The sequence below is a fragment of the Rhodococcus cerastii genome, from assembly GCF_033042195.1.
Lineage (GTDB): Bacteria > Actinomycetota > Actinomycetes > Mycobacteriales > Mycobacteriaceae > Rhodococcoides.
The window spans coordinates 56091-105629 of sequence record NZ_JAWLKF010000017.1; the positions used below are offsets into that span (position 1 = coordinate 56091).

The 49539-nt window shown below is 63.8% G+C and carries 43 protein-coding genes, 1 rRNA gene and 1 pseudogene (1 of these 45 cut by a window edge); 19 read left to right on the top strand and 26 right to left on the bottom strand.

The features are described from left to right. From R3P93_RS22100 to R3P93_RS22110, 3 genes are all read right to left on the bottom strand, one after another. Positions 1-151, bottom strand: the 5' portion of a protein-coding gene (locus R3P93_RS22100; protein WP_317534098.1) for an outer membrane protein assembly factor BamB family protein. 1241 nt of this gene lie to the left of the window's left edge; the window shows 151 of its 1392 coding nt (coding positions 1-151); the start codon lies at positions 149-151; its stop codon lies beyond the left edge, outside the window. Continuing rightward, positions 148-1371 carry a hypothetical protein gene (locus R3P93_RS22105; protein WP_317534099.1) on the bottom strand — a complete coding sequence of 408 codons (1224 nt, stop codon included), beginning with the start codon at positions 1369-1371 and terminating at the stop codon, positions 148-150. The genes R3P93_RS22100 and R3P93_RS22105 overlap by 4 nt, the downstream gene beginning before the upstream one ends. Positions 1372-1531: 160 nt before the next feature. Beyond that, positions 1532-2779 carry a TetR family transcriptional regulator C-terminal domain-containing protein gene (locus R3P93_RS22110; RefSeq protein ID WP_317534100.1) on the bottom strand — a complete coding sequence of 416 codons (1248 nt, stop codon included), beginning with the start codon at positions 2777-2779 and terminating at the stop codon, positions 1532-1534. Between the two features lie 173 nt (positions 2780-2952). Between R3P93_RS22110 and R3P93_RS22115 the strand changes: the two genes are divergently transcribed. Continuing rightward, on the top strand, positions 2953-3213 hold the full coding sequence (locus tag R3P93_RS22115) for a LuxR C-terminal-related transcriptional regulator (RefSeq protein WP_068046957.1): 261 nt from the start codon (positions 2953-2955) through the stop codon (positions 3211-3213). Positions 3214-3217: 4 nt separating this feature from the next. Here R3P93_RS22115 and R3P93_RS22120 read toward each other — a convergent pair whose 3' ends face one another. Beyond that, positions 3218-3871 carry a DedA family protein gene (locus tag R3P93_RS22120; protein WP_094639994.1) on the bottom strand — a complete coding sequence of 218 codons (654 nt, stop codon included), beginning with the start codon at positions 3869-3871 and terminating at the stop codon, positions 3218-3220. Between the two features lie 87 nt (positions 3872-3958). Here R3P93_RS22120 and R3P93_RS22125 point away from each other — a divergent pair, with 87 nt between their 5' ends. Beyond that, on the top strand, positions 3959-4978 hold the full coding sequence (locus tag R3P93_RS22125; RefSeq protein WP_317534101.1) for an SMP-30/gluconolactonase/LRE family protein: 1020 nt from the start codon (positions 3959-3961) through the stop codon (positions 4976-4978). A 61-nt stretch (positions 4979-5039) separates the two neighbouring features. Here the strand turns inward: R3P93_RS22125 and R3P93_RS22130 are convergent, their stop codons facing one another. Both R3P93_RS22130 and R3P93_RS22135 read right to left on the bottom strand, forming a co-directional pair. Further along, on the bottom strand, positions 5040-5483 hold the full coding sequence (locus R3P93_RS22130; RefSeq protein ID WP_317534102.1) for an SRPBCC family protein: 444 nt from the start codon (positions 5481-5483) through the stop codon (positions 5040-5042). A 45-nt stretch (positions 5484-5528) separates the two neighbouring features. Then, positions 5529-5870 (bottom strand): ArsR/SmtB family transcription factor, encoded by a 342-nt coding sequence (locus R3P93_RS22135; RefSeq protein ID WP_317534103.1) that lies wholly within the window; start codon positions 5868-5870, stop codon positions 5529-5531. Between the two features lie 111 nt (positions 5871-5981). Between R3P93_RS22135 and R3P93_RS22140 the strand changes: the two genes are divergently transcribed. The 3 genes from R3P93_RS22140 to R3P93_RS22150 all read left to right on the top strand — a co-directional run bounded on the left by R3P93_RS22140 (position 5982) and on the right by R3P93_RS22150 (position 7709). Further along, positions 5982-6671 (top strand): DUF998 domain-containing protein, encoded by a 690-nt coding sequence (locus R3P93_RS22140; protein WP_317534104.1) that lies wholly within the window; start codon positions 5982-5984, stop codon positions 6669-6671. 73 nt (positions 6672-6744) lie between these two features. After that, the gene (locus R3P93_RS22145; protein ID WP_317534125.1) at positions 6745-7302 is read left to right on the top strand and encodes a DUF3558 domain-containing protein; all 558 of its coding nucleotides are present in this window, start codon (positions 6745-6747) and stop codon (positions 7300-7302) included. 17 nt (positions 7303-7319) lie between these two features. Beyond that, positions 7320-7709 (top strand): hypothetical protein, encoded by a 390-nt coding sequence (locus R3P93_RS22150; RefSeq protein WP_094639999.1) that lies wholly within the window; start codon positions 7320-7322, stop codon positions 7707-7709. Between the two features lie 60 nt (positions 7710-7769). Here the strand turns inward: R3P93_RS22150 and R3P93_RS22155 are convergent, their stop codons facing one another. Further along, on the bottom strand, positions 7770-9143 hold the full coding sequence (locus R3P93_RS22155; RefSeq protein WP_068050920.1) for a dicarboxylate/amino acid:cation symporter: 1374 nt from the start codon (positions 9141-9143) through the stop codon (positions 7770-7772). A 318-nt stretch (positions 9144-9461) separates the two neighbouring features. On the opposite strand from R3P93_RS22155, the gene R3P93_RS22160 reads away from it, so the two are divergent. Together R3P93_RS22160 and R3P93_RS22165 are read left to right on the top strand one after the other, a co-directional pair. Continuing rightward, the gene (locus R3P93_RS22160) at positions 9462-10139 is read left to right on the top strand and encodes a SanA/YdcF family protein (protein ID WP_068283171.1); all 678 of its coding nucleotides are present in this window, start codon (positions 9462-9464) and stop codon (positions 10137-10139) included. A 187-nt stretch (positions 10140-10326) separates the two neighbouring features. Continuing rightward, entirely contained in the window at positions 10327-11922 is a 1596-nt protein-coding gene (locus tag R3P93_RS22165) for an ABC-F family ATP-binding cassette domain-containing protein (RefSeq protein WP_068050916.1), read from the top strand. 9 nt (positions 11923-11931) lie between these two features. Here R3P93_RS22165 and R3P93_RS22170 read toward each other — a convergent pair whose 3' ends face one another. The 8 genes from R3P93_RS22170 to R3P93_RS22205 form a co-directional block, all read right to left on the bottom strand. Further along, positions 11932-13548, bottom strand: coding sequence for an AMP-binding protein (locus tag R3P93_RS22170; protein ID WP_068050914.1), 1617 nt, complete (start codon positions 13546-13548; stop codon positions 11932-11934). 20 nt (positions 13549-13568) lie between these two features. After that, complete coding sequence (locus tag R3P93_RS22175; protein WP_317534105.1) at positions 13569-14867, bottom strand: DUF2786 domain-containing protein; 1299 nt, start codon at positions 14865-14867, stop codon at positions 13569-13571. 90 nt (positions 14868-14957) lie between these two features. Then, positions 14958-15767, bottom strand: coding sequence for a hypothetical protein (locus R3P93_RS22180; protein WP_317534106.1), 810 nt, complete (start codon positions 15765-15767; stop codon positions 14958-14960). A gap of 162 nt (positions 15768-15929) precedes the next feature. Continuing rightward, positions 15930-17528 carry an FAD-dependent oxidoreductase gene (locus tag R3P93_RS22185; RefSeq protein WP_317534107.1) on the bottom strand — a complete coding sequence of 533 codons (1599 nt, stop codon included), beginning with the start codon at positions 17526-17528 and terminating at the stop codon, positions 15930-15932. 27 nt (positions 17529-17555) lie between these two features. Further along, complete coding sequence (locus R3P93_RS22190) at positions 17556-18575, bottom strand: AurF N-oxygenase family protein (protein WP_269595443.1); 1020 nt, start codon at positions 18573-18575, stop codon at positions 17556-17558. 91 nt (positions 18576-18666) lie between these two features. After that, a complete protein-coding gene (locus tag R3P93_RS22195) occupies positions 18667-19968 on the bottom strand; it encodes a T3SS (YopN, CesT) and YbjN peptide-binding chaperone 1 (protein WP_094640006.1) in 1302 nt (433 codons plus the stop codon). A 91-nt stretch (positions 19969-20059) separates the two neighbouring features. Beyond that, entirely contained in the window at positions 20060-21226 is a 1167-nt protein-coding gene (locus R3P93_RS22200) for a hypothetical protein (protein ID WP_317534108.1), read from the bottom strand. Positions 21227-21274: 48 nt separating this feature from the next. Next, a complete protein-coding gene (locus R3P93_RS22205; protein ID WP_317534109.1) occupies positions 21275-21949 on the bottom strand; it encodes an NrtR DNA-binding winged helix domain-containing protein in 675 nt (224 codons plus the stop codon). A gap of 61 nt (positions 21950-22010) precedes the next feature. Between R3P93_RS22205 and R3P93_RS22210 the strand changes: the two genes are divergently transcribed. Both R3P93_RS22210 and R3P93_RS22215 read left to right on the top strand, forming a co-directional pair. Then, the gene (locus R3P93_RS22210; protein WP_317534110.1) at positions 22011-22937 is read left to right on the top strand and encodes an ADP-ribosylglycohydrolase family protein; all 927 of its coding nucleotides are present in this window, start codon (positions 22011-22013) and stop codon (positions 22935-22937) included. Then, a complete protein-coding gene (locus tag R3P93_RS22215; protein ID WP_317534111.1) occupies positions 22934-23443 on the top strand; it encodes an O-acetyl-ADP-ribose deacetylase in 510 nt (169 codons plus the stop codon). The genes R3P93_RS22210 and R3P93_RS22215 overlap by 4 nt, the downstream gene beginning before the upstream one ends. A gap of 18 nt (positions 23444-23461) precedes the next feature. Here the strand turns inward: R3P93_RS22215 and R3P93_RS22220 are convergent, their stop codons facing one another. Then, positions 23462-23812 (bottom strand): VOC family protein, encoded by a 351-nt coding sequence (locus R3P93_RS22220; RefSeq protein ID WP_068050895.1) that lies wholly within the window; start codon positions 23810-23812, stop codon positions 23462-23464. A gap of 146 nt (positions 23813-23958) precedes the next feature. Here R3P93_RS22220 and recC point away from each other — a divergent pair, with 146 nt between their 5' ends. Genes recC through recD form a run of 3 tightly spaced genes read left to right on the top strand, consistent with a single transcriptional unit; the run spans position 23959 to position 32431 of the window. Beyond that, entirely contained in the window at positions 23959-27234 is a 3276-nt protein-coding gene (gene recC, locus R3P93_RS22225; protein WP_094688302.1) for an exodeoxyribonuclease V subunit gamma, read from the top strand. After that, positions 27231-30572 carry a UvrD-helicase domain-containing protein gene (locus R3P93_RS22230; RefSeq protein ID WP_317534112.1) on the top strand — a complete coding sequence of 1114 codons (3342 nt, stop codon included), beginning with the start codon at positions 27231-27233 and terminating at the stop codon, positions 30570-30572. The genes recC and R3P93_RS22230 overlap by 4 nt, the downstream gene beginning before the upstream one ends. Further along, positions 30569-32431, top strand: coding sequence for an exodeoxyribonuclease V subunit alpha (gene recD, locus R3P93_RS22235; protein WP_317534113.1), 1863 nt, complete (start codon positions 30569-30571; stop codon positions 32429-32431). The genes R3P93_RS22230 and recD overlap by 4 nt, the downstream gene beginning before the upstream one ends. An 18-nt stretch (positions 32432-32449) precedes the next feature. On the opposite strand, the gene R3P93_RS22240 is transcribed toward recD, so the two are convergent. The 4 genes and pseudogenes from R3P93_RS22240 to R3P93_RS22255 form a co-directional block, all read right to left on the bottom strand. Beyond that, complete coding sequence (locus R3P93_RS22240) at positions 32450-33265, bottom strand: TY-Chap domain-containing protein (protein ID WP_317534114.1); 816 nt, start codon at positions 33263-33265, stop codon at positions 32450-32452. Between the two features lie 77 nt (positions 33266-33342). Then, positions 33343-34485: pseudogene (locus tag R3P93_RS22245) on the bottom strand (sulfite reductase subunit alpha); the annotation flags it as partial. Between the two features lie 107 nt (positions 34486-34592). After that, on the bottom strand, positions 34593-36062 hold the full coding sequence (locus R3P93_RS22250) for a DUF2079 domain-containing protein (protein WP_317534115.1): 1470 nt from the start codon (positions 36060-36062) through the stop codon (positions 34593-34595). A gap of 50 nt (positions 36063-36112) precedes the next feature. Further along, complete coding sequence (locus R3P93_RS22255; protein WP_094640016.1) at positions 36113-37093, bottom strand: GTP pyrophosphokinase; 981 nt, start codon at positions 37091-37093, stop codon at positions 36113-36115. Between the two features lie 91 nt (positions 37094-37184). Between R3P93_RS22255 and R3P93_RS22260 the strand changes: the two genes are divergently transcribed. Next, positions 37185-38159, top strand: a complete 975-nt coding sequence (locus R3P93_RS22260; RefSeq protein WP_317534116.1) for a sigma-70 family RNA polymerase sigma factor — start codon at positions 37185-37187, stop codon at positions 38157-38159. A gap of 12 nt (positions 38160-38171) precedes the next feature. On the opposite strand, the gene R3P93_RS22265 is transcribed toward R3P93_RS22260, so the two are convergent. Both R3P93_RS22265 and R3P93_RS22270 read right to left on the bottom strand, forming a co-directional pair. Then, the gene (locus R3P93_RS22265) at positions 38172-38579 is read right to left on the bottom strand and encodes a VOC family protein (protein WP_317534117.1); all 408 of its coding nucleotides are present in this window, start codon (positions 38577-38579) and stop codon (positions 38172-38174) included. Between the two features lie 170 nt (positions 38580-38749). Beyond that, a complete protein-coding gene (locus R3P93_RS22270) occupies positions 38750-39019 on the bottom strand; it encodes a hypothetical protein (RefSeq protein ID WP_243595349.1) in 270 nt (89 codons plus the stop codon). A 269-nt stretch (positions 39020-39288) separates the two neighbouring features. Here R3P93_RS22270 and R3P93_RS22275 point away from each other — a divergent pair, with 269 nt between their 5' ends. Continuing rightward, a complete protein-coding gene (locus R3P93_RS22275) occupies positions 39289-40470 on the top strand; it encodes an NAD(P)/FAD-dependent oxidoreductase (RefSeq protein WP_317534118.1) in 1182 nt (393 codons plus the stop codon). 61 nt (positions 40471-40531) lie between these two features. Continuing rightward, positions 40532-41641: a hypothetical protein gene (locus tag R3P93_RS22280; RefSeq protein ID WP_317534119.1), complete on the top strand. Its 1110-nt coding sequence runs from the start codon at positions 40532-40534 to the stop codon at positions 41639-41641. 34 nt (positions 41642-41675) lie between these two features. Here the strand turns inward: R3P93_RS22280 and R3P93_RS22285 are convergent, their stop codons facing one another. From R3P93_RS22285 to R3P93_RS22300, 4 genes are read right to left on the bottom strand one after another with little or no spacing between them, the layout of a single operon-like run. Then, a complete protein-coding gene (locus R3P93_RS22285) occupies positions 41676-43118 on the bottom strand; it encodes a GntP family permease (RefSeq protein ID WP_037191035.1) in 1443 nt (480 codons plus the stop codon). Further along, on the bottom strand, positions 43115-43753 hold the full coding sequence (locus tag R3P93_RS22290) for a bifunctional 4-hydroxy-2-oxoglutarate aldolase/2-dehydro-3-deoxy-phosphogluconate aldolase (protein WP_068050858.1): 639 nt from the start codon (positions 43751-43753) through the stop codon (positions 43115-43117). The genes R3P93_RS22285 and R3P93_RS22290 overlap by 4 nt, the downstream gene beginning before the upstream one ends. After that, positions 43750-45363 (bottom strand): N-acyl-D-amino-acid deacylase family protein, encoded by a 1614-nt coding sequence (locus tag R3P93_RS22295; protein WP_317534120.1) that lies wholly within the window; start codon positions 45361-45363, stop codon positions 43750-43752. The genes R3P93_RS22290 and R3P93_RS22295 overlap by 4 nt, the downstream gene beginning before the upstream one ends. A 15-nt stretch (positions 45364-45378) precedes the next feature. Continuing rightward, positions 45379-46662, bottom strand: coding sequence for a type III PLP-dependent enzyme domain-containing protein (locus R3P93_RS22300; protein ID WP_317534121.1), 1284 nt, complete (start codon positions 46660-46662; stop codon positions 45379-45381). 129 nt (positions 46663-46791) lie between these two features. On the opposite strand from R3P93_RS22300, the gene R3P93_RS22305 reads away from it, so the two are divergent. The 4 genes from R3P93_RS22305 to R3P93_RS22320 all read left to right on the top strand — a co-directional run. Then, the gene (locus R3P93_RS22305) at positions 46792-47814 is read left to right on the top strand and encodes a sugar kinase (RefSeq protein ID WP_317534122.1); all 1023 of its coding nucleotides are present in this window, start codon (positions 46792-46794) and stop codon (positions 47812-47814) included. After that, entirely contained in the window at positions 47811-48608 is a 798-nt protein-coding gene (locus tag R3P93_RS22310) for an IclR family transcriptional regulator (protein ID WP_317534123.1), read from the top strand. Before R3P93_RS22305 ends, R3P93_RS22310 begins: the two co-directional genes overlap by 4 nt. Further along, positions 48605-49006 carry a RidA family protein gene (locus R3P93_RS22315; protein ID WP_068050854.1) on the top strand — a complete coding sequence of 134 codons (402 nt, stop codon included), beginning with the start codon at positions 48605-48607 and terminating at the stop codon, positions 49004-49006. Before R3P93_RS22310 ends, R3P93_RS22315 begins: the two co-directional genes overlap by 4 nt. Positions 49007-49466: 460 nt before the next feature. Continuing rightward, positions 49467-49539 (top strand): 16S ribosomal RNA (locus R3P93_RS22320); the annotation flags it as partial.

The window sequence follows — 49539 nt, forward strand, 5'->3', positions numbered from 1 at the left end:
ACGCCAACCCTGGCGCGTCGTCCGAGGAGTCGGTGATCTTCTTGATGGTCGTCGATCGGTCCTGTGCCACAACGGCTACCGCAGCACCGACCGACAGTGTCGTGACGACCGCCGCAACGACCAATTTCGTCGTCTCGTTCCATCGCGTCATGGAAGGTCCAATCCTGGTGTGTTCGCCAGATTCTCGAGCAATGCTGGATCCGCCGTCGGTCGGTCCGTCGACACCGTGATCTCGAGCCCTGACGGCGTGACGACGGAGACCGAGGCCCCCGTCCCGTACTCGTTCGGTGACAGAAGCTGGGGTTCCGCCATTGTCGTCGAATCGGATTCGATGTCAGACGTGGCCCGAGTAACGCTGATCGTGAGTTGCCCGGCAGTGCTGTTCACCGTCTGACAGAGCCCGGAACCGAAGTCACTGGTGTGCAGTGCGCCGAGGGGTGGAGTCGGTGCCAGTGCTGCCACGTCGGCTCGGCGTAAGGCGTCGTTGAGCGTTCGAGTCTCGTCGCGGGAGAACGACGCCGTCGGTGAGTCATCCCAGCCGCCGTAGCAGTCGGTGACATTGCCCGGTGTTCCCGCAGGGACGGGAGCAGTGATTCTGAGCGCAGGATCGGTGGCTATTCGGACCAGGTCGTCGAGCGTCAGTGTCAACGTGTCCGGGTCGTTCCCGCCCGAGACGGAGGCAGACACGACAGTGTTGTCCGGGGTGTACGCGGTGGCCGTCCGGGAGTAGGACCGCTGACCGTTGGTTTCGCGCCACGTGTCGTCGGCGTCCAGCACCGTTCCGTCCGGAAGACTCCGTCGCTCGTCCACTTGTCCTGCCACACACGGTGGTGGTTCGGCCGAGTCTGCCGGGCCGACAGAAACACTGAGATAGTCGGACCCGCCACCCGCGGCCAGTGGGGCGGATGCATGCGCCGAGTCGAGGACGAAATCCTGAGATTCGTCCGACGCGGGTATCGGGCCGAAGTACAAGGACCTTGCCGACGAGATCTCGGCGGGAAGTGCTGCCATCAACGCCTCGGACATGAGGTGAGCTCTGGGTCCGTCGTACCAGGGGGCGGCTGGATTGTCGTACGACTCGTCGCCCATCGTGGCGATGCCGAAGTACGAGGATTCGCTCGGAGGCTCGACGGTATCGCACCCCGGGATGCTCGCCGACGCGTCGACTTCCGGGGTGACCACCACGTACTCAGGTTGCGGGGGCTCCGGAACGGGAGTCGCCGATGTTGTTGGTAGGGAAGTCAATTCAGGCTCTTCGGCTGGAGCGGTCAATCCCGCTGCGACCACGCCGAGTGCCACGATCGACGTCAGGACGAGTGTGGTCAGCAGCGCAGAATGGTTGCGTTCGGTGGGCTGCGTGTCCTCGTCCATGGCCCTCGCTCCGTTCGTCACCATTGCGACGAACGTCGCGCAATATTCATACCATTCGTTTTGCTAATCGAGGTGGGTGTGGCAGGCAGACGAGATCCTCACTGCACCCGACCGGTTCGCCGGAGAAATCCAGCGGGACCCGATGGCACGCGGTCGATGCTCAGCGCGCACTGAGTCCGTCGAGGAGGAGTTCACCGACGAACGTTGCGTTGTCCTGCGGGCTGTTCTGTCGTCGGGTGAAACACCGCATCAGCAGCGTGTTGGTGATGCCTGCCGCGAGATCAACTGGGCTGGAGCTCTTTCGGAAGATGCCGGTGTCCTGCCCTCGTGCGATGACCGGTGCGATGATTGCCGGCAGGTTGAGCTTTTCCTTGATCGAGATCAGTCCCTCCGGCTCGCCGTAAGTGTCGTGGGCGACGGCGACGAGGAGAGCGTCCATGAATTCGAGTTCTTCGGAGGCGAGTTGCGCGCACCGCAGCATGTGATTCTGCAGAATCGTGAGCTCGTCGAGGCCGAGCAGTTGGTCGTCGGCCACCGACTCACGGAGACGATCGACCCGGCTCTGCAGTGCCGCAACGATGACGGACGGCTTGGTCGGAAACAGAGTCTTGCATGCTGCCCTCGGCACTCCGGCGATATCGGCGACGTCGTCCATACGCGTCATGAAGTACCCACGCTTACCGAACTCGTCGCGCGCCGCGGTGACGATCGCGGCACGCGGATCGCGAGGAAGCGGCCGCTCCTCGACCGGTGTTCCGACATCCCGCACGACGTCGTCGAGGTGCTGATGATGTCCGGACGTGTCGACGACGGCCCCGAGGAAGGCCAGCACCGCGTCGGACATCACATCGGGAGATACGGAGGAGGCGTCCACCTGACTGCGGATCCGAAAGCCGTCGACGACAGCATTGACGGTCATGGCGAACGATCGGGCCGTGAAGGGGCGGCGAAAAGCTCCACCGTCGGGATCGAACAGTGCCTCGAATGCCTCCAGTACGGCATCGTCTCGAACGCGGTAGCTTCCGGCGAGGGTCCCGGAAGTCGGCCCGCTGAAAACAAGATCGAGAAGAGACTCGGTGATGCTTCTCCGGTCGACGACCGCCGGGAAGTAGCGCGCAACGAGCGCAGTCACCGTCGCGCGAATCGACGCACCGCTGTCCGCCATCTGGATGCGAACAGTCTCGTGAACGTCGGTGGGTGGAGGAGTTCGAGACAGATGTTCGACAACCGTGGCGAGGAAGTCGGATTTGGTGCTGAACTTGCGGAAGAACGTTGCTGTCGACGAGTCGGCCTCGTGAACGACGTCTTCGATACGTAATCCGCGTTCGAGAATCTTCTGCGGATGGGTGACCAACAATGTGACACCCGCCTCGACGAAGTGGGCGGCGGTCGCGTCGAGCTCGGTCATAGTGGCGGACTTTACCGAGGTGGGGCCGACCGTGACGGCGGAGGTGACAGTGTTCACTCTCGGGTGAGAGCAACCTCGGTCATTCCTCGGAGTGACGCAGCGGAGCGAGTGCTGTGTCATTGGCCGTGTCAGCGCCACCGGGACAGCGGTGACGCCCGAAAACGAGGATCTTCATGACAGTGCTCGACATCCGCATCGGCGATGCCCCCGATCCACGGCTCAGCGCTCGTGAAATCGAGGTTCTCACCGCATGGCTCATCTCGGATTCCAAAGCGGAGGCATCGCGCTCGCTCTATCTCTCGATGGGAACCGTCAACACACACCTGACTCGCATCAGAGCGAAGTACACGGCAGTGGGACGAACGGCGCCGACCAAAGCGACGTTGCTGGTGCGTGCGCTGCAGGACGGGTTCATCGACATCGACGATCTGTGAGCAGTCACTGCACCTCGACGCGGCGGGACCGCACCTTCTTGACCACGAACCAGCCGATCAGCGCGACCACGATGCCGATGACGACGTACTGGAACACCGACGCGTAGCTCTCCACGTAGTGCCAGTTCTCGCCGAGGAAATAGCCGGCAAGCACGAAGATCGAGTTCCAGATCAGGCTGCCGAGGGTGGTGTACAGCAGGAATTGCAGAACCGGCATCCGGGACACGCCGGCCGGGATGGATATGCCCGAACGGACCATCGGGATCATGCGGCCGAAGAACACCGCCGACCGTCCGTGGCGGGCGAACCAATCCTCGGCCTTGGTCAGATCGTCGGTTCCGACGAACGGCATCCGATCGACGATGGCGTACATCCGGTCGCGTCCGAGTTTGACGCCGAGCCAGTACAGAACCAGTGCGCCGAGTACCGATCCGGCCGTCGTCCAGAACAGCGCACTCAGCAGAGTCATCCCGCCCTGGGATGCGGTGAACCCCGCCAGCGGCAGGATGATCTCGCTCGGCAGCGGCGGGAAGAAGTTCTCGGCGGCCACCGCAATTCCTGCGCCGGGGCCACCGATGGCCTCCATCAGACTCACTGCCCATCCGGCGATCCCTCCGAGGTCGCTGTCGGCTGCGGCAAGGGAGGAGGAGGCACTCATGACTACAACAGTACGAAACTGACGGGCCCAAAATCTGCTCACCAGGCGAAATGCTCGGAGATTGAGACATATGGAACACTCGACGGTGTGAACCGAGTCTCCCGAGTAGCCCCCGCTGTTGCCGTTACCACACTGTTTCTGGGTGCCTGCGGGTCCTCGGACTCGCCCGATCCGGCACCGGCCACGACGAGCAATTCGTCCACGCCTGCGTCGACATCTCCGAATTCGAGCTCGGCGACGGTCTACAACCTGCCCGGCAGTGGAGTGTTCCCCGAGGGCATCACGGCCGCGGACGACACGTTCTATGTGACGTCCACATCCGATGGCGCGGTGTTCCGCGGAACCGTCGGCTCCCCGGACGTCTCGGTGTTCCTGCCCGGCGGCGCGGACGGACGCACCGCGGCTGCCGGAATCGACGTGACCGACGACGACGATCGCGCCGACTACTTGGTGATCGCCGGTGGGGCCACCGGCAAGGTGTGGGTGTACGACGCCGATTCCGGTGATCTGATCGGAACGTTCACCAACGGTCTCGGCACCGATGCGACATTCCTCAACGACGTCGCCATTGCCGACAACGGTGATGCCTACATCACGGACTCACGCAGCCCGGCGTTGTACCGCATTCCCGTCGAGCAGATGACGGCCGGAACGCAGGACGCTCCGTTGGAGACGTTCGTGAGCTTCGACGGCACTCCGTTCGCGTACGGGGAGGGCTTCAACGCGAACGGCATCGTCGAGAACGACGACGAATCGGCGTTGATCGTCGTGCAGTCCAGTACCGGCAACCTCTATCGGATCGACAAGACCTCGAAAGAGGTCACCCAGGTGGACCTCGGCGGCGCGACCCTGACCAACGGCGACGGCCTCGAAATGGACGACGACACCTTGTATGTCGTCCGCAATCGTGACGGGCTCATCGCCAAGGTCGACCTCGATGACGACGGCAGAACCGGCGCGGTCACCGGTGAGATCACCGATGCATCGTTCGCCTACCCCACAACCGTTGCGGCAGTGGACGATCGACTGCTCGTGGTCAACAGTCAGTTCGACAAGCGTGGGGGAGAGCCCGTCGAGCCGTTCACCGTCAGCTCCGTTCCCGAGTAGAGCGGCTGCGCCGCAGGTGCACGGAAACTCGTAGCAGGGGTCGAGGTTCCACGCACGACGATCACTCGGCGACGATGGCGTCGATCTGACCGATCGCCGACGCCATGCCCTCCTCCATGCCCATCGCGACGAGTTCTTCGAGCTGGCTCAGGCTGTCGAATCGAGACCGGATGGTCATACGCGTTCTGCCGTCGACGTCCTCGAGAGTTACCACGGCGTGCGTGACGGGCAGCGTCGACGACGGGTTGCCGGAGTCGTCGGCGAACCCGTCGTCGAAGGACAGCGTGATCGGAGCTGAAATATCGGTGAAAAGCCACCAGCCGGCAGCCTTTTCGCCTTCGGGCCCGGACATGTAGTACGACGCCTTGCCGCCCGGAACGAAGTCGTGGGAGACGAATGTCGCAGGCCATGTCGGCGGACCCCACCACCGTTCGAGCTTGCGTGGGTCCTCCCAGATCTGCCAGACGCGTTCTACTTTCGCGTCGAACTCCGCGACCACGGTCATGGTCAAATTCTCTGCATCCTTGTGTGAGCTGATGAACGGCATGATTCAGCCTTTCTCGTCCTGGGAAAGAAGTTCGTCGATCCGCCCGACGCGATCTCGCCATATCTCTTCGTATCCGTCGAGCAAGGCGCGGGCTCGGGCGATGGTGTCCAATCGAACTCGCACGATCTGCTCCCTGCCACGCCTGTGTTTCGTGATCACCGCAGCGCGTTCGAGAACTGCGACGTGTTTCTGTACGGCGGCGAAACTCATGGCGTAGTGAGAAGCCAACTCCGAGACCGACAGTTCACCGACAGTGACCTTCGCGACGATGTCACGACGGGTCGTGTCGGCGAATGCCTGGAAGAGGCGATCGATGCCGGCGTCACCCAGCTGATCTACAACCATGTGGTTGTACGTTACTCGACGCCACAGCCTCGGTAAAGGTATGTAGATCGGTTCTTCGGGCAACATGGAGTGTGGACGGCGATCGACGTCGTCCCGGAGGGTGGAGACAACGTGCAGATTCGACCGGCCAGGATCGGCGCTCTGTTGATCGTGTTGGGTGCGCTGGTGGTGCTGGTTCTCGATGTGTCCACCGCTTTGCAGACGCCCTTGCACTTGCGTCGCACGATCAGCGAATACGGACTCGGCGCGCAGCAGTGGGTGTTCTCGATCGGGGTGGTTCTGCTCGCCTTCGGCTCGGCACTCACTCTTGCGTCCGCACTTCGGCATCGACTCACTCGGCCCACATCGGCCGCGTCGATCTGCCTGACCCTGTGGACCGTGGGACTCGTGGCCGTCGTCGCGGTGCCGAAGCAGGATTGGTCCAACGACGCGTCGCTGAGCGTCGGCGGCACGATTCACCGACTCGGTGCGGCCGTGGCGTTCGTCAGCATCCCGGTAGCCGTCTTTCTCTTCTCCCGCCCGTGGATTCGTGACGCCGTGTGGGCGGCTCGGGCCCGGATCACACTGGGACTGAGCTTGCTGTCGGTCGTGACGCTGCTGCCCATCGTTTACGCACTGGTCGCCGGTGCCACCGGCCCGCGACCCTGGTACCGGGTGGTCACCCTCGGTTACGTGGAGCGAGTGCTCGTTGTCGCCGAAGTGATCGCGCTGATATCGCTGGCCCTGTGGGTGTGGGCGGCGGAACGTAGGAGTGTTCACGCGGTCGACTCGCAGGAAATCAAGGCCTCGCAGCGCGTATAGGGAACCGATCGTGTGCCCGTCGCGTCCAACCTCTCAGTGACGTCTGTGTCGAGAGGTTGAACGAATGCGGGTAATGGGTGGGAGTCGGCTCGCGGCGGTGTGTGCTTCGGCCCTGGTGTTGGCGGGTTGCACGGGCGCGACGCAGGGGAGTCCAGTCGCCAGTGGATCCTCTTCGCCGGAATCGACGACGGTGGCAGCCGGCCCGGAGCCATTCGACCCCTGCACCATTCCCAAATCTGCAGTGACCGCAAGTGGGTTGGACGTCAGCACCGAGCGACCGGACTTCGCGGGCATCACGACGTACCCCGGCTGGAAGGGCTGTACCTGGGATGGGGTCGCGCAGAAAAGCTGGTACTACGTTGCTGTCTTGTCATCGCTGGAGTCCATCGACGAATTGCTGCTCAGCCCCTCGTTCGTGCGCGGGGTGGACTTGAAACTGTCCGAGCGCACCGCCACCCAACTGCGCCATGCCGACGAGATGCAGTTCCTCGGTTGCGCAGTCGCTCTGAACACGGATGACGGTCTGATCGTGCTCGACCTTCAAAAGAAGGGTTCACGCGACCTGGAGGGTGAACCGTGCACCGAAGTCAATCGTCATGCAGCTGATTTGGAACCGTTCTTTCCGACCTAGATAGGACACTGAAAACAATGGAGCCGTACGGGCTGAACCACAATCTCGGCCACTGGCGTTCACTCCGAGATCAGGCGGTCGCGGGCGAACTCGATGTCGAACCAGGAGTCGCCGCTCGCTGCGACGCTGTTTGCGCCGAGTATCTGACGAAGCTCGACCGGATGCTCGAAATGACGACTTCGCTTGCTTGGCCGCAGTCTTGGGGTGACTTGGACTCAGCCCAACAACTTCAAGCCAAATTTCATCGCCTCGCGGTGGCCGAGGAGGGCTCCGCGCGCTTTGCGATCGAGCAGCAGATCGAGATCGTCAAGACGATGCGGGAGTTCTTTCAACACTATTTCGCGAGTGTCGAGGCCACGGATATCGCGACTGCCGCCACCGTAGAGGCGCTGTCCCCGCCGAGATAGACGAAAGATCCCGACGACCCAGTTGCTCGGTCGTCGGGATCGATCGTTCGAAATACGCTGCTAGCGGGCCAGTTCCACTTCCGCTTCCTCGTCGACGAAGGGATCGCCGTTCCGCGGAGCGTTGTAGCGCTCGAGGTCGAGAATTCCTTCGCGCTTGGCAACGATGGTCGGCACCAATGCCTGACCGGTGACGTTGACTGCGGTGCGACCCATGTCCACGATCGGCTCCACTGCGAGCAGCAGACCGACGCCGGCCAACGGCAATCCGAGGGTCGACAGCGTGAGGGTGAGCATCACCGTCGCACCTGTTGTTCCTGCCGTTGCTGCAGAACCGATCACGGACACCACGATGATCAGCAGGTAGTCGGTGATGGTCAGATCGATGCCGTAGAACTGAGCGACGAACAGTGCCGCGATCGCGGGATAGATTGCCGCGCAACCGTCCATCTTGGTCGTCGCCCCGAGAGGAACAGCGAACGACGCGTACTCCCGCGGGACTCCGAGGTTACGTTCGGTGACGCGTTCGGTCAGTGGCAGGGTTCCGATCGACGAACGCGAAACGAAGCCCAGCTGGGTGGCAGGCCACACTCCCGAGTAGAAGTTGCGTACCGAAAGTCCATGTGCGCGAACGATCACCGGGTACACCACGAAGAACACCACAGCCAGACCGACGTAGATCGACACGGTGAAGACGCCGAGCGAGCCGATGGCATCCCAGCCGTAGGTCGCCACCGCGTTGCCGATGAGTGCGGCGGTGCCGATCGGCGCGAGGCGAATGATCCACCACAGAACCTTCTGCACGATGGCCAACAGCGACGCGTTGAACGCGAGGAACGGCTCGGCCTTCTTGCCGACCTTGAGCGCTGCGATACCGATGGCAGCGGCGATGACCAGCAACTGCAAGATGTTGAAGCTCAATGATGTGGTTGCGGTGCCGCTCTCGGCGACAGTGGTCTTCGCGCCGAGTGCGAGAAAGTTGTTCGGTACCAGTCCGGTGAGGAACGACCACCACGATCCGACACTCGACGGATCGCCCGCCGAATCGGCACCTGCGCTGGTACGCGAACCGGGCTGCGCGACCAACCCGATCACGATGCCGATGATGACGGCGATGAATGCCGTGATGGCGAACCACCACAGCGTCTGAATGGCGAGACGCGCGGCATTGGTGACTTCGCGCAGGTTGGCGATCGAACTGACAATTGCGGTGAACACCAGCGGGATCACCGCGACGGTGAGCAGTTTGACGTAGCTCGAACCGATGGTCGACAGCGTGCCGACCAACCAGTTCTCGTTGCCGTCTGCAGCATCGGGCATCGACCGGGCGATGAGTCCGAATACGACACCGAGGACGAGACCGGCAACGATCTGTGGACCGAACGCGGTTGCCCAGGTAGGGACACGGCGCGTTCGGGTAGCGCTGGGCGCAGACATGGATATGCCTTTCGAAAAGGAGAGGTGTCGCCGAGGATGGACGACAGAAATACTCGCCGGCCGATCGGCCGAGCGGAGGGGATGCGGTCTAGAGAACCGTCAACAGGTAGCGCTGGCTTGCAGACGCAAGTCGACATAGCGTCGAGAGGTCAGCAGCGGATTCACTGATCGAACGGTACTCCGTGTCCGAACAGTGCAATCAAGCAGGGGCGGGCTCTGAGGGATCACTGTGGAATCGGTATGGGTGCGCCTCGGCGACGCTCGGACTTCGTATTGGTGGGTTAGCTTGAGGTTTCTTCCCACCGACGAAACGAGATCATGAGTACCGTATCGAAGTCCCGAGGATTGGCCGGGCGACTCGTTCGTGCCTTCTGCGCGGTGGTCGCAGCCCTGGTGGCCGTCGTTCTGGCATCGGCCGGTTGGGTGGCATACACGACGGCGGGGAAGGTCTACGACGTCGAGGATGCGCCGGACGCACCGGTGGCCATCGTCCTCGGTGCACAGGTGCGCGACGGCAAGCCGATGCGATTTCTCTCCGGACGTCTCGACACTGCGATTGCGTTGATGGCGGCGGGGAAGATCAAGGCAATTCTGGTTTCCGGTGATGCAGACGGTAACTCGGGCAACGAGATTCAAGCGATGACCGACTATCTGATCGAGCACGGAATCGATCCTGCGGTGATCATCGGAGACGATCACGGCATCGACACTTACGACACCTGCGCACGGGCGAAAGAGACCTTCGGGGTCGAACGCGGACTCATCATCAGCCAACCCCTTCATGTATCGCGAGCAGTAGCGTTGTGCGAGGACATGGACCTCGACGTCGATGGGGTCACGGCGGAGTGCATCGACTGCAATACCCTTGCGGTGGTGCGTAATTACGCGCGAGAGTTGTTGGCGCGTCCCAAGGCCGTGCTGGATTTGTGGTCCGGCCGCGATCCCGTGGTGGTCTCCCCGCCTGTCGATTCGCTCGCGACCATCACCGACCGATGAGTGTGGCCGACGGCGAGGTGTGAATCAGCCCCTCGGTTCTGGATATGTGCCTCCGATCGGCGTCGGTCATTCGAAGCAGGGGAGCCGATCAGGCGGACGACGGGGATGGCGACGGCTCCAGCCCGGCTACAGTGAGCTGGCCCGGTTCGACGACTCAGCGGACCCGTTTTTCAGGAGAAGTGAACGCTTGAGCTGGATCCGCTTGAACGACGTCGCCAAGGGATACGACCAGAAGGTGATGTTGCGCGAGGTGTTCTTTCGTCTCGCTGACGGCGATCGCATCGGTCTGATCGGCCGCAACGGTACGGGCAAGACCACCCTGCTGCAGCTTCTTCTCGGGCGTGAGACGCCCGATTCCGGAACCGTCGATGTCACCGAGGGCGCACGAATCGGGTACTTCTCGCAGTTCTCGGAACTCGACGGCGATCGCAGCATCCAAGCGGAGCTCGAATCGCTGTTCGTCGCTGTCCACGCGATCGAGGTCGAGTTGGCCGGAGTCGAGGCAGCACTCGGCGGTGATCTCGACGAGAAGCAGATGTACAAGCTCGTCGATCGGCAAGCCGAACTGCTCGACGCCATGGAGAACAGCGGCGGTTGGACCTACCACCAGCAGATCGACACGGTGCTGTCGATGCTCGGATTCAACGCCGAACGACGTGAGCTCCCCGTCGATCGCCTGTCGGGTGGTTGGCGCAACCGCGCAGCGCTGGCCAAGATCCTGATCGAGGCACCCGACGTCCTGCTGCTCGACGAGCCGACCAACTTCCTCGACGTTGCCGGAATCGCCTGGCTCGAACGGTGGCTACGCGACTTCCGCGGTGCGCTCCTCGTCGTCTCGCACGACCGCGCGTTTCTCGAGCAGGTCGTCACCAGCATCGTCGAAATCGAGAACCATCACCTGCAGACGTACGACGGAAGCTATTCGGAATACGTTCAGCAGAAGCAGTTCAGGCTCAAGAACCTCGAACGTGAGTTCAGCAACGAACAACAATTGCTGGCCTACGAGCAGGAAGCGATCAGCGATCGCAAGGAAGCCGTGAAGAACCCCAGCGGGGTGCTCAAGCGTCGGCTGGCGAACATCAAGAAGAGCAAGAGTCCGCGCCCGGTCGACACGGTGGTCACTGCGATCTACGGCGGACTGCACGTGCACGACAACCTGGCCGAGATCAGTGGAATCTCCAAAAGCTATGGCGAGCAACGACTTTTCGAGAACATCTCGTTCACCGTGCACCGCGGCGACCGTATCGCCATCACCGGACCCAACGGATGTGGAAAGACCACTCTGGTGGACATCCTCGTCGGTGCCGAGCAACCGGACGACGGCAAGATAAAATGGAAGACCAAGGCTCCGTCGTTCATCTACTACAACCAGGTGCTGGCCGATCTCGATCTCGACGACACCGTGTCGCACTCGGTCAACGCAATGCCGGGCAGTCTCGCACTCACGGCAACGAAGAAGGAAGTGCACCGCTTCCTGACGCTGCTGCAGTTCTCCGAGCTGGATCTCAAGTCGAAGATCGGAGTTCTGTCCGGAGGCCAGAAAGCGCGCGTCGCCCTGGCTCAGTGCCTACTGTTCGGCGCAGGCGTCATCGTGCTCGACGAGCCCACCAACCATCTCGACCTGCAGAGCACTCAGGTACTCGAACGCGCCTTGATGGCGTTTCCCGGTGCGGTGATTCTGGTGAGTCACGACAGGTTCTTCGTCGAGAAGGTGGCCTTTCGGCAGTTGTCGTTCGATGGCAAGGGCGGCGTCACCGAAATCGCCGGTGTGCAGATGGCCTGACCTTCCGGGCTACCCGTTGATCTTCGACGTGGACGTGCCCCACTCGGCGTCGCGCAACTCCTTCTTTCGGATCTTGCCGGTCGATGTCTTCGGCAACTCGACGATGAATTCGACTGCGCGCGGGGCTTTGTACGACGCGATAGCCGATTTCACGTGCGACACGAGCTCTGCCTCGGAGGCGTCCGCACCCGGCACCAGCACCACGAATGCCTTCGGTCGCTCTCCCCATTTGTCGTCCGGCACTCCGATGACCGCCACATCGGCGACGGCTGGGTGGCTGGCAAGTGCCTGTTCGACCTCGATCGTCGAGATGTTCTCGCCGCCGGAAATGACGACGTCCTTGGCGCGATCGAGCAGCTGAACGTAGCCGTCGGGATGCATCACCCCGAGATCTCCTGAATGGAACCAGCCGCCCGCGAAGGCCTGCGTCGTACCGGCTGCGTCGTCGTAGTACCCCTTCATGACGTTGTTGCCGCGCATGACGATCTCACCCATTTCGACGCCGTCGGGTTCGACGTCGATCAACGTTCCGCCTGCATCCGGCTTGTCTCGCACCACGCGCAAACGGTCGGCAGTGAGCATGCCGACTCCCTGTCGAGCCAAGCGCTGAGCCTGGTCGTCGGCGTCCAATTCGAGCCATTCCTGTTTCGCCTCGCACACCGAGTACGGACCGTAGGTCTCGGTGAGGCCGTACACGTGTACGAGCGTCGCTCCCAGCGCTCGGATCTTGCTGATGATCGTCGGACTCGGTGGAGCGCCCGCCGTGACGATGGTCAGGGGTCTGTCGAGCGAATGCGCCTCTGCGGCAGTGGCAAGAGTGGTCAGCACCGTCGGCGCGCCGGCAAGGTGATCGACACCGTTGTCGATGGCCGACCAGATAGCGTCTCCGCGCACTCCGCGGAGGCACACGTGCGTGCCCGACGCGGCCGTGACCGCCCAGGTGGTGCACCATCCGTTGCAGTGGAACATCGGCAGTGTCCACAGGTATCGGGTGTCGATGCCGAATCCCTGGTGGTGCAGTTCTCCGAGCGAATTGAGATAGGCACCGCGGTGGGTGTACATCACGCCCTTGGGTCGACCGGTGGTGCCCGAGGTGTAGTTGATCGTGATGGTCGACGTCTCGTCGTCGACCTCCCACTCCAGTGGATCGTCGGAGCCTCTCTCGAGGAAGGCATCGTATCGAGTGGCGTGCGGCAGCGTTGCGTAACTGCCGTCGACGGCGGGTGTCTCGACGATCTCACGGACCGAATCGGCGATCGGATCTGTTCCGAGTCCGGACAGCAGCTCCGAATCACCCACCAGCAGAACCGAACCGGAGTGATCGCAGATGTAGCGAACCTCGGCGGGCGACAGTCTGGTGTTGATTGCGACCAGAACGGCACCGGCCAGTGGAACCGCGTAGTGCGCGAACAACAGCTCTGCAGAGTTGGACGCGATGTAGGCCACCCGATCTCCGTGGCCGACACCCGACGCGCGCAGTGCGTGCGCGAGCCGGGTGACGTCGGCAGCGAACTGCTCGTAGGTGAATGTCCTGGGCCCGTCCACCACGGCGGTCTTGTGGGGGTGGACCTCCGCTGCGCGTTCGAGAAAGCGAAGGGGCGTCAGGGGAGTATCGAGACCGGTCATGGCAGTCAATGTAGCGCGCACTACGAGGCCAGATCGGATTTGTCGATACGTTCGCGCCCACCGGTAAGGTCCGCGCGTTCGGCGGCGGCGCGGCCGGCATGCGATCCCGCTGTATTGTCGCTGCTGAACCTGATCGTTCTCGTCGTCGGATGCCGGGCCGCGAACGCTCGGTCGACTGCGTCGGTTCGTTCCGCCATGATGGGCACCAGCGCAGAGCCGTGTTGTCGAGTGGCGGCCGCGGTGGCGCGGTCGCGTGCTTCGGTCAGTCGTTCGCCGATACGGTGGGCGTAGGCGATCAAGAATGCGTTGCGGAAACTACGGGTCCGCGCTGCCGGCGAATCGGCCACCTCGTCGAGTGCGCGCGTCGCTTGCACGAGTAGCGAGGTGTAGAGGAGCTCGCACAGATCGAGATCGACGGGCATGCCGATGATGCTGGCCAGCAAGTACTTCTTCTTCCACAGTGTCCTGGCACCATTTGCATGGCATACGCAGTGCAGCAGAAGCAGTTTGGCTTTGGAGTACGGATTGCTCACCATGATGCGTCGCGTGACGACATCGTCGATCAGGCTGCGAGGGTTCCCCACATCGAGAAGCGCGCTGTCGATCGCGTAGCGCGTCATCAAATCTTGGGCTTTGGCCGATAACGCCTCGGCCTCAGCGGGGAATTGCGTCGACTCGGCCTTGGCCAGCAGCCCTCGGATTCTGCCGAGCATCTTCGAGTCCGTGGCTCGCCGGGGGCCGGTCGCTGCCGACTGTGAGGTCCACCTGGCCGGAGGGGGCAGGAGCTTCTCGAGGGGCAACAGCCATGTCGAACAACCGAGTACGAGCAAAAGGGTGTACCAGGACTGCGCCGACGATCGTCGGTTGTACGAACGCCATCGCTGAAGTCTCTCGGCGGTCGTGCCCCCGGCGGAGTCGACTCGCAGCTCGGATAGCTGATCACGCCATGAATCCGGAGCGAGGCGCTCGGCCGAGCTTCGTGCCGTGTGTGCTCCGATGGCCTCGACGATGACCACTGTGCCGTCGCCTCCGGCGCACTGAAGCGTGACATGAACGAGTTCGGTTGGCTGCCAACCGTTCTCGAACGCCGTGTCGAGAGCATCGTCGAGTGTTCGCGCCGCGCAATCGTGCACCGAACGACTCTGTTGCGCATCCAGAGCGGCCAAGCGTTCCGCTACCAGCCGGACCCTGTCTTTTCCCGCTGATCCGAGTTGGGCGAATCCGATTCCGCTGTCGAGTAATTCGCTCGGATCGGCATCCTGCCACGCGCTGGTCGCCCGCGTGTACTTGAAAAAACTGTCCAAATCGATACGACTCATCGTCGTCCCCTCCACGTCCCCCGGTGTGGTCACCGAACTGTTCGGTGAGACGCAGAGTAGGGGAGGGGTCCGACAAACTATTCGAACGTGTCAGCGAGGGGCAAGCATCTGTAGCAATTCCTCGACCGACGGCAGACCGGGGATCACAGGAAGGTTGGGAACAGAGACGGCGGCGGGCGGTGCCGTCAGTTCGATTCCGCCGAGCGCGCCCAAGACGTCGTCGGTGTTGGTGCTGCTCGGTCCGTACGTGTTGGAGGCGACGACGAAATCATCGCCGATCGACGCTGACGCGACAACACTCGACCGGTCGTCGGCCCATCCCCACTTGCTCCCCGTCACGCCGGCCAACTGCTGGGTGCCCCAGTCCTGAACCATTCCGTCGCGTGCCACAGGAGCCGCGGTGTTCATCCAGGCGAGGACCGGGCTGGCGGGGTCGGTGCGCTTCTTCGCCGCCAAGAATCGCACGGTGTCGGCTGTGCTCGTGGACGAGCTGCCCCGGAAACCTCCCCGCGAGGTAGAGGTGAGTCCGTACTCCGCGGCGGTCGCCGATATTGCCTGGGGGTACTTGTTGTCGAGCGTCGATGCGGCACCGTCGTCGCTGACCTGGATCATCCGCGCGGCGAGGTCGAGGTCTCTCGGCGAACCATCGCCGAAGCGGACGACGTAATCGGCCATGTAGAGCTTGACCGTCGACAGTCCCGGGCGCGCCGAATTGTCCTCAGCGCTGCCCACATAGGTCCCTGTCGGGAGATGTTCGTACGACAACGACGTCCGTGCCGGGACATCGGAGAGGTCGCCGGGTGTCGGCAAAGCCTGGGCCGGTGCCGCGCATACCAACGCCATGGCAATACCGACAATTGGGACAGCGGTTCTGGTGAAGATGCGTCGCAGGGCCGGCATCTCGTGCTCCTCGAGGTGTTGGCCCGCCGTGAGTCGGTGACCGATGACTGTAGTTACCCCGATAGTAGACGCTTCAACCTCGAGGCCGTCCGGATGAATGCGACGTTGTTGCACTCGGAGCGACCGAAAGGCACATTGATCCCAACCGGGGTGCGCGATCGGTCAGGAGCGGCGCAGCGTCGAGAGCAGTGCTTTCGAGCGTCGCAGTGGGCTTCGACTCGAGTCGGTCGGCCACGTGCTGGGCAACTCGATGGGGTCCGTCAGGCGACCGGCATTGAAGTCGTCGACCAGGTGTCCGACGGTTTCCTGGGCGCAGGATTTGTTGGTGCCGATGAATCCCGAGGGGCCACGCTTGATCCAGCCGGTGACGTAGGTGCCGATCGCCGTCGACCCACCTACTTCCTCCAGGACGCGCCCGCCGTTGTTGGGAATGATGCCGGCACGATCGTCGAACGGAACTCCGGGGAGCGCGACGCCGCGGTAGCCGATGGAGGTGAGGACGAGCCCGGCCTCGACGACGTCCACGTCGCCGGTCGGGACGCTGCGAACCACGTCCTCGCTGTCGGCGGACAGGCCCATCCGCTCGAACTCGACGCCCGTCACTCGATCGGTGCCGAGGATGCGGGTGGGGGAGAGAAGATAGCGCAGGGTGATTCGCCTGCGGCCGTCGCTGTGTTCGGGGGATTCGTCGACGTGGCGAAGCAACTGCAGCTTCTGCGCCACGGCGTGGGGAAGGTCGTCGGTGCTTGCGAGTCGGACGGTGACCGGATCGAGCGCGAGTTCGCTGCGGTCGATGGCCAGGTCGATATCGGGGACGGTCAGCAGCCCGGCGAACTCGGGAACGGTGAAGGCGGACTGCGCCACGCCGCGGCGACCGACGACGACCACCTCGCGAATGGAGCTGTGGCGCAATGCGTCCAACGCGTGCGGAGCGATGTCGGTCCGAGCGAGCGCATCCGGATTCATCGTCAGAATGCGGGCGACGTCGAGGGCAACGTTGCCGTTGCCGACGACCACCGCGCGCTCGTGCGAGAGATCGAACGTGCGATGTGCGTGGTCGGGGTGGCCGTTGTACCAGGCGACGAAGTCGGTTGCCGAACTGCGCCCGGGCAATTCGGCACCGGGAATACGGAGCTCACGATCCGATGAAGCCCCGACCGCGTAGATGACGGCGTGGTGGGTGTCCATCAACTCGTCGTGCGTGACGTCCTTGCCGACCTCCACGCCGAGGTGGTACGTGAATCCCTCTTGCGCAGAGATGGTTTCGAATAGGCGAGATACCTGACGCGTCTTCTGATGATCGGGTGCGACGCCGAGTCGAGCGAGGCCGTGTGGTTGTGGGAGTCGGTCGTAGACATCGACTCTCACGCCCGGCTGCGTGAGCAGCTCGTCCGCGGCGTACATCGCCGATGGGCCCGATCCGACGATCGCGACTCGCAGCGGCTGACGATCCCGCGAGACCGACGCAGCAGGCGTGACCGGTGCCAGGATGGGCCGAGGCGGGCGCTCCTGTTTGTAGAAATCCGCATTGATCGTCAGGAACGGCAGTTGTGCCTCTGTCAGTTTCGCCTTCGGCACAATGGCATCGACTGGGCAGGCCGAGACGCACGCGCCGCAGTCGACACACGACTGCGGGTCGATGTGCAACATCTCCGCCGTCAGGAAGTCCGGCTCGTCGGGAGTGGGATGAATGCAGTTGACAGGACACGCGTAGACGCACGATGCGTCGCTGCAACATGACTGGGTGACGACGTGGGGCATGAGGTTTCCTGACGGCTGGGGCGCGAGCTATGCGGCGAACTGGCTGGAACTGCGGTCGGGTTCGCTGCGGAAACGGGACGCTTTGCCGTCGATTCCGCACAGCTTCCACATCAGGCGAGCGGCGCGATTCATCATTCCGGTGTCGTTGGCCAGCATGCGGACGTCTCCGAAGTAGTCCTGCAGTGCGTGCTGCGACTCCGGAGTGCCCCAGAACAAGTCCTTTTTCACCTGCTTCGGGATGTCGAACTTCGTCCAGAACTTCTTCGGCGGAATGACGATGACGTCGCACAGAATGCGCATCGTGATCGGGAAGGCCAGCGAGAGCAAGAACCGTCCGGCCTTGGACATCTTGGGGACGCGGCGACGCAGCAACTGGTGTGCGAACGAGATGTGCCGCGCTTCCTCGGCGACGTGAATTGCCATGACACTCTGCATGATCGGGTGGATTTCTTCACCGGACCGCAGGACCGACTTCTGAATGTGGTCGATGGGCTCCTCGCCTGCGAGAACGCCGACGAAGAACAACTCGGGCAACAAAGTGGCGAACAGGGGGATGAACGGCGACAGCATCTTCATCGGGCGACTCATGCCGGGAGCATCGGAATCGACGCGGTTGACCATCTCCTGGAACATCAGGGTGTGGTTGCATTCTTCGATGGATTCGTGGGTGCAGTAGCGAGCCTCGGCCGAGCCGTTGGGCAGCGAGAACACGTACTGCATCATGCCGCGGATCAGAATGTTCTCGAACTGAAGACCGACCTTGGCGACGTTGGCCTGACGCCACATGCCGATCTCGATCTGCTTCTCGAGCGGCAGTGCTCGGTACCAGGCGTGGCCGCCGATCGGGTCCGTCTTCGCGGGCAGTACCCAGCGAGGATCGTTCGCGGGCACCGCGAACTTCTCGGACTCCCAGTCGATATCCACGTACGGGTCGAAGTGCTTGTGAACAGAACCCTCGGACAACAGGGTGAGTGTCTCGATGTATTGCTGCTCGTCCGCGGTGTCGGTATCGACCGAAACGGACGTGGTGCCTGTCGTCAGTGTCATGGCTTCTCCAAACGAGGTGCGAACATGGAGTTAATGTAACCCCAGTTAACACGAAAGGGAAGCGCGCTGAAAAACCGTGTTCGGTTTCCGTCTACTGTTCGTCCGAACGTTCGTCGGATACCTCGGCCACCTCGTCGGTCTCGAACAGTTGCAACTGGATCGCCGACGGATCGACCACCGGCGTGACCTGTTCGGGTGTGCTGCGCAGTACCTCGCGCAGCGCAGCCACGGCGCGGCCCCATTTGCCGGCTTCGCGGTCGGCCTCGTCGACGTCGCAGTGCTCGTCCCCGAGATCGGCAGCGACCGCCATGCCACGCCACGACGCCTCCTGCTCGGCGCTGATGCGCAGGTAGGAGGCGACGACATCGCGATCGGAGTCACAACGTTCGAGGACGGTGTCGAGGTCGAGTGGCTCCGCGGATTCGGCTATCAGATCGACCAATTCGAGCAGACCGTCCGGAAAGTCCTCGGCCTCGATCGGGGGCGGCGTCGGTTCGCCGAGCGCTCCACCGAAATCCTCGGCGAATTTCTCGTCGACCTGCTCCCATACGTGACTGAGCATCCGCACTGCCCACAGCAAGTGATCGGCGACGAAGGGGGAGCCGCTCACCCGCACCTGGGCGACGATGCAGTCCTGGACCAGGTGCAGCATCACATCGGGTAGCTGCAAATTGAGATCGACCAACAACTCGGCTGCGCGGGTTCGTCCCGACACGGCGTGCACCAGCGTCGAATTGATCTCGACCACAGGCTCGGTGGGCTTGACCGACACGTATGCGGTGCCGTTGACGAACCGCAGGGGGATGTCGCCGTCGGGGTCGTGATCCGGCGGGAAACCGAACCACGGCTCGAGCGCTCGATCGACCAGTTGCTGCAGGTGTTCCTTGCCCTTGGGCTGTACGCACATCGGAACGACAGTGATGCCGGGCTCGGGGGTGGCGACGTCGAAACTCGGTACGTCGTATCGGCCGGTGGCGCGCGAGCTCAGGAACGACGGATGCGGGAGACCCCAGATGTCACGGAACACCGCAACGGTCGTCTTGGCCAGATCGTCGGACCAGGATCGATTCCGGTCCACGTGCGGTGCAGTCGGTTCGGAATCGACCGACATGCGAAACCCCAACGCGCTGAGCGCTTCCCGCTGCTCTTCGGTGATGGCACGGCTGTGATGCAGGTGCTCGTTCGCCGGGATCTCGCAGCGAACCATATCGAGATCCCAGGCGTAGAACTGCACGCAGGCTGCGGTGTCGGGCACGCCGTCGGTGCTGTCGTATCGCGACTCGATCACCAGCGCATCGCCGTCGCGCATCGCGCTGACGTAGTCGCCGAGTCTGCGCTGGAACTGCATCCAGGCAGCGTCGACGTCGAAGTCGAACTCGAGTGAATCGCTCATGTCGGCTCCTTACCCAGATCGCGTTGGCGTAACGCACAGTCGGTGACGCTAGCGGCGACCACCGACACGGTCTCGGTGTTCGCGGGGGCCGTCACGACGACGCTGAATCCTCGACCGAGCTGTGGAGCGGGTCGTGCTGAGACTCCTCGTCGATCACACCGAACGGTAGGGCCTCGGCGACACCGTCGAGCACTGCCGGACGCAACGCGTGCGGAACGGCGAGTACTTCCTCGATCTTGACAAGGATGCCCTGCTCGATGAGGGATCGGACGCGGTGGTCGATCAACTGCGCCGTACGCAGATCCTCACCGTCGAGTTCGGCGTAGTCCTCGCCCTCGTTGTTGATGGGGAGCTCGTCCGTCATGGCGGCGAGCAGCGTCTGTACCGCGAAAGTGTTCGCCAGCGAACGTGACACATCGGGGTCGCCGGCATCTCCCGACAGCTGAACGCGAACGTGTTCGGCAACCAGCTCGTGCACGGTCTCGGCTCCGCGGCCGGCCAGCGAATGCGCATTGTCGCCCGGCCTGGCGGTGTCACCGTCTATGCGAATCAATTCGGTCGCGATGGCCGTCGACCAGTAGTCGACCGCGGCACCCACCTCGAGCCGGGCGGGATCGAGCGGGGTGGAGCCGACCGCGCGCTGCAGGTCGGCGTCCTCACCCACCGCCAACCCGTCGGCCACGCGCGCGACGATGTCGTCGAGGGCAGGTAGCAGCGGCAACGCGGAGATCGCGGCGAGTTCCTGGGCCAGCGAGACGTCGGGCAGATCGATGTCGTCGGCGTCGAGCATGTCCGGCTCGTCGCCTTGGAGGAAGTCCGAGAGATCCTCCATGCAGTGCGAGTAGTCCTCGGGAGTGCCGTCCCAGAGATCGGTCTCGTCGAGGAAGGTCAGGTACTGCAGTGACGTGAGTACCAGATTGACCGCGGTGTCCTCGGCCGTGTCGGACTCGTCCTGCAGGATGCGTTCCGCGGCGTCCACCAGCAAGTGTGCATCGGCGGGCAGCCAGGCACTGGGGGAAAAGCCGTTACGGGCTCCGGCCAGCTGGGTCAGTGTCGACGACACGAGTCGAGAGATCGCCTCCGATTGTTCCGACATCTCGCTCTCGTCGAGCCATTCGACGAAACCGTCGATCAGATCGGCGATGCGTTCGGTCACGGCACCGGTGGGGGCCGGTCGGGATTGCTGGTGGCGCCGTTGCCGGGCCTTGGTCTTTTCTGCACGTTTCTGTCCGCGGTTGGCAGGCCGCTTCGATCCCATGACTGCCAGCTTATCGGTAGGCATGTCCGGTTTCGTCGATCCGTGCCCTCAGCGAAGTAGGAACGAGCCCGCAGATGCAGGAAGAGCTGGATTCGATGCGCGACGATACAGCTCTGCGGGTCGGCCGCCGCCTGCGGTCGAGGTTGTGCCTGTCCCTTCGAGCGACCCGATGACGTGACGTCGGAACGTGTCTTTCGGCAGAGCGCGATCGAACACGATCTCGTACACCTCGCGAAGTTCGAGAAGGGTGAACTCCGCGTCCGTCAACAGTGCGGGATCGACCTCACGCGCGTAGCGATCACGGAGGTCGAGAACTGCCTCGGTCACCATGGTGCCGTGGTCGAAGGCCAGTGTCGACACCGGTGCGGAGTCGTCTATCGGCATCGATTCGGTTGTGGGAGCCAATGATCGAGCCGAGATTGCTGCGCCGTGCGCCATCGACAGGACCCAGCCGCGGTCGTCGCGGTCGGGATCGTCGAACATCCTCAGCTGGTGAAAAGTGAGATCGATCAAGTCGGCCTTCGTCCTCAAGGCGCGGTCTGCCGCGTCGGCGAGAGTCTCCGACGTTCGCAGAAAGGTGCCCGGTAGCGCGGGGCCGCGCTCCGACGGCACCACGACGACGTGTAACTGCTGTTCGCGGACGGTCAGTACCGCCACGTCGACTGCCACGGAGGGGCGCGGGTAGTCGGTCAGCGCGTTGCCGTCTCGGTCTCGCCAGGTCATGCGTTGCAGCTTAGCGCAGTAATGATCTATAGTTAGCTCAACATCGATCTAAGGGGTAGGTATGCAGTTGACTGACATTCAGCGCGATCGAGCGCGGGGCGTTCTCCTCGGAACGGCAGTGGGTGACGCCTTGGGCGCGGGCTACGAGTTCGGATACCCCTCACCCGAGACGACGATCGCCATGGTCGGCGGCGGCGCATTCGATTGGGCCCCGGGGGAATGGACCGACGACACCTCGATGGCGCTCTGCGTCGCGCGTGCTCTCGAACAGGGCGGAGACATCGACGACATCGCCGAGAATTTTCGCGCGTGGTTTGTCCAGAACCCTCCGGACGTAGGAAATCAAACGCGCTCCGTGCTCGCGCAGACCACACTCAGCGGCTCAGAGATGACCGCGGCGGCAGCGTCACTGTCGGGTAGAACCGGCGGCAACGGATCGCTCATGCGTACCGCACCCGTCGCCTTGGCCTACCTCGACGATGCGGCCGGATGTCGAGCTGCTGCTGCACGGATCAGTGCCCTCACCCATTTCGACCCGCATGCCGGTGAGGCATGCCAATTATGGACTCACGCAATTCGATACGCGGTTCTTCGCGGTACATACGGCGGGGTGCGTGAATTTCTGGCCGCCGCCGACGCCGACGTCCGTGAGTTCTGGCAGCCCCTGCTCCACCAGGCACAGGAGGGACAGCCGTCCGACTTCCCGAACAACGGCTGGGTGGTCCACGCTCTGCAGACGGCGTGGTGGGCAATCCATCGATCTGCCGACGCGGACCGGCCTCTGCCTGCCGCTCTCGAACTGTGTGTCCGAGCCGGCGGCGATACCGACACCACGGCGGCCATAGCCGGAGGGCTCCTCGGAGCGCGCTGGGGCGCATCGGCGGTGCCGAGCGAATGGCGCGACATCGTCCACGGCTACCCAGGGTTGCGCGCCGACGATCTCGACCGAATCACCTCGAACATCATTGCAGCGAAGGGGAGTTCATGACAATCATCGACGTCGTCCAGGGCGACATCACGGACGTGGCCGCAGACGCGATCGTCAATGCCGCCAATACGCGATTGCTCGGCGGCGGGGGAGTGGACGGTGCCATCCACCGGGCCGGTGGGCCGGACATCCTCGCAGAATGCAAGGCGCTGCGGGCCACCACCCTGCCCCACGGCCTCGACATCGGCGCAGCCGTCGCCACCACCGCGGGACGACTTCGTGCCGGCTGTGTCATCCACACCGTCGGCCCGCGCTACTCCCCGCACGAGGACAGATCGGAGCTGCTGCGACTCTGCTACGCCCGAAGCCTGGCGCTGGCTGCGTCGATGAACCTGAAGTCCATCGCATTTCCCCTGATTTCCGGCGGCTCCTACGGATGGCCGATGCACGATGCAGTCACCCAGCAGGTGGTGGCAGTCAAAGCTGCCCGGCCGTCGGTCGACCTCGTCATGCTGGTCGCCTACTCCCGCGAAGCGGCGAACCTGACGCGGCGGTTGGTGGGGTGACGATCGAGGGCCGCTCGATCAGTAGTGCTCGCGAAAGCCGCCGATCGCGGAAACGGAATTGCCGTCGGGATCGGAGACCGTCGACAGTCTTACTCCCTTGTTCGCGTCCACGATGTTGCCGAAGTCGATGCCGCGGGAACGAGCGGCATCGACGAACAACTCGATGTCTTCGACGGCAACGTTGAACTGCGACGACCCTGCTCGCTCGGGGTCGACCGTCACCTGCACCCATGCAGCGGGGGCGGCCTGCCACTCCACCAGACTCGGCATCGGATTGTTGTCTGCAGGCCGGTCGAACAGCTTCTCGTACCACTCTCGTGCCGAGTCGATATCGTGTACTGCCACCACGGCAAGAACATGTTCGATCATCGCGTTCTCCTTCGTATCGTTCGGTTGCGCAGATATGGACCGGATCCGACGGCCCGACTCATCGCGCAGAATCTGTCGGTGGCTCGAGTAGGGTCGTCACGAACCCGAAATCGGGCATCGATACGAGCAGGCAGGGGACCGCGACGGTGTTGACGCTTCATCGCGCCGAACGCGCCGGAACGCTCGCGGCTGCACTGGCCGACATCCTGTCCGTGCCGTTGGACGATCCGTTCGTGCCCGAGATCGTGTCGGTCCCGGCGAAGGGCGTCGAGCGGTGGCTCACGCAGCGACTGTCGAGCACGCTGGGCGGTTCGGATGGCGACGGCATCGCAGCCAACATCGACTTCCCGAGCCCGACGCGATTGGTCTCGCGCGCCATTGCTGCGGTCGACGACATCGATCCCGACGACGATCCCTGGGCTCCGGGCCGGGTTCTCTGGACCGCGCTGGAGGTGATCGACGAGTGTCGCACCGAAACCTGGGCGTCGGTGCTGTTCAAGCATCTCGGTGCAGGTTCCGAGGATCATCGGGTGGGACGCCGCTGGTCGACGGCATCGCATGTGGCAGAACTGTTCCGCACCTACGGATCTCAACGTCCCCAGATGCTGCGCGACTGGTTCGACGGGCGCTTCACCGACGGCCACGGTGGTGATCTCGACGAGGACCTGCTGTGGCAACCGCGAGTGTGGGCCGCGCTGCGCGAGCGAATTGGCAGCCCGAGCCCAGCCGAGCGCCTGCCGCAGACCTGCGCACGACTCCGGGACGCACCGGAGTCGGTGGACCTACCGAGCCGGTTGTCGGTGTTCGGTCCGACCCGGCTGGCGACCGATCAGCTCGAGATACTGGGTGCGCTGTCGCAGGCTCGCGACGTGCACATCTGGGTTCCGCATCCAAGCCCGTCGATGTGGCGCACCCTCGCCGAGATCCCGGCGGTGACGCGCCGACGAGACGACACGACAGCTCTGGCCGTCGTGCACCCACTGCTGGCCGGCCTGTCGCGAGACGTGCGAGAACTCCAGGCCACCATCGCGTCGGTGGCGACGCACACCGTGCATCACCAGGGACCGGAAGCAGCGAACACCCTGCTCGGTCGAATTCAATCGGACATCACCGCGGATTCGGCTCCTACTCCCGAATTCGACGACGGCAGGACGTTCGCCGACGGATCGGTGCAGATTCACGCGTGTCATGGACCCGCTCGTCAGGTGGAAGTTCTGCGCGAGTCGTTGCTGCATCTGTTCGCCGGCGACCCGACGCTCGAACCACGGGATGTGCTGGTGATGTGTCCGGATGTCGAGACCTACGCGCCGTTGATCCGCGCGAACTTCGGGCAGACGGCACTGGTACATCCCGGACATCGGCTACGGGTGCGGCTGGCCGATCGAGGCCTGCGTCGTACCAACCCCGTCCTCGACGTCATCGCCACGGTGCTGGATTTCTCGGAGGGCCGGGTGACGGCGAGCGAGTTGCTGGACTTCGCCGCCAGTGGTCCGGTGCGCGAGAAGTTCTCGTTCACCGACGACGATCTCGAGCGACTGCGCGAGTGGGTGACGAGCTCCGGTGCCCGCTGGGGATTGACAGTTCGACAACGAGAAGCATACGGCCTGAACGGTTTTCGGCAGAATACCTTCAAGTCGGCGCTCGATCGCATCTTGCTGGGAGTGGCCGCGGACGAGACTCGCAACGAGTATCTCGACCTGGCGCTGCCTCTCGACGATGTCGACAGCAACGACATCACCCTCGCCGGCCGCTTCGCCGAGCTGGTGGACCGGCTCGCGTCGGTGCTCCGGGCACTGGCCGGTCCGGCATCGGTGACCGAGTGGACGCGGCAGCTGGGGCGCGCCCTCGATCTCCTCGCCGACGTGCCAACAGCAGACGAATGGCAACTGGCACAAGCACATCGCGAGATCTCCGACGCCACCGAACACGGCGGCACCGCCGAGCTGCGGCTCGCGGACGTGCGTGCCATGCTGGCCGGAAGACTGGCCGGCCGACCCACCCGAGCGAACTTTCGAACCGGCGAGCTGACCGTGTGCACCATGGTGCCGATGCGCTCGGTGCCGCACCGAGTGGTGGTGCTGCTCGGGCTCGACGACGAGGTGTTCCCCCGAGTGGGCAGTATCGACGGAGACGACATCCTCGCCCGCGATCCGGCCGTCGGCGAACGAGACATTCGCAGCGAGGATCGGCAACTGCTGCTCGACGCAGTGATGTCGGCCGAGGAAAAACTGCTGTTGTTCTACACCGGAGCGGACCCCGTCGACGGGTCGGCCAAGCCACCCGCGATCCCGCTGCGCGAGTTGATGGACGTGCTCGAGGTGACCGCGGGCGGAAGCGTCGAACATCGGCATCCGCTGCAGCCGTTCGACCCACACAATTTCGAAGCCGAACACCCGTTCAGCTTCGACACGGTGGCCCTGGCCGGAGCCGTCTCCCAGCAACGGACGCCCGATCCAGTACCACCGTTTCTGCCCGACGCGCTCCCTCCGGCCGATCGAGGGGACGTCGAACTCGCCGAACTCATCGCCTTCGTCGAGAACCCGGTGCAGGCTTTTCTGCGGCAACGACTCGGCTTCCGCGTTCCCGAGCTCGAGGACGACCTGGCAGACAGCCTGGACATCGAGCTGGATCCGTTGTCCCGGTGGAACATCGGTGATCGGATGCTTGCAGCAGTGCTCGCAGGTGGGGACATCGGAGAATTCGCCGACGCCGAGTGGCGGCGCGGAACCCTTCCGCCGTTTCATCAGGGCCGCCGCGAGATGTCCGACATCCGGCAGATCGTCGGAATCATCGCCGACGCGGCCGCTCCCTTCCACGAGGGTCCGGCCGAGACGATCGACGTCGCGGTCGATCTCGGCGACGGCCGACGCCTGACCGGCACCGTCACTGGGATCCACGGCCGCACGCTGGCACGTTCGTCGTACTCGCGACTGGCCGCCAAGCACCGGCTGGCCGCGTGGGTGCGGTTGCTGGCGGTAGCGGCATCGGAGGCAGGGGACTGGAGCGCCGTCACCATCGGCCGCGCGAGCGGAATGCGCCCGCCTCGTCGCTCTCGGCTGAGCGCCCCGCGGGATCCCGTTGCCGTACTGAAAGATCTGGTGGACTTGCGTGATCGTGGAATGACGTCGCCGCTGCCGATATCGACCGGTACCGCATCGGCGTACGCAGAGAAGCGGTTCGGTGGCGGGTCCATCGAGGACGGCTACGACTCGGCCACGTGGGCTTGGCGGGGCGACTTCGGTGACGGCACCGATCGATCGTTGCGGTACGTCCACGGTTCGGCCTTGTCGTTTCAGGCATTGCTCGCTGCGGCCCCGCTCGACGACGAGACCGAGCCCTCGAACGAGAAGAGCCGCTTCGGGATTCTCGCTCGAAAGCTGTGGGATCCGTTGCTGATCGCCGAGAACATGGGGAACGCATGACCGCCGCCCGCGGATTCGATCTGCTCGGTCCGATGCCGACCGGAACGACCGTCCTCGAAGCCAGCGCCGGGACCGGCAAGACGTACGCGATCGTGGGGTTGGCCGCGCGCTACATCGCCGAAGGGATCGCCGAGATCTCGGACCTGCTTCTGGTGACGTTCAGTCGAGCCGCGACCCAGGAACTCCGCGATCGCACCCGAAGCAGGTTCGCGTCGATCGCCCGGGACCTGGCCGACCCGGACACCGCTCGTGCATCTCGGGATCCACTCGTGGCATTTCTGGCCGCAGTCGACGACGCAGAAGTCGACCGGCGGCGTCGACGGTTGCGTAGGGCACTGTCGGACTTCGACGCCGGCACCATCGTCACCACTCACAGTTTCTGTCAGCGCATGCTCGACGGACTCGGCATCGCAGGCGAGCGCGAACCGGAATCGACGTTTGTCGAATCCGTCTCGGACCTACTCGAACAGGTCGTGGACGATCTGTATCTGCAGATGTTCAGCGGTGACGACGAAGCACCGGCATTCAGCAGGCGGGATGCCCAGCAGTTGGCGTTGTCGGCCGTGGGTGACCAGCAGTCGATTCTGTATCCCGACACCGAGGACTCGGACGACGGCAATCGCGAGCCGGCACTGCGTGTGCGGTTCGCCCGGGAAGCGCGCCGGGAGATCGAACGTCGCAAACGCCTGCTCGGTGTGCGCGATTACAACGATCTTCTGGGACTTCTGCATTCGGTGTTGTCGGACCCCGTCCACGGTGAGGCTGCCTGTGCGCGAGTGCGAGATCGATTCCGCGTCGTGTTGATCGACGAGTTCCAGGACACCGACCCCATGCAGTGGGACATTCTGCGGCGGGCGTTTCACGGCTCCACGACGCTCATCCTCGTCGGCGATCCGAAGCAGGCCATCTACGCGTTTCGCGGAGCCGAGGTACTGAGTTACCTCGACGCCGTGCAGACCGCGGACCACCTCTACGAGCTCACCGCCAACTGGCGTAGTGATTCGGGGTTGCTCGACGCCCTGCACCATCTGTACGGCGGCGCAGCCCTCGGCCACGACGACATCGTGGTGCACCCAGTCGAAGCGCGAAACCCTCTCTCGCGCATGGTCGGACATCCTCCCCTGCGGCTGCGTTACCTACCGCGAACCGGCGCTGGTCCACTGCGGCAAGGCTTTCCGGCAGTCGACCGGCTCCGATCCAGGGTTGCGGCAGACGTTGCGGCGGACATCGTCGAGCTGTTGTCCGGACATGCCGAGCTCGAGCGACCCGACGGCCGCCGGGTGATCGAACCGCGTGACATTGCGGTGTTGACCCGAACGACCAAGCAGGTGGCGTTGATTCGGGACGCACTCGACGCGGTAGGGGTGCCGTCCGTCGTGTCGAGCAGCACCAGTGTGTTCGGTACCGAGAGTGCCCGACATTGGCTGTGGTTGCTGCAGGCGATCGAGCAACCGCATCGCACCGATCGCGTACGTTTGGCCGCCCTGACTCCTCTGCTCGGGTGGACCGCTGCGCAGCTCGACGCCGGGGCCGAGGATGCGCTGTCCCAGGTCAGCAGCCGGCTGCGTGAGTATTCGGTGCTGTTCGACGAGGCCGGGTTCGCGGCAGTCTTCGAGCGGGTGTCGGCGCAGTCCGGACTCGACGCCCGGTTGCTCGCGGTCGAAGCCGGTGAACGCACGATGACCGACCTGCGGCACATCGCCCAATTGCTCAATCGCGCCGCGGTATCCGAGTCCTACGGAATCACCGCCCTCACTCGCTGGCTGACCGACCGAATCAAGGAACCGGCAGCGGGCGGGTCGACCGACCGCAGTCGTCGACTCGACAGTGATTCCGCCGCAGTGCAGATCATGACGACACACGGCAGCAAAGGGCTCGAATTTCCGGTCGTCTACCTGCCCTACGCGTGGGACACGTTGTACTTCAGCAAGCCGTCGACGCTGTTGCTGCACGAGAACGGCACGCGAATCCGAGACGTCGGCGGACCGTCCGGAACGGGCTACGCGGCCAGGAAGATCCTCAACGACCAGGAGGAAGCAGGCGAGGAACTGCGACTGCTCTACGTCGGCCTCACCCGCGCCGAGAGTCGGATCGTGCTGTGGTGGGCCCCGGGCCGAAACACCGCGACGTCCTCGCTGCACCGCATGCTGTTCGGACGCATCCCCGGAATTGCTCTGCCGGAGCCGTCGTACAAGGTTCTCGACGACGCGACGACGGCGAACCGGCTCCAATCCTGGGTCGGGTCGGCAGCAGGCCTCATCTCGGTCGAACCGGTGGGGCCCGGCGAGCCGTCCACCGCACATTGGATTCGTCCCGAGCAACCGCACCTCGCCGTCGCTGCCGCACGATTCGATCGAACCCTCGACCTCCTGTGGCGTCGGACGTCGTACTCCGCGTTGACAGCTCACGCTCACGACGCCGCGCCCGCCCAGCCCGAGGTAGGAGTGACCAGCGAGACCGAGCACCCCGAGAAGACGGACGAGCCCGCCGACACGGCCGTGGGCAGCGAATACCCGGGAAGCGAGCACATCGACGAACAGCTGGACGGAATCGCGTCACCGATGAACGGCATGCCTGCCGGCGCGGCGTTCGGAACGCTCGTCCACGAGGCACTCGAACACGTCGACACGTCCGCACCCGATCTGCTCGCGGAACTCGAACGTCGCTGCGCTGCGGCGGTGGCGTCGCGAATGGCGGAGGTCGATCCGGTGGCGTTGGCCCAAGCCCTTCTGCCGGTGATGCAGACACCGTTGGGATTCGGGACGCTCGCCGACGTAGCGCCGTCCGACCATCTGGCCGAACTCGACTTCGAGCTGCCCTTGGCCGGCGGAGACGATCCGGTGGCGAACACGGTCACGTTGAAGTCCGTCGCGCGCCTGTTGCGTCATCACCTCGATCCGGCGGACGTGCTCGCGTCCTACGCGGATCTGCTCGACGGTCTCGAGTCGACACCACTTCGCGGCTTTCTCACCGGAAGTATCGACTCGGTTCTGCGCGTGGCAGGACCGCGGTACGTCGTGGTGGACTACAAGACGAATCGAATCGCCAGAGGCGATCTGACCACCGGCAACTTCACGCGCGAGAAGATGGCCGAGGAAATGATCCGCTCGCACTACCCGCTGCAGGCAATTCTGTATGCCGTTGCGCTGCATCGATATCTGCGCTGGCGTCAATCGAACTACGACCCGCAACTGCACCTCGGCGGAATCCGATACCTGTTCGTGCGGGGCATGGTCGGACCGCAGACCCCCGCCGGGTGTGGGGTGTTCGATTGGGATCCACCAGCCGCGCTGGTGATCGAGCTGTCCGACCTGCTCGCTGGGAAGGTGACCCGATGACCGGCGTCTCGATTGCGCTGCGCGGCAGTGGAATCCTGCGCACCTTCAACGACGTGGGTGTGCTGTCGGCATCCGACGTGCACGTGGCGCTGCGCCTCGGTGCCCTGGCCGGTGAGTCGTCGGAGAACGTACTGCTCGCCACTGCTCTGACCGTGCGCTCGGTGCGATCGGGCTCGGTGTGCCTGGATCTGCGACGACTGCGGGACGTCACCGTCGACGAGGACTCGGACGTCGATCCGAGCGCACTCCCGTGGCCGGAGCTCGACGACGTGCTGCGAGCACTGAGGGTGAGTCCACTGGTGGTCGGGAGCCCGAATGGACCGTTGCGGCCGCTGAAACTGGTCGACACCGATCAGGGTGAGCTGCTGTACCTGGACCGATATCATCTGCAGGAGAGCACCGTTCGAGATCTGCTCGACGCGCGTTCGCGATCCCATCCCGCCGCCGATGCCGTCGAGATCGGCGACGCGCTGGCCACGCTGTTCGTGGACGAATCGGGCGCGCCGACGGCCGCTCCCGATCGACAGCGAATAGCGGCAGCTCTGGCGGCGACGCAATGGACGACGGTCATCGCCGGCGGCCCTGGAACCGGAAAGACCCACACCGTAGCGAGAATTCTGGCGCTTCTCGTTCGCGAGCACGGAAGCGATCTGCGCATCGGATTGGCCGCACCCACCGGCAAGGCCGCAGCCCGGTTGCAGGAGTCCGTGTCCGAACAAGCCGGTCTCCTCGGGCTTCCGGCAGATCTGAAAGCGATGACGCTGCACCGACTTCTGGGATGGAAGCCCGGCAGCAAGACGAGGTTTCGGCACGACGCCGAGAACCGGCTGCCGTACGACGTCATCGTCGTCGACGAAACCTCGATGGTGTCTCTGACGATGATGTGTCGGCTGCTCGAAGCCGTGCGTCCGGAGTCCCGGTTGATTCTCGTCGGCGACCCGGATCAGCTGACGTCGGTCGACGCAGGTGCGGTGCTAGCAGATCTGGTTGCCAGGCCGGTGACCGGAATCGAGAACCCGGTTCTGGCGCAGCTCGTCGACGCGGACTTCGCTGCCGCCGAGGATCCCGCGGAAGCCGCTCTGAGCGCGTTCGAGCGAGACCGACTGCGCGGCGGCGTCGTTCGGCTCAGTCGTGGCCGACGGTTCGGCGGAGCCATCGCTCGCTTGGCCGTGGCCGTGCGAGACGGCCGGGGCGACGATGTCATGGCGCTGCTCGAGTCCGGCGCGGAGGAGATTTCGTTTCATGGCCCCGACGACGTCGACGCGCTGCGCTCCGACGTGATCGACACCGCCGCCGAGGTCACCGACGCCGCCGTACGAGGGGATGCCACCGCAGCACTGCTCGGGCTCGAGAAACATCGCCTCCTGTGCGCTCACCGCGAGGGTCGATGGGGGGTCTCGCGGTGGGACCGGCAGGCGATGGAGTGGGTAGGAGAAGGAAGCGGTACGTTTCTCGATCCCTCGCTTTGGTACCCCGGTCAGCCGTTGTTGGTGACGGCCAACGACCACGAGGCAAGGATCTACAACGGGGACACCGGCGTTGTGGTGTTGGGAGACAACGGAACTCCGATGGCAGCGTTCGCCCGAGGTCGTGGTCACGTGTTGATCCACCCGAATGTGCTCTCCTCGGTACACACCGTGTACGCAATGACGATCCACCGCAGCCAAGGCAGTCAGTACGACACGGTCTCGGTTCTGTTGCCCGCCGAGGCGTCGACACTGTTGACCCGAGAGCTGTTGTACACCGCCATCACCCGCGCGCGATCGCACGTACGAGTGATCGGTACCGAAGAGGCCATCCGAGCGGGCGTCGAACGTCAGGTGCTGCGAGCGAGCGGCCTGCGCCGAAAGATCCTGTAGTTCGTCGGATCCTCGTCGTCACCGGCACGCGTGTCGGTCTGCCCTCGTCACCGCGTCCATGCTGTGTGCGACCAGGAGCCAGGTGCGGGCAAGGTTCTTCCACACCGCGACCGAGTTCTTCCCATTCGTGTCGTCGGGGCGAGCGCGAACAGCGGCCGATCGATGCAGCGACAGTGCCCGCGCTGTCAACGCGTCGATATCGCCGTCGGCGCACACCGATCGAACGGTGTGCGCGTCGACGCGCCGACCGATCAACTGGCACAGCGCCTGAAGTGACCTCAGCTCGGCAGGAACGTCGTCGGATGTCTCCGAGGGACTCTCGGTCGCTGCGCCGGTCGTGCGACCGACGGACCCGCGTTGCAGGTCGACCGGCCCCGACGATGCTCCGTCGGCCGCCACGCTCCATACGCTCAGGAACGACGGATGTGGGACGTTCCAGATCTCGCGGAACGCGCGCGTGATCATCTCCGCGACGAGCGCAGCATCGGCTCGGGTGTCGGTTCGCGTGAGATCGATGATCGACCCGTCTGCGACCGGCTTGCCTCGATCCAGCCAACCGCAATCGAGGAGCTGCATATCCATTGCCGTTGCGTCCGGGGCATCCGGGTACAGCAGGGACGGCAGCGCTGCCACCGACACCAGCACGCCGCTGTCCGTCGCCGCCACGTCGATGTACGGGCGCAACCCACGCTCGCCGGGGCTCGCCTGAGCGGCGGACACCGTGATGTAATCGCGCCGCGGCAAGGTCCGAAGACGCGCATGCAGGTTTTCGGTGAATGTGGCCCACGCGAGCGCGGTGGTGGAGTCGAAATGGCCGTTCTGCAGTGCGGTCACGGTGCGAACCCTCTTCTCGGACGAGAACTGATGCCTGTACTCGAGACCGTAACGAGGGGGTCCGACAAGAAACCGCGTCAGTACACGTCGCGCAGGTAGCGCTTCGATTGCTTGAGCTCGTTGACATAGTCCTCGGCGGCATCGGGGGAGCGGCCGCCGTGTTCGGCGACGATCTCGTGCAATGCCTCGTCGACGCCCTTGGCCATGCGCGTCGCATCGCCGCACACATAGAGGTGCGCGCCCGCTTCGAGCCACCCGTACAGCTGCTTTCCCGCCTCACACATGCGGTGCTGTACGTAGATCTTCTCGTGCTGGTCGCGAGAGAAGGCCAGATCGAGTCGCGTCAGCAGACCGCTGCGCTCGAAATCGGCGAGTTCGTCCTCGTAGAGGAAGTCGCTCGATCGATGCTGATCGCCGAAGAACAGCCAGTTCTCGCCTGCAGCGCCGCGGGCGCGACGTTCGTGCAGAAACGCGCGGAACGGTGCCACTCCGGTTCCCGGCCCGATCATGATGATCGGGGTGTCGTCGGACGGGAGGCGGAACGACTTGTTGGCGGACAGGAACACTCCCGCCTGATGTCCGTCCCCGATGCGATCGGCCAGATACGTCGAGCAGACGCCGCCTCGATCACGCTCGGCCGACCGGTATCGGACCGTGGACACGGTCAGATGAACGGTGCCCTCGTGCGCGATCGGCGACGAGGAAATCGAGTAGACCCGGTGCTGCAGAGGACGCAGCAAACCGAGGAACTCGGCCGGATCGAACGTCCCCGACCGATCGAGATCGAGAACGTCCACGACATCGCGACCCCAGGTCCAGGCGTCGAACGATGCGCGGTCACCGTTCTGCAGAACGTGATCGAGCTCGGCGTCACCGGCCCGTTCGGCGACGGCCTCGATCAGATCCATGGACGGGATGCCGATTTCGTACTCCGTCGTCAGCGCCTGTGCGAGGGTGATCTCGCCGGATTTCGTGTGGACGGCCGTGTCTGCCTGCACTCCGAGGCGGTCGACGACGGCGGAGACCAATGCTGCGTCGTTGACGGGTTTGACGCCGAACCCGTCGCCGGCCTCGTAGACGATGCCGCTCTCGCCCAGCGCTATCTCGAAGTGTCGAACTTCTTTTGCGGATGTCGGACCGGACAGGCGACTGTTGCTCAGAACCTGCGCGCGGTAAGGATTCTTCCGATTCCACGGTGAGCGCTTCGATGCGGTCTTGGTGGCGCCGAGATCGCCGATTCGAGCGTCGATGTCCTGTACCTGCCTTGCATTTGTCGTCACGATGCGTCGAGCGAAAGGTCGACTGTTCGAAGACTAATCGTGCGCAGTCACTCGCGGTGCAGGACGTCTACTCCGTCGACGGAGAAGACGACGTCGTATCCGCTCGCCAGCGCCCGGCTGATCGCCTGACGATCACCGGTCTCGTCCGTCGGCCAACCCGCCGGCCGTTCGCGGTTCACGACGATCCAATCCGGGACGGTCGAATCGGTCGTGCGCTGCGGAAAGACCGACACGTCGTGGTCGGCGACGAGTTGGGCCACCAGATTGTTCGACGCCGCAACTCGATCATCGGCAGGAATCCACTCGGAGATTTCTCGGACGGTCTCGGCTTGCGGATCGATCGTCCATTCCTGGGCGTGCACCACGCGTGACATGGGCAGGAACGGCAATGCGACGACCGTGAACGCGGCTACGAACGCAACGATGTAGTGCCGGCCGCGTTCGCTGAGCTGACCGTGCCGGTGGCTGCGCGCGAACGCGTCGAGCAAGGCGACGAACACGATGACCATGAGGATCGCGTTGTAGTGATAGATCGGCTTCCAGAAGTTCGTGTTGTCACTGAGAAAACGCCATGCCACCGTCGGGACCGCGATCAGCAGTAGCGGAGAGCGCAGAGCGAAGAAGCCGGTGACCGCAAGCAGCAGAAACGCCGTGGCCGCCCGCGAATCGCCGACAACCAGACCGTGCGCTGTATCGGCGATGCCCTCGCCCAGCGGAGGCAGTTTCGAGCCTTGGTCGTACGAGTTGTCGTTGCTCAGGGCCGGAACGATCACCTTGACCGCGAGCACCATCCAGGTCAGTCCCCAGACGGCCGTCAGCGCACCGAGGATGCGGGTTCGTCCGGTTGTCCACAGCGCCACCAACGCCCCGACGACGATCACTGTCAGACCCATGTCCTCTTTCACGAAGACCAGCGGCAGTGCCCAGGCCAAGGCCGGCAGCCAGCGCTGCCGAACCAGTGCGACCATCGACATGGCCAGCAGCGGCATCGCGAAGGCCACCTCGTGAAAGTCGAAGTTCAGCGCAGCCTGGACGCCCCAGGACAGTCCGAACGCCGCGGCGATCACGATGCCGACGATCGTGCCGAACTTCTGTACCGCCAGTCGGCTGATCGGAATCACGGCGAGTGCGAACAAGACCGCTTGCGCGATCAGCAACGTCTCCGCGTGCGGGAACACCCGATAGACAGGCCCCAACAACGCGGTGATGGGCGAGAAGTGGTCACCCAGCGTGTTGTAGCCGGTGCCGAGCAGGTCGGATGTCGGTGCCTGGAACTGCGAGTACGACGCGATCTGCTGAACGAATATGCCCAGGTCGAATCCGGAGGTGCGGAGCTGGCGATGGCCGAGGACGGACATCACCGCGTACAGGGTCGCCAGCACGGCGAACGAGACGGCCGGCACCAGTGTCTCGGCGGAACGGAGTTTCGCGCGCCGGTCTGTGGTCCCTGTTTCGTCGGTCGCTGTGTCGACACTGTCGGCATCGGTGACGACCGTGGAATTCTCGGTAGTGGTCACGAGAAGGCATGTCTACCGGACCGACGTGAGACGTTCCTGAGAACCGCCGGTCAGCGCTTGCGTTTTTTCGCAGGCTTGCGTCGGGGCGGCTGCGAGGTGAGGTGATAGTAGAGCGCATCCTCGGAGTCTTCGACCACCACATCGATGAAGTCGCCCACTTCGAGGTAATCGTTGACGGCAATTCTGTCGGTCGAGCCGATGACTGCTTTCACCGATCGGGCGGGAACGAGGCCTCTACGGCCGTCCGGTCCCACGGCTAGTGCATAACGTGGGCCGGTGCGGGTGACCCTGGCACTGATGAAGTCCGGATCCTTCGGAATCGGGTCGGCCGCGAGCACGCCGCCGTCCTTGGACGCGGCCGTCAACGAGTCGAGCTGCGCGGCCAGATCGTCGGCCATCGCATCCACCTGATCGAGCAGGTGGGCCATGTGCGCGGCGTAGTCGGTGTGCTTCTTGGTCGGCTTGAGTGCCTCACCGGGCTTGTACATGTCCTCGTGGGTCAGCTCGCCCCAGGCGTCCTGCAGGCGCGTCTTGACCTGGACTTCCACCTTGACATCGAGATCGCCCTGGTGAGTGGCAACTCGAACGACCAGAACGGCGTGATACGCGCGGTAGCCGCTCGGCTTGGGAAAAGCGACGTAGTCGGTGGGTGGTTGCGCGAACCGCACGGAGCATTCCGGGTCGTTGCACGCACGCTCGAGCGCAGCGACGAACGTCAGCTGATCGCGCGGGGTCTTGCACAGCACCTTGACGCCGACGAGATCGGGCAACGCCTCGGCGACGGCATCGGCGTCGGTCGGTTCGGTGATGCGGCCCTCGGAGAGATACCGGCGCAGTTTGTCGGCCGATCTGCCCGGGTCCTTGATGCGTGCCATCTGCGCGTTCAATCGGTCTCGATCGACGTCCTCGAGAATCTCGTCGGCGATGGTCTCGAGGAAATTCTGCGCGGTGACGAGAGCGGCTTCCCACGCTCGACGACGCTGCAGGTACAGCTCTTCGACCAAGTCGTCGATACTCGTTGCCGATGTCACGATGCCGAGGTTAACGCAGAAGTGTCGCCGATCCTTTCGGCGGCGCGCATTCGAGCTGTGGTGCGACGGTGTCCGGTTTACGCTCTACCGCATGACCGTGGCCTCGGAACAGAAGGACGACTTCGTCGAGCAGTTCGATCCCTTTCGCCGTGAGTTGCTCGCACACTGCTATCGCATGACCGGGTCGATCCACGACGCCGAGGACCTGTTGCAGGAGACGTACATTCGAGCGTGGCGGGGGTACGCCAACTACGAGGGCCGTTCGTCCCTGCGCACGTGGCTGTACCGCATCGCAACCAACACCTGTCTCACCGCGCTGGAGGGTCGGGCGAAGCGTCCTCTGCCGACCGGCTTGGGTGCACCGAGTTCCGGACCCACCGACGAACTCGTGCAGAACAACGAGATTCCGTGGCTCGAGCCGATCGCCGATTCCGATCTGGCGGATGCAACTGATCCCGCCTCCATCGTGGTGGCCAAGGAATCCGTGCGGCTCGCCTTCGTCGCCTCCCTGCAACATCTGTCGTCGCGGCAACGCGCGGTGCTGCTGATGCGCGAAGTGTTGCAGTGGAAAGCGTCGGAAGTTGCCGAAGTTCTCGCCACGACGACGACCGCCGTCAACAGCCTCCTGCAGCGAGCACGGGAGCGCCTGGACGAGATCGCGCCCGAGCTCGACAACGTCGAGCCCATCGAATCCGCGGAATTACAGAAACTTCTCAGCCAGTACGTGGAGTGTTTCGAGAGCTACGACATCGACCGACTGGTCACATTGTTCACCTCGGACGCGGTGTGGGAAATGCCGCCGTTCGTCGGGTGGTACCAGGGTGGCGAGACGATCGGATCGCTCATTCGAAACAATTGCCCTGCAAACGGGGCGGGGGATATGCGGATGGTGTCGACCTCTGCCAACGGTCAACCTGCGTACGGGCTCTACATGCTGAGTGAGGGCGGTGTGCACCGGCCGTTCCAGCTGCATGTTCTCGATGTCGATGCCAGAGGGGTCGGGCACGTGGCCTGCTTCTTCGATCTGAGTCTGTTCGATCGCTTCGGTTTACCCGACCGCCTCTAGGCACAAGGTCGGTCAGCTCTCCGGGACGGCCGACGGGTCCATCCACATCACTTCCCACACGTGGTTGTCGAGATCTCGGAACGCCCGGCCGTACATGAACCCGTGGTCCTGGGGCTCCATCCACTTCGATCCACCCGCGGCGATCGCCGCGTCGGTGAGCGAATCGACCTCTTCGCGGCTGTCGGCCGAAACACACATCAGTACTTCCCGAGCCGAGCCCGTGTCGCAGATCGAGTCCGAGATGAAGTCCTCGAACCGAGAAGTGGCCAAGAACATCACGGTCGCCTGATCGCTGACGACCATCGAGGCACAGTTCTCGTCGCTGAACACATCGTTGAATTCGAATCCGAGACCCTCGAAGAATGCGCGGGTGGCGACGACGTCGCGGACGGGCATGTTGGCGAACAACAAACGGGACATGGATACACACCTTTTCCGGAAGAACTTGCTGCTTCGGACCGTCGAACAACGGTCTTGCTCGTACTGACAGCTGCAGATCCGAAAAGTCACCGGCCGCACCGCCCCGACACGACGCGACCCCGCCGAGCAGGTGCTCGGCGGGGTCGCAGACTGCGAAGCTGAAAGGGGCGTTATCGGGTGATCTGCGCGAGGCGGGAAAGCATGCGCGAAAAAACGTGACCGTCGTTACCCAGCTCGGCGTACGGCTCGGTTTCCTGGCTCGACGCGGTGGCGTCGGGTGTTGCCGCAGCGAGTGTGCGGGCAAGGCGGGTGCGACGCTCGATGGCGTCGAGGATGGTGGCGTCCAGCGTTGAAACTTCGTCGAAGAGCTGGTCGACGTCGGCTGTCGCGATATCGGCGGTCTCGTTGCCAATTGCGAGCGAATCGATCTGAACAGTCACATCGTCTCCTTTTGTTCGCGTCCTGAGGTGTGAGTCGTTCGGTCGGCCGGAACTGTTACAGCTCGTCTCGAGTAAAAACGATGTTTCCTCGCCATGACCAACATGCCCACTCGACGGGCCTGGGCCAACCTCTTCGGGGTGTGATGCTGCATACAGTCCGGTCGGTTCCAGTACCAGGAGATTCGTCGAGCCGAACAGCGCGAAGATTGCCCCGGCGCTGTCCCGGGTAGCCCATGGAGCGAATCACGTCGACTTTCGAGGAGTGAACGATGCGTTACGACTACCTGATCATCGGCGGGGGAATGGTCGCCGACAGCGCCGCTCGCGGAATCCGCGAGCAGGACGACGCGGGAACCATCGGCATACTCGGCGCGGACCCGGACGAGCCGTACACCCGCCCGGCGCTGTCGAAGAAGCTGTGGACCGATCCGGATTTCGGCCGCGATCAGGTCTCGCTGGACACGGCCTCCGACACCGGTGCGGAGGTGCACACCGGAACTCGAGTCGCCTCGGTGGACCGCTCGAACTCGTCGGTCACCACCGAATCCGGAGAACGCCACGAGTACGGCAAACTCCTCCTGGCAACGGGTGCAACGCCGACCCGGATCGAACTGCCTCCCAGCCCCCGCGTGGTGTACTTCCGCACTTTCGCCGACTATCGAGCGCTGCGCGAGCTCACGAAGACCGCCGATCACATCGCTGTGGTCGGGGGCGGATACATCGGCACCGAAATTGCAGCTGCGTTGTCTCTTCAGGATGTGAAGGTCACACTGGTCACCTCGGATGCCGTACTCGGAGGACACATGTTTCCGCCGACCCTGGCTGCCGGCTTCGACAAGGGTTTCGCCGGCCACGGCGTCACTGTGCGCCGGGGAACGAAGGTCGTGTCAGGGGCCGAGGCGTCGGCGCGCGTGCAACTTCAACTCGACGACGGTTCGACCGTGGAGGCGGACGGAGTCGTGTTCGGACTCGGTGTGCGACCCGAAACAGAGCTGGCCGAATCTGCAGGGCTGGCAGTCGACGACGGAGTGATCGTCGACGAGTTCCTCCGGACCGAGGACGAACACGTCTACGCCGCAGGTGATGTGGCGAACTACCCCGACGCCGTTCTCGGTCGCCGACGCACCGAGCACGTCGACAACGCGACCGAAATGGGCAAGGCCGCAGGACGCAATATGGCCGGTGCCGCAGATCCCTACACGTACACCCCGTACTTCTATTCCGACGTGTACGACGACGGATATCAGGCGATCGGCACGGTGTCCACGACGCTGAATGTCATCGAGGACTGGAAGACGGTCGGCAAGGAAGGCGTCGTGTACTACCTCGACGACGACGCCGTCGTCCAGGGCGTCCTAATGTGGAACGTCTGGGAGGGGCTCGACGTGGCGCGCACGTTGCTGGCCGAGAAGAAGCCGCAGACCGAACAATCGCTGAGCGGACTGATCTGAACTTCTGGAACACTCGAAGGTGAGCGGACCAGCGACGGTTGGACGTGACCTAGGAGAGATGATGTCCGAGTTCGATGGCAGTGGGTCGGCCGAGCAGCGTGCCCGATTCGACGACGAGGTTCACAGCCGCTGCGCCCGCTGCCGGTTGCCCGGACATTCCGAACCGTTGTCCGACGCGGCGGCGGTCGCCATCGCGGCCGGGCGCGTGGACGAGGCCACCCGAGCTGTTCTCATCAATCGATGGCATGCGGGACGCTCGCTGCCGTCGATCGGGGGATTCGGCGCGCTCCGCAATCTGGTGGACGAACGCGATCGGTGGCTCGCCAAGGACACGACGAGCAAGCCCGGATCGGCTCTGGTGTACAAACTTCGAGCTGCCGAGTTGAGCAAACGCGTCAATCACCACCGCACCACCGTGGTGATGTCCAATCGGCACTACGCCACCGGAGTACGCGCGGCGCGAAAAGAGCGCCGAGAAGGTGTGCACCTCGATCTGGACCAACGGGATGCGATTTTCGATGCGTTGACGAGGACGCCTGCGCCGGAGAAGTTCGGCCCGATTGCCGAGCGAGGTCTGTCTCTGGTGGACGCGGCCACGGATCGGGTCAGCACGCTGGCGCGCAAAACTCCGGTGGCCGACAGGGTCGAGTGGGCCACAGGACTGATGGATCAGTTCGTGGATCGAAAAGACGACCGCTTCGTCGATCGCTACGACACTCTGTTGTTCCTCGCGGGCACTTCGTTCGACCGGGTGCGTCGGTCGCCGGCATGGCAGTCGACGTATTTCGAGATCCAACGCAATCAGTTGGACCTGTTCGTCGAACTCACCGAAATCGCGGTCGATGCCGCGTCGCTGCGCACGGTAGCGACCGAGCTGAATCGGATCGGTGAGACGATGGTCGACGAAGAGACCGCAGCGCAGGTCGAATCCCGGCGTGGCGCACTGGAAGTGGTGTGGAGGCAGTTGACCGGACGGGTGGCCGCGCTGGTTCGACTCGCGAATGTGGTCGAGTCGTCGGAGACCGAGGCGCGCACGTCCGACGCGATGGCCCGCGCGCACAGCTTGGACGATCGGATCGATGACCTCGTCGGGCGGTCGGGAAGCCGGGAAATGTCCGCCGAGAACACACATTTCGTCGGTGATCAAGTGCGGACGCAGTGGCGCGACTGAGTGCCGCCGAGGGCACACAGTCGCGCCACTGGCTCTAGGCGATGATTGCGAACAGGATCCCCGCGACGGCGAAGCTGACCACGGACAGGATCGTCTCGAGGACCGTCCACGTTTGCAGCGTCTGCTTGACGGTCAGGTTGAAGAATTTCGCGATGATCCAGAAGCCGCCGTCGTTGACGTGGCTGGCGATGATCGAGCCCGCTGCGATCGACATGGCGATCAGCGCGACGGCCGGAGCCGAGTAATCCTGGGCTGCGACCAGGGGCCCGACTATGCCGCCGGTCGTCACGATGGCCACGGTTGCCGAGCCCTGCGCCACGCGCAGCGCACAGCTGATGATGTACGCCAACACGATGATGGGAAGACCTGCGGCCGCCATGGTGTCGGCCAACGCGGTGCCGATGCCCGTGGCCGAGATGACTTTCCCGAAAAATGCGCCCGCTCCGACGACGAGTAGCAACATGCCCACCGGGCGAAGTGACTCACCGGTGAGCTTGCTGAGTTCCTGGACCGTGGATCCACGTCGAATGCCCAGAACATAGAACGCGATCAGAACTGCGATGAGAAGCGCGACGGCCGGGGTGCCGAAGAAGGTGAGCACCTCGAGTAGGTTGCCGGGATCGAGCAGAATGCTGCCGAACGTGGCACCGAGGATCAGGACCAGTGGAACTGCGATGATCGCTCCGATGGTGCCCACCGACGGCGGCGTGGTGACGACCGGACGCTTGGTCGCGACCGTGCCTGCGCCTCCACCCTCGGTGGTGCTCGCATCGTTTCCGTCGTTGATGAAGTCCTCGGGGACGTCGACGATGATGCGTTTGCCGATCCAGTTACCCCACACCAGGCCGGCGGCGATGAATCCTGGTATTCCGCAGATGAATCCGAACAGGATGAGCCACCCCAGGTTCACCTCGAGCAGACCACCGAGGGCGACCGGTCCCGGGTGCGGTGGCAAGAAGGCGTGCGTCATGGACAACCCTGCCAGCATCGGCAGCGCATAGAGCACCAACGACTTTCCGCCTTGGCGCGCCGCCACGTACACCAGCGGTGCCAATACGAAGATGCCGATGTCGAAGAACACCGGAATGCCGAAGATCAAGCCCAGCAGTCCCATTGCGATGGGTGCTCCGCGTTCCCCGAAGACGCCCAGTAGCTTGGCGGTCAGTGCCTGCGCGCCACCGGACTTTTCGAGAATCGCGCCGAGGACAGTGCCCAGTCCGATGATCACTGCGATGTGCCCGAGGATGCCCCCGAATCCGGTTTCGAGAAGCGATTCGTTGCTCTTGATGGCGGTGCCGACTATCTCGTTGACGGGCAAGCCGGCAGCCAGAGCCAAGCCGAGGCCGACGATGAGAAGTGCGATGAACGGTTCGAGCTTGACCTTGATGATGACGATGAGCAGTACCGCAATTGCGATGCCGCACAATACGAGTAGGCCTGGCGTTGAGGTTCGCAGCCAGTCGACGACAGAATTCATGACGAGCCTTCCTTGATGTCTGCATTGATAGCCGCCACGAACGCCTGTGCTCGCACGGTGATGTCGTCCCACTGGCCGGCCGCAACCGACGCCGGTGGAACCACATCGGTGCCTGCGGTCACTGCGACGGCACCGGATGTCAGGAACTGAGCGGCGTTTCCTGCGTTGACCCCGCCGGACGGAACGAGTTTCGCGTCGGGGAAGGGGCCGAGCAGATCCTTGAAATACGCGGGCCCGACGGTCCGAGCCGGAAATATCTTCACGGCATCCGCTCCGAGATCGAGGGCAGTCATCACCTCCGACGGGCTGAGCGCGCCCATCATCAGCGGGATCCCGGCGTCGGTCACGATCGTGGCAACGTCGGGCCGCAGCCCGGGGGTAACCACGAAGCAGGCTCCCGCGTCGATCGCCGACCGTGCTTGATCGGCGGTCAGGACGGTGCCGGCACCGACGACCGCACCCGCGTTCGATGCCGCGCGGAGCAGTGCCAGCACGCCGGGCGTGGTGAAGGTCAATTCGAGGGCCCGAATCCCGCCGCGCGAGAGCGCATTCGCCAACGCAGCAGGATCGGAGATGTGCGGCGCACGGACCACCGACAGTGCGCGGTCCTCCAGAATGGTGGTCAGTGCATTCACGATGTCTGCTTTCTGGTGGGATCCATCCGCAGGGCACGGCCTGCCAGAGAGTGCGTGGGGCGGCGATCGTCGACAGCGAAGGCACCGTTGACCATCACGTGGCTGATGCCGTCGGCCTGTTGTTTCGGATTCTCGAACGTGGCGGTATCGCGTACGGTTGCCGGGTCGAACAGGACGAGGTCGGCTGCGTGCCCTTCGGCGATCGTGCCGCGGGCGCGCAGGCGGAGGCGCGCAGCGGGACGACCGGTCAGGTGATTGATGCAGTCCTCGAGCGAGAGCAACTGCTCGTCCCGAACGTAGTGACCCAGGTAGCGGGGGAACGTTCCCCAGGCGCGGGGGTGGGGTTTCTCGCCGACAAGGATCGCGTCGCTGCCGCCCATATGACGTGGATGCGCCATGATCTCGCGCACGTTCTCCTCGTGTCCGACATGCTGCAGGATGGTGGTGGCCAGCGCGTCTCGGCGAAGGAAGTCGAAGAACACGTCCACCGGTGATCGACCCGCCTCGGCCGCGATATCGGACATCGTGCGCCCGACGTAGCGATCGAGCTCCGGATTCGCCACTCCGCTGAGCTGGATGGTCTCCCATTCGACGGTCACGCCGTGGCAGCCGTCGGACCCGTCGACGTCGACATCCTGTGCGATGCGTCGGCGCATGTCCGGATCGGCGAGGCGTTCGAGCGCGCGGTCCGGGCCACCCGACATCGCCCAACTCGGTAGCAGCGCAGACAAAGTGGTGGCTCCGGGCAGATACGGATACGTGTCGAGGGTGACGTCACATCCGTCCGCGATCGCAGAATCGACGCGGTCCAAGAACTCTCGTGCCCTGCCCCGATTGACGCCGAAGTTCATCGTCGCGTGAGTCAGATGCAGCGCACATCCCGTCTCCCTGGAGAGATCGAGCATCTCCTGGTATGCGTCGAGTGCGCCCGCGCCGTACGACCGAGTGTGCGGCGCGTAGAACCCACCGAAGTCGGCGACGACCTCGCACAGCGCGCGTAATTCGCTTGTGTCCGCATACATTCCGGGCGTGTACGTCAAACCGCTCGACATTCCGACGGCACCCTCGTGCAGGCCCTGCGCCAACAACTCCTGCATGTGGGCGATCTCGGACGGCGTCGCCGGTCGCTGATCAGGGCCCACCGCGAGGTACCGCAGTGTTCCCTGGGGAACGAGATAGGCAGCGTTCGGGGTGATCCCCTCGTCGAGGCGAGCGAGGTACTCGGAAACCGAGCGCCACGAGAAGTCGAGGTCGACGGGATTGCCGTTCCATCCGGCGATCTGACGCCGCACCACATCGAGCGTCGCGTCGTCGATCGGAGCGTAGGCGATGCCGTCCTGGCCGATGACCTCGGTGGTGACGCCCTGACTGATCTTCGGGAAGTGGTCGGGATCGGTCAGTAGACGCAGATCGGAATGGGCGTGCATGTCGATGAACCCGGGGGACAGGACCTGCCCAGGTGTCGCATCGACGATTCTGTCGGCACCGAGAACGGTGCCGGGCTCGGCGATCGAGGCGATGATTCCGTCGCGTACGAGAACGTCACGGCGCAGTCGCGGAGACCCGGTGCCGTCGATGACGTCGGCACCTCGAAAGAGGATATCGGACATGGGGGTTTCGACTCTCTAGAAGAATGTGTGCACGAGGTCGACGACGCGAGGATCGTCGCTGTCGGCATCGTCGACGACGGGAATGAGACGCCACTTGTCGAAAGCGGTGCACGGGTGAGACAGGCCCAAGCGCACCACCGATCCCACCGGCAGTGCCCCGCTGTCCTCGGCCGGTAGGCGAAGGAACGCATGCTGATCGTTCAGCGCTGTGATGTCGGCACCGGAGTCGAGAGTCTCGGTTCCTCGAACGGATTGGGGGACAGGCAGTCCTTCGTCGAACGGGAAGTCCCGCTTTCCTGCATCGAGCAGCGCGAGACCGGGCTCCGGCCTTGAGACCGTCCGAGCCCATCCGTGCATCGCCGACATCAATGGCGCGTCGGTGCGGGCGGGAGTGAGTGGTGAGATCTGCGAGTAGAAGCCGTCGTCGTGCACCACGTAGGCACCCGAGCGCAGCACTACGTCGGTAGGTACTCCCTCTCCGTTGGTAAGAGAGTGCAACCGCTCGACTACGAGGTCCTGGTAGGCGCTGCCGCCGGCGGTCACGATCGCATGCCCGCCGTACAACCCCTCGGCATCGAGCGCGCGATGGAGGGTGGCCACGTTGTCGAGATAGGTCCGAACCGCCGCGAGGCCGCTGTCGGTCCGGTCGTGGCTCAGTGCGCCCTCGTAGCCGCCGACCCCGGCCAGAGTCAGCCGCGGCGACGACGCGATCGCACGTGCCACCGAGATCGCTTCTTCTGTCGTCCGCGCGCCGGTTCGGCCGTGCGGGCCACCGAGTTCGACGACGACCGCGACCGGCCGTTCTCCTTGCGTCGAGAGGATGCGGTCCATCTCGTGCACCGTTGCGACGCTGTCGGCCCAGCAGTAGAACTCGAATGTCGGGTGCGAATCCAGCTCGGCCGCAGTCCACGTCAACGCAACAGGGTCGATCTCGGCATTGGCAAGAACGATGCGTTCGACCCCGAATGCGCGTGCTGCCTGAACTTGCCATCCGGTTGCGAGGGTGATGGCCCAGCTTCCTGCGTCGAGCTGCTGCTTCCACAGTTGCGGGGCCATCGACGTCTTCCCGTGGGGTGCGAGCAGCACTCCCGCGCGCGCAGTCCACTCGGCCATGACCGAGATGTTCGACGCGATGCGTGCCCGGTCGAGAGTGAGGACGGGCGTCGTGAACTCGGAGAGCCGCGGCGACGTGGCGAGAAAGCTCTCGATGGTGTGCCCCCATGACCTGGGTGGCAATGCCTTGTACTCGGGTCCGAGCACTCGTCGGCTGAGTGCCTCGACGGCATCGGTGTCGATCACGATCGTCTCCTCGGTCTCGGAAAACCCGCAAATGCGTTGCGTATTTTGCAATGCTGGTTGCGCAATGTGTTTATGCTTTGTAGTCTGCAACGAAAGTCAGCGTTCCCGCAAGAGTTCGAGGAGATCGACGTGAAAGCACCACGAGCGGTGTGTGTGGGCGAAGGCCTCGTCGTTCTGGTTGCCGAGCCGGGCCCATTGGAGAAATCGAACACGTTCCACCGCACAGCCGGAGGCGCAGAAGCCAACGTGGCCAGGGTGTTCGGTCAATTGGGCGTCGATGCGTCGTGGATCTCTCGAGTGGGAGATGACGGATTCGGCCGGTACCTTGTCGGTCAATTGATCGCGGCAGGTGTCGACACCTCCGGTGTGACGCTCGACCACGAGCGACCCACTGGCATGTACGTGAAGCAACGCGGATCGGGTTCCGGCGACCGCCACGACCTCGCACGCCGAGACAGTGCGATGACCTACTTCCGTGCCGGCTCGGCTGCGAGTGCTCTGTCGCCAACAGACATCGACGGGAATGCAGCGAACCTTGTCGCCCGTACCGACCTGATCCACTTCACCGGAATCACGGTGGCCATCTCCGATACCGCCGCCGATCTGACGAGATACTTGATGGATCAGCCCACTCTCGTCAGCTTCGATCTGAACTATCGGCCGGCGCTGTGGAAATCTCGGCCGGACACAGCCACCGATGTTCTCGGTGAACATGTTCGAGGAAGCGATGTGGTGTTCATGGGTGCGGACGAAGCTGCGCTGGTGTTCGGCACGTCCGATCCCGCCGAGCTGCGCGAGATGTTTCCGCAACCACATCACCTGGTGATCAAGAACGACGCGCACATCGTGACGGCGTTCGAGGGGGCCTCTCGGATCGACATACCGGCGCTGAAGCTCGACGTAGTCGAGAAGATTGGTGCCGGAGACGCGTTCGCGGGCGGATATCTGACCGGACTGCTGTTGGGCAGGAGTTCCGTCGAGCGCGTTCGGTTCGGTCACCTGTGCGCGGCGGGTGCGTTGACCGGGCAGGACGACATCGCCTCGGTGCTTCCCTTGACGGTGCTGACCCAACTGGCCGAACTGGCCGACGCCGATTGGGCGAGGCTGGACTACGCGGCCACTGCCGCGCGCCACCCGGAGATGTCGCAATGAGTCAGAGTCTCGCGCGGGCGATGACACTGCTCGGCTTGCTCGGCGACGGACCGCGGTCGCTCGACGAGCTGGCGTCGGTTCTCGAGGTCCACAAGACGACCGTGCTGAGGCTCCTTCGCACGATGGAAGCCGACAGATTCGTCCAGCACGACGCGGACCACCGATATCAGCTCGGATCCAGGTTGTTCGAGCTCGCCAACCATGCGCTCGAACAGCGGGATGTTCGGAGCATTGCCCGGCCGCACTTGTCCGAACTGAACGCGATCACCGGCCAAACCGTCCACCTCGCCACCTACGAGGCCGGCGTCGTCATCTACATCGACAAGTTCGACGCCCAGCAGAGCGTGCGGATGTATTCGCGAATCGGAAAGCCTGCGCCGCTCCACTGCACAGCTGTGGGGAAGGTCCTCATCTCGGCGCGGCCGGAGGCGGAGCGTGTGCAGATTGCACGCAACATCACCTACACGCCGTTCACCGAAAGAACCATCACGACGGCCGAGCGTTACCTTCGCGAGCTCGACCTCGTGCTCGAGCAGGGGTTCGCCGAAGACCGCGAGGAGCACGAGTCCTTCGTCAACTGCATCGGATGCGCAGTACGCAACGGAACCGGTGATGTGGTGGCAGCGGTATCGATGTCCGTGCCCGACATGGTGCTCGATCATCAGCAGGTGCTTGCCACGCTCCCCGAAGTGCAGCACGCCGCGGCGGCGATCTCCGCAGGATTGGGATGGCACCCGCAAGAAGCCCAGGACGACAGAACACAGAACCAGAACTCGAAGGAAGGAACACAATGAGTGAGAAGATCGAAATCCGCACCACAGGTGCGCCCGCACCTGCCCACACATTTTCCCAGGGAGTCCGGAAGGGGCCGTTCGTTCAGGTCTCGGGGCAGGGGCCGGTCGACCCGGCCACCAGTGAATACCTGTATCCAGGCGATGTAGCCGCGCAGACGACCCGCACACTCGAGAACGTCAAAGCGATCGTCGAGGCCAGCGGTGCGACCTTCGACGACGTCGTCATGCTGAGGGTGTATCTGACCAAGCGTGAGGACTTCTCGACCATGAACGACGCTTACGGCCAGTTCGTTTCGGCACATACGTCGGGGGACGTTCTACCGAGTCGCACCACAGTGTTCACAGGACTGCCCAGGGAAGAGATGTTGGTCGAAATCGATGCCGTAGCGATCGTCTGATCAAGGCATGCGGCAGATGTTCACACGAAAATTACATCTGACCAGGCGATTTGCGTAAGCGTTGGTCTTCGCGTAACTTTTGTCGAGTCAGAGCAACACGGACACCGACCCGGTCTTCACGGACTGGGACGACGAGGTTGTACGGAGTATGCACTGAACAACCCAGGCAAGGCTCGAAAGTAATGAGTCATGTCTGGGGTTCGAGCGTGTAAGCCCCGAAGTTACCGTGCAAACGGTAGTGACGGTGTGTGCGTGTTCTTTGAGAACTCAACAGTGTGTCGATGAATGTCAGTGCCGAAATATTTTGTTTTGGTGAAAGCATTCGATGTATCAATCATCCGCTTGTGGTGGTTGTTGTCGGGTGTTGTTTGAAATGCTAGTTGAGTTTTTCTGCTAGTGATTTGACTTGATGTCTTTGACTGATTCGCGGTTCCTTTGGGGATCGTTGTTTCGCAGGTCTTTTACGGAGAGTTTGATCCTGGCTCAGGACGAACGCTGGCGGCGTGCTTAACACATGCAAGTCGAGCGGTAAG

What these genes read in the sequence shown, in the direction of transcription:
- R3P93_RS22105 (WP_317534099.1), bottom strand. Translation starts at nt 1,371, where the DNA reads ATGGACGAGGACACGCAGCCCACCGAACGCAACCATTCTGCGCTGCTG.
- R3P93_RS22110 (WP_317534100.1), bottom strand. Translation starts at nt 2,779, where the DNA reads ATGACCGAGCTCGACGCGACCGCCGCCCACTTCGTCGAGGCGGGTGTC.
- R3P93_RS22115 (WP_068046957.1), top strand. Translation starts at nt 2,953, where the DNA reads ATGACAGTGCTCGACATCCGCATCGGCGATGCCCCCGATCCACGGCTC.
- R3P93_RS22120 (WP_094639994.1), bottom strand. Translation starts at nt 3,871, where the DNA reads ATGAGTGCCTCCTCCTCCCTTGCCGCAGCCGACAGCGACCTCGGAGGG.
- R3P93_RS22130 (WP_317534102.1), bottom strand. Translation starts at nt 5,483, where the DNA reads ATGACCGTGGTCGCGGAGTTCGACGCGAAAGTAGAACGCGTCTGGCAG.
- R3P93_RS22135 (WP_317534103.1), bottom strand. Translation starts at nt 5,870, where the DNA reads ATGGTTGTAGATCAGCTGGGTGACGCCGGCATCGATCGCCTCTTCCAG.
- R3P93_RS22145 (WP_317534125.1), top strand. Translation starts at nt 6,745, where the DNA reads ATGGGTGGGAGTCGGCTCGCGGCGGTGTGTGCTTCGGCCCTGGTGTTG.
- R3P93_RS22150 (WP_094639999.1), top strand. Translation starts at nt 7,320, where the DNA reads ATGGAGCCGTACGGGCTGAACCACAATCTCGGCCACTGGCGTTCACTC.
- R3P93_RS22155 (WP_068050920.1), bottom strand. Translation starts at nt 9,143, where the DNA reads ATGTCTGCGCCCAGCGCTACCCGAACGCGCCGTGTCCCTACCTGGGCA.
- R3P93_RS22160 (WP_068283171.1), top strand. Translation starts at nt 9,462, where the DNA reads ATGAGTACCGTATCGAAGTCCCGAGGATTGGCCGGGCGACTCGTTCGT.
- R3P93_RS22170 (WP_068050914.1), bottom strand. Translation starts at nt 13,548, where the DNA reads ATGACCGGTCTCGATACTCCCCTGACGCCCCTTCGCTTTCTCGAACGC.
- R3P93_RS22175 (WP_317534105.1), bottom strand. Translation starts at nt 14,867, where the DNA reads ATGAGTCGTATCGATTTGGACAGTTTTTTCAAGTACACGCGGGCGACC.
- R3P93_RS22180 (WP_317534106.1), bottom strand. Translation starts at nt 15,767, where the DNA reads ATGCCGGCCCTGCGACGCATCTTCACCAGAACCGCTGTCCCAATTGTC.
- R3P93_RS22185 (WP_317534107.1), bottom strand. Translation starts at nt 17,528, where the DNA reads ATGCCCCACGTCGTCACCCAGTCATGTTGCAGCGACGCATCGTGCGTC.
- R3P93_RS22190 (WP_269595443.1), bottom strand. Translation starts at nt 18,575, where the DNA reads ATGACACTGACGACAGGCACCACGTCCGTTTCGGTCGATACCGACACC.
- R3P93_RS22195 (WP_094640006.1), bottom strand. Translation starts at nt 19,968, where the DNA reads ATGAGCGATTCACTCGAGTTCGACTTCGACGTCGACGCTGCCTGGATG.
- R3P93_RS22200 (WP_317534108.1), bottom strand. Translation starts at nt 21,226, where the DNA reads ATGGGATCGAAGCGGCCTGCCAACCGCGGACAGAAACGTGCAGAAAAG.
- R3P93_RS22205 (WP_317534109.1), bottom strand. Translation starts at nt 21,949, where the DNA reads ATGACCTGGCGAGACCGAGACGGCAACGCGCTGACCGACTACCCGCGC.
- R3P93_RS22210 (WP_317534110.1), top strand. Translation starts at nt 22,011, where the DNA reads ATGCAGTTGACTGACATTCAGCGCGATCGAGCGCGGGGCGTTCTCCTC.
- R3P93_RS22215 (WP_317534111.1), top strand. Translation starts at nt 22,934, where the DNA reads ATGACAATCATCGACGTCGTCCAGGGCGACATCACGGACGTGGCCGCA.
- R3P93_RS22220 (WP_068050895.1), bottom strand. Translation starts at nt 23,812, where the DNA reads ATGATCGAACATGTTCTTGCCGTGGTGGCAGTACACGATATCGACTCG.
- R3P93_RS22230 (WP_317534112.1), top strand. Translation starts at nt 27,231, where the DNA reads ATGACCGCCGCCCGCGGATTCGATCTGCTCGGTCCGATGCCGACCGGA.
- recD (WP_317534113.1), top strand. Translation starts at nt 30,569, where the DNA reads ATGACCGGCGTCTCGATTGCGCTGCGCGGCAGTGGAATCCTGCGCACC.
- R3P93_RS22260 (WP_317534116.1), top strand. Translation starts at nt 37,185, where the DNA reads ATGACCGTGGCCTCGGAACAGAAGGACGACTTCGTCGAGCAGTTCGAT.
- R3P93_RS22265 (WP_317534117.1), bottom strand. Translation starts at nt 38,579, where the DNA reads ATGTCCCGTTTGTTGTTCGCCAACATGCCCGTCCGCGACGTCGTCGCC.
- R3P93_RS22275 (WP_317534118.1), top strand. Translation starts at nt 39,289, where the DNA reads ATGCGTTACGACTACCTGATCATCGGCGGGGGAATGGTCGCCGACAGC.
- R3P93_RS22280 (WP_317534119.1), top strand. Translation starts at nt 40,532, where the DNA reads ATGTCCGAGTTCGATGGCAGTGGGTCGGCCGAGCAGCGTGCCCGATTC.
- R3P93_RS22285 (WP_037191035.1), bottom strand. Translation starts at nt 43,118, where the DNA reads ATGAATTCTGTCGTCGACTGGCTGCGAACCTCAACGCCAGGCCTACTC.
- R3P93_RS22295 (WP_317534120.1), bottom strand. Translation starts at nt 45,363, where the DNA reads ATGTCCGATATCCTCTTTCGAGGTGCCGACGTCATCGACGGCACCGGG.
- R3P93_RS22310 (WP_317534123.1), top strand. Translation starts at nt 47,811, where the DNA reads ATGAGTCAGAGTCTCGCGCGGGCGATGACACTGCTCGGCTTGCTCGGC.
- R3P93_RS22315 (WP_068050854.1), top strand. Translation starts at nt 48,605, where the DNA reads ATGAGTGAGAAGATCGAAATCCGCACCACAGGTGCGCCCGCACCTGCC.